Source organism: Alteromonas sp. WD8-37, from assembly GCF_055326825.1.
Window position 1 is genome coordinate 1 of record NZ_JBUZOV010000007.1, and the last position, 57,671, is coordinate 57,671.

The following is a 57,671-nucleotide window of genomic DNA, read 5'->3' on the forward strand; positions in this document are numbered from 1 at the left end:
AGAACTCTTTGCAAGGTCGATAGCAATTACGTTAGATTCAGCCATGTATGGACTCCTTTTAGAGGTTGTTTGGCGATAACCAAAATACTCCTCCGGGGGTGGAGGAGTCCATACATCGCGAAACTCTGGATCTCCCACATATTCTGAGCAGTTTCAACATTACGAGAAATCCATGGTGATCGCGGCCTGTGCCGCGATGACTCAAAGTTGGGTCACTCCGCCTTCGGGTATTTAGTCATCGCCAAGTACCCCGTCACCGCCAATTAGACCGCCAATTAGACAGTCATCCCGACGAAAGTCTGGATCTCCCACATATTCTGAGCAGTTTCAACATTACGGGAAATTCATGGAGATCGCGGCCTGCGCCGCGATGACTCAAAGTGGGGTCACTCCGCCTTTGGGCTCTCAGTCATCGCCAAGTACCCCGTCACCGCCAATTAGACAGTCATCCCGACGAAAGTCTGGATCTCCCACATATTCTGAGCAGTTTCAACATTACGGGAAATTCATGGAGATCGCGGCCTGCGCCGCGTTGACTCAGGGGTGAGTAGGCCTGCGCCACGATGACCCGGGTAGTGTCACCTTCGGCTCGATAACCAAACAAGTCTGTCATTTTCCCTATAAATAAGGGGAACCCCCTATAGGCAAAAGTCGTAAGCTACGCCATTGTTAAGTCATTATGTTCATGGATGAGTGGTTATGAAGAAGTGGTTAATTGCACTGTCGCTGATTTTGGTCTCTGCCGGAGCCAGTGCTCAGTTAATTCGGTATGACTTTAGCTCGTTAACGTTGTCTGACGGCCAGCCGGGCACAGCGCAGATCAGTGGCTTTATCAGCTATACCGAGTCTTCCAGTGGCAACTTTAATGATTGGGCGGATTTTGAATTTATTTTAGAGACCGACTCGCAGCGTGTGTTGTTTACCGATGCGCATATCAACCAAATTAATATCGTCGATCTTGACGATGGCGTATTTGGTGACGAGGGCGATGAGGGCTTAGCCCTGGCGGCCAGTCCGGATATTGAAGTTTTCACCGGTGAAGCTGCTTACGGGGCGGATACCTGCCTGTTTGATAGCAATCGACAGCGCTGTGCCGGCGGGCTGTTTGCCGTTACCCGCACGATTATCGGCGTGAACGAGCCAGCCGCAGGCATATTGTTCATTCTGGCTGGGCTGATGCTCACCCTGTCGCGGCGCCGTCGCCGCGCCTGATACTTGTTCCCATACGACACTTGGCGCACGGATGCGCATTTTTCCCTGGTATATTCACTATCCCCCCGAGCACGACCCTTTACGCACGGAAGCGTTTTTTTATGTAAACAAATCTGCATGAAATAGGGGGAACCCCTCATAGTCTGACGCCACTTGATTACGGAATACTCAATACTCAATACGTCCTATTAATGAGGTGTTATATGAAATTATTCAAACAACAAACAGTTCTGGCTGCTGCTGTCGCTCTGGCACTGCCTGCCAGCGCACTGGCAAAAACCTTCGATCAAACGCTGGCCGAAGCGCTGGATGCGGCACCCAATGAATTACAACAAGTGATTGTGACCTTCAATGGTAAAAATGGCGTTCTGCCTGACCAGCTCAATGCCTTAAAAGCACTGGGGATCCAGCAAGGCGTCAGCCTGCAGAACCTGCCTATCGTGGGGGTGCTGGCCACCAAAGCGCAGGTCGAAGCGCTGTATCAGCGTGATGATGTAGTGTCGGTCTGGCACAACGATAAACTGGTTCTGGAAAACCACGAATCCACACAAATCACCGGCGTGCAGGCGCTGCGCGATGACCAAAATCTGCGTAATCAGGGGATGCCTTACTCTGGCCGTGGCATTGGGGTCGTGGTCAACGACTCTGGTGTGGATGGCACCCATTCTGATTTGGCCTTCCCTGACCATGTCGTACAGAATGTCTCTGCGCAGCTGAACCTGGCTAGCTTCTCGGATCTGCTGCCGATTACTTATCAGGAAAATGTGGCCAATACCGACATCGCCGGCGGTCATGGTACCCATGTAGCCGGTACGGTTGGCGGAAATGGCGCCAAAAGCAGCGGCTTGCATGCCGGTGTTGCACCGGGGGCGGATATCATCGGCTATGGCTCCGGCGCAGGTTTATTTATCCTGGATACCCTGGGTGGCTTCGACTACGCGTTAACCCATCAGTATGACTACAACATCCGGGTCATTTCCAATTCATTCGGTAATACCGGCGATGTGGGCACCGAGTTTAACCCGGATGACCCGACCAACGTAGCCACCAAGGCACTGGCCGACCGCGGCATTATTACCGTCTTTTCAGCCGGCAACTCTGGCCCGGGTGAATCTACCATTACCGGCAACTTTAAAAAAGCGCCGTGGGTAGTGACCGTGGCTGCAGGCAATAAACGAGGCGAGCTGGCCGATTTTAGTTCACGCGGTGTGGATGGCAAAGGCGGTGAAGCCATGGTCGATGGCGAGGTGTACACCTGGGTGGATCGCCCAACAGTGACCGCCCCGGGCGTGGATGTCATTTCGGCGCGTGCTTCTACCTCCAGCCTGGGCGGTTTAAGTGCCAGCGATGATGCTGATATGATTGAGCCACAACATTTGCCGTTTTATACCGTGTCCAGCGGTACCTCGATGGCGGCGCCCCATGTATCCGGTATTGTGGCACTGATGCTTGAAGCGGACCCGTCACTGCAATGGCGTGATGTAAAACGTATTTTACAGCAAACTGCCACGCCGATGAGCGGGATGGATGCCTGGGAAGTGGGTGCAGGGTATGTCAATGCGCACGCGGCGGTCAACGCTGTGGTCAATGGCGAGCAGGTTTATGGCGACACCGTCAAACTTAACCGAGATTTTAATGCATTTGCCAATATCAGTGAGGGCGACAGCTTTACTTTAACCACCACCTACCTGCCAGCTGGCGAATCACCCACCGAAACTTTTACCGTAGGGCCAGAGGTGTCGATGGTTGTGGCCAGTGCGTCGATTGAAACTGCCACTGCATTTGTATTGGAAGATCCGGCCGGCAACCGTTACGGCAGTGGTATTGGTTTACCGATTTTAGGCTCTTCTGTGGGTACCGCAGCACCGGGCATGCCGGGCGAGTGGAAGCTGTACAGCCGCGGAATCGGTAGTATCAGTGGTGTATCGCTGGATCCCCTGGGTGTTACCAATGGTGTGGGTGTCCCAGGTTCTGCCGATGTGAATATTCGCTTACTGGAAACCTCTGGCTATACTGGCATTGATGATACGCAAGGTCATCCTTCGCAAGCGTTTGTCGAGTATGTGGTGAGCAATCACTTGATGGATGCTACCAACGACGGCTTTGCTCCTGATGCGCCATTAACCGCTGCGCAGTTAGCCGATACCTTAAGTCTAAGCGCCGATGTGCGTCAGGCGCTGGCGGGTAATCAGGCGCTGTTTCACGATGTCGCAGCGAAAGATGCGGCAGCGGTGAACAGTGTCACTCAAGCTGGTGCGGTATTGGCCGATTTGACCATGACCGATGCGCCTTTGATGCAGGCTGAGAGCGGTGAGTTCTTTGGCGCTGACAGCGCGGTGTCTCGCGAAGCCATGGCGTATTCCATGGTTCAGGCATTAGGTCTGCAACAGGCAGCCGAAGCCTTTAACCCGAACGATGACATTGTAGCGGTGGTGTTTGGCCAGGCGGTCACAGTAGCAGACACCCAGGAGATTGCTCCGGCCATGCGTGGTTATGTGCAACAGGCAGTGGCTTTAGGCATTATGCCAGTGCAGGTCGAAGTTCAGCAGGGGCCCTTCGATATGGAGCCTACGTTAGTTGCCTATTTCAACCCAGCAAATACGGTCAGCCGCGGTGAAGCAGCTCTGACAGTGACTCTGGTCGACCAACTATAAACCAGGCTCTATCAGGCAGCCGCCCGGCTGCCTGGGTTATTCCAACAGGCCGGCTTTGCCGGCCATTCTTATCAGCTCAGCCGAGCTTTTCAAATTCAGCTTTTTATAAATATTACTGCGATGGTTTTCGGCAGTTTTCAGGCTCATGTCCAGCAGTTCGGCAATCTGCCGACTGGTGTTACCGGCGGCAACCAGAAAAAACACCTCGCGCTCACGCCGGGTCAGCATGCGAATCGGATTAATATGCGCCACCGGCTCGGCCGGGTGGGTTTCATTTAAATGAGGGAACACAGTTTTGCCCTCGGCCACCTTATTGATCGCTGCAATCAGGGTGTCCTGGGAGGATTCTTTAAGCACATAGCCCTTAGCTCCGGCATCCTGCATGGCCTCTACATACTCAATTTCATTGTGCATCGACAGCACCAGAATTTTGGTTTCACTGCGTTGTGCCAAAATTTTATCGATGGCGACCAGCCCGCTCATTTTGGGCATGGAGATATCCATAACTACCACATCCGGCTTATGGCGCAGCACCAGGGCTAATAGCTCCACGCCATCGCCGCATTCACCCACCACTTCCAGGTTCTCACAAGCTTGCAGCATGGCAGAAATGCCCTGGCGCATCAGCGCGTGATCATCGGCCAATACCAGTTTTATTGTCATAAGGGAACGCTCACTATTACTCGGGTGCCCTGATCGGGGGCAGTATCTATCTGGACTGTTGCGGCAAACGCTTTGGCCCGGTCGGCCAGCGACATTAGTCCCACCCCGGGCTCTATTTTAGCCTGTTCAAAGCCACAGCCATTATCACTGATTTGCATACGCACCACATTGTGATGGGTCAGCACGCTGACATCAATGCGGCTGGCCCGGGCATGTTTAACCGCATTGACCAGACTTTCCTGGGCAATACGAAATAATACTACACTGACCTGACGGTCGAGATTTTCAGGGAGATGAATATCACACTGGTATTCCAGCGGCTCGGCGGCTAACAGACTACGGCACAACCATTTTAATGCCGGCTTAAGGCCTAAGTCATCTAAAATAGTGGGGCTCATGAGGCGTGACATCTGACGTACATCTGCCAGCGCCATTTCGGCTAACTGATGCAATTCGGCCAGTTCCGGGTCTTGTTCGCTAACTGCTTGAAGGCGGCGGGTCAGGCCGGTCAGCAGCTGACCGACGCCATCGTGTAAATCCCGTGACAGACGCGCTTTTTCGGCTTCCTGCTGAGCCCATAGCCGTTTGGCCAGGCCAGCAAAGGTGTCCTGTTCTTCATCCAGCCGGGTTTTTAAATCATGCTGCAAGGCGCGAATTGCTAGCAATTCGTCGCTTAACAGATCAGTCAAAATACGTCTCCTGATAGGCACCGGCCTGTTGTTCATTAAGCTGGTTGAGCCATGCTTGCCGTAACTGGCGGGCCTTGGCCTCAGCACCGGGCACCGCCTGATAATAGATATGATTTCGCCAGTACTGCGGATGTACCGCCAGTTGCTGGCGCAGGCGCTCCTGGTATTGGGTATCGCCGCGTTTGGCATGCAAATAAAGCCAATGTAAGTAGGGCTGGTACAACACCGGCTGATTGAGCATTTCCGCGCGCTGCATCGCGTCGCTGTCAGGGGGCAAGGCAAAGCGCTCCTGCATATCCAGCATGATCTTTAAACTGACCAGCGTGGGCAGATGGTCATTGGCCACCAATTGCTGGTACACCGGGTGCTGCTCATCTACCGGCGAGCCTCGTTGATGTTGCAACGCCAGCGACAGCCAGGCATGGACAGCCTGTTGCTCGAGGCTGGCGTCATTGATCTGGCTATCGGTTTTCGCCAGCGCCTGCTCGCTGCACTGCCAGTCGGCTAGCTTCAGGCATACCTCGGCTAACCACAAGGCGCTTTCCACCTGAGCCTTCACATCGTCGGCAGCCGCAGCCATGGCGTTGGCATTGTGCACCTGGTCCAGCGCCTGTTGCACATTGCCGCGACTAAAGTGCAGGTAGCTAAGCAACAAATGCTGATACAACTGTTCTTGTTTAAGATCGCTACCCAGCTGTTCACTTAGCTGGCCAAGCTGCTGTGCGGCGGCGGTATTATCGCCTTTGACCATCGCCAGATGAATGAGGTTTTGCTGAGTGCGCAGCCGGTGGGTTTCTTCTTCGTTGCGGCTGAACAAGGCCAGTGCCTGTTGCCAGTAGATTTCGGCCAGCGCCATATCGCCAATAAGAAAATGTGCGTACGCCACATTGCTCATACTCAGTGGCTGGGCTTTGACATCACCGGTTTGTACCCGTAAATCCAACCCTTCTTTGTAATAGTTCAGCGCCGAGGTGTAGCGACCTTGTTCTTCATGCAAAAAGCCTAAGGTGTCGAGCACATGGGCTTCTTCTTCCTTATCGCCAATCGTCTCTAAAATGACTAATGCCTCCTCAAGATTCTGTTGGGCGCTTGCAAAGTCTCCCTTTATAGAGGCCACGATGGCTAAATTCGCTAGGGTTTTAGTACGCTCTGCGGGGTATTGTTCGCTGTCCAATAGCTTTAATGCATCATTTAGGTAACTGGCTGCAGAATCATACTGAGCCAGTCTGAGATACGAGACACCAAAAGCATTGAATACCTGGCTTTCGCCAAAGCGATTCTGGTTGCGCCGGTAGGCTACCAGTGCTTCAGTCAGCGTCGATTCCAAAGCGATGTCAATATCACCGGAATTAATCTGAATTTTTGCCAGCTCAAACCATAAGTCACCATTATGCGGCTGCAACTTAAGGGCGGCGTGCAGATCATCAGCAGCGGCGGGCAAATTGTTGGCCCACTGCTTTATGCGAGCACGTTCGGCCAGCAGCTCTGCGCGATCCGGATAAGCAGCGATAAGTGCATCGATACTTTGCTCTGCCAACGGCAGATTATCATCCAGCCGAGCCCGAACCAGATTGCCTTGCAGCTGCCAATAGGCCGGCAGATCGTCAAACGAAAATAACGTGGCGAGGGCTTCGCGCGCCCAGGCGATGTCATTTTGCTGTAACGCCAACTGGGCGCTGGCCAGCCAACTGCCCGGGTAGCCGGGCGCCGCATCCACCAGGGCTTCCACTGCGGCCTGCGGATCCCGGGGTTCTCCTTGCTGGTTGAGCAGGCTGAGCGAAGACAGGTAACTGACATCCGGTAGTGCCACCTCGTAATCCAGCGCGGAAAATAACTGGCTCAGCAGGCGCTGGCTGAAATTCTGGATATCTTGATCCAGGCTGTTTAATGATACGGTCTGGCTCAGGCTGAACGCCGCTTTGTCCGCCGGCATCAGTAAGCCACTGGCGGTTAATAAATAGGTATCGCCGTTGGCCGGTGCAGCATTGAGCATCAGCACCATGTCGGCGCCGGTGGTGGTGGCCAGATCGATGCGATGACTGGGATTGGCCACCGGGGCCAGTGCCAGGTTGTCAATCAGGTTGTGGCTGGTGCTCGCGGGTACCAGAGCCAGGCCGGGGTGCAGTGCCAGCGGGTAGCGCAACAGCCGGGCGATAGTGGCAAGCAACGGAAAATCCGGATCTGCAATCATCACCACCTGTAAGGTTTTATCTGGCAAAACCGGCGAGTCAGTTTGCGGTGAACGCAATAACAGCACGGCCAGCCCCACTGCCACAATAACCAGAACGCCGGCCCAGACTGGTGACCATCGACGACGCTGGGTAAGCAGAACTGACAGGGCAGGGCGCTGGCCGGGTTGGCGATGAGTCAGGCGCGCCAGGCGCTGCTGCTGGCGTAATCGCCACCAGGCGTGACGCAGCGATAATTTAGACAATGCTACGGCAGCCAGCACATCTTTAAGCACCTGGCCGGCACTGTAAATATCAGATTGTGCGGTGGCGGTCCCGCTGGTGAGCACTTCCGGGGCAGCATAATGCTGGTGGCCGCTGGTTTGCAAACGGGACGACATGGCCTGACCGATGCCAAAATCAATCAGCATCAGGGTGTCATCATCGGTGATCAGAATGTTGTCAGGCTTGATATCGCCATGATGAATATCGGCACCCTGGCACGCCTGCACCGCTTCGAGTAGTTGTTGTTCCCAACGCTGATAAAGCTGACGGCTAACCGGCTGGTGCAGCCGTTGTTGCAGCGGCTGGCCAGGTACAAAGGCCATGGTGAAAAAGACATAATCCTGGTCACAAAAAATATCGTGAACACGAATAATATTAGGATGTTGGATCTGGCGCGCTACCACCACTTCGTTGCGCAGATTCTGCAGGGTTACTGCATCGGTATCGGCCTGACCAAGTACTTTGAGGGCAACATCCACTCCCAGCATTTCATCAAAGGCACTGTAGACACTGGCCTGCGCGCCGGCACCCAACGCTTCAATGATGCGAAAACGAGAGGCCAGCAGTTGACCTGGCCTGACAGCATTGCCGGCATGCAATTGTGTGGTTTGTAATGACGATGACTCACCCGGCGATGGCTGAAAGCCGCTCACATAAATACCCCGTTACCCCTGGCTGCTTGCTAAGGTGCCGGCCGCCTTCCATGCGGGGCTGATCAGCTGCGTTTATCCATGCTGACTGACTAGCAGCAAAACTAAGCAAATGTCTTTATTTTTAAACACCTGCACTGACTAATGAAGATGAGTCAGTGTCTTAATCTTGCGTTCAATCGTGTGATAAAGCAAACGCAAAGACAATAAATTTGCCAGTTTGACTGTAAAAGCCACGTCTGCGTCAGCAAAGTAGCGGCGGCCTTGGGTGGAGTCGGCGTAAAGAACACCTAATGTATGCTGGTCGACCGCCAGCGGCACGGCAATGGCTGCCTGAATTTGATTGCGGATCACACTGGCCTGGCTGGCCAGGTGGGCATCTCCTGCAAGGTGGCCGATGGCCAGCGGGGCGCATTGATCTAAACATTGTCGAATAAAGGTGCGGCTGCCGGTAAAACCAGCGCCCTGTAGCCAGTCCGGGTAGCCTACCGGGGCGTGCTGCTCACCGGTGGCATCGACCAAGATCACCGCAGCGCGCTCACAGCCCAGCGCCTGCTGCAGGCATTGCTGGGCAAGTGCGATCAGCGCCTGGGTATTGCTGCATTGTTGTAAGCGTTCACGATGATAAGCAAGCTGTTGCGCCTGCCATACACGCTGGCTGTCCAGTTGTACCACTTCTGTAGCAGTCATCGGGGTCAGCTGGCAGGCCACCGGGCCCAGGGAGACCAGCTGCATTTGGCCAATCGTAAGGGACTGAACCGGCTTGCCCCGGCTGTAACAGCCGGTTGAACTAACATCCTGCAGCGCCCACTGATTATCTGGTAAGGCAGCCACACAGGCATGGCGGCGGGAGACCTGCGGATGTGCAATACAAATATCCGCCTGATCACTGCGGCCAATGGTGTACTGGCGCCCTTCATACAAAAGGTGCTCCTGCACACTGCCATTGGCCTGATTCACCGCCAGCTGTAATGGCATGATTTACCCCTGGGTACGCAAGCTGTAACGCAAGGTATGCAGGCGGCTGAGCAGCTCGCCTTTAACATTGTAAATACCGTTACCGGCGCGCCACACATCGGGCATCAGGTTGCCGCTGGTGCCTTCAATCAGGCTGATAAGCTGATCAGTAAGCGCCAAAGCCATTTCAGTATTGCCAACCAGTAAGGCTGATTGCAAGCTGCCAACTAGCGTGCTCAGCTGGCTGCCCAAAGCGGCTGGCAAATCCTGCTGGTGGGTATACAGGGTATCCTGTAACAAACTGACTTTTTCTGCAGTGATCACCGCATCGTCGCGCTCATCCAGTAAAATAACAAAGTCTGATAACCGGCCAGTACTGCCACGGGCCCGGTAGCTGCCAGTGGTGGTCAACGTGGTGATATCCTCAAAGGTTTCACCTTCATGTGACGTGAATAAGCGCCATGGCACCGCCGGGTCAAAATGCAGGGCGCGGGTATAAAATTCTACTTGTGCTACACCTTCAAAGGCAAAGCCTCTGTCAGCTTTAGGCTCGATGGTAACCAGCACCGGGAAGCCTGAAACACCGCTCACCGCGGCATCTGGCAGGCGATCCACAATGCGCGGATCGGTGGGTAATACCAGCTCGGCAGTGATATCGATATTATTAGGATGCAGACCCACCGCATTATCAAGTTCCATTGACAAGGCCAGGTCGTAGTCTTGCGCCAGCACAAAACTGGCTTCTATTTTGTTATCCTGCATGGTTAGTGTGGCGGGGCTGACCGGCTGGGCATTGGCCCGGGTCGCCACGCTGGTGGTCAAAACCATGCTAAGCAGCACTGTTACTACCAGATTTTTCATATTGTTCGCCTTTTTGTTGCTTGCCTAAAAAATAAACGAAAGCGGTGAGCGAATCAATCGTAGTGGCACGCTCACCGCCAAACTTAACGTTTATTCAGCAAGGTACTGGCTGTAAAGCCGGCTTGCCAGTACAGCATAGTGGGCCCGGGTGATGGTGGTGTCAGGCTCAAAGCGGGCGGTCAGCTCCGGCGTTAAGTCTAGCGGGCTTTGCTCCACCCCAAAGGCCACATTAAGTAACGACAAATTCAGGGCCAGTTGCACATAACCTTTACGTTCACTGGCGATGTCATTCTGGTCAGCCAGCACAATCTCTTCGCCCCGGTAATTTACCACAATATCATCTTCTGGGTTAAAAGCGGTGGCCGCTTCTTGCAGGCCTAAGATCTGCACCAGGGCGTAAGCCATGTCAGACTTGTCCATGCGACCAAACGGGTCGGCGCCCTGACCGTTATCGGGCAGTACCGGGGCTTGCTCACGCAGGTTGTCTTTTAACGCTCCGCCTGACACTGCCACCGCTTCGATAAAGGCTTTATCAAACTGCGGCACCTTGCCTAACTCAGGCTGCGGATCATTGAGCAGGTCACGGTACTGGCGCACCGCGCCGCCCATTACCGCATAGCGGGCAAAATCCTTGCGCTTCAAACGGGCATCGGGCAAAAATTTGTTCTGGTTCATACCGTCCATCAAGCGCTCGCTCACTGCAAACTCAATAGCCCCTTGTTGCGGATGACCAGCAATATCATCCAAACCATTGTAGCCACCACTTTGCTCAAAACTTACTGTAACATCAAAAGATTCTGGTACGCCCGGGCCATTGGTCAGCCCCAGCGGATCAGCCTGGACACCCGACAGGGAAGTTAAACCATATACATAAATGCTCCAGGTACCGGGTTGCGCAGGGGCGGCCACGCGCATAGTCTCTGTTAAAACCGGGGTGCTAAGGTTGCCAAAATATTCTGTACCGTCCGGTGCCACCAATACCAGTTTGGTCAGGTTAGCAAAACTGTTTGCAGAGGCTTTAACTAACACATCCTGCTCGCTCACCTCAAAGGTCTTCATTTCTGGCTCACCGACCGGTGCATAAAACAAATCAAAATTTTCTACCCGGTCACTGGTGCTGACCAATGCATTCGCTTTGAAGGTTTTGTCGGTCAGATTATTGACTGTAACCCGATGATCCATGTCGTAGTCCAGCGCTGCAGCCACTGCTGAACGTGCATTTACATAGCCGCCGCCCACTTCCCAGCGCTCATAGCCTGGCATATTGGTCGCAGTTTCCTGTAGCAGTTTTTTGATAGTCAGATTGTCCAGATTCGGGTTAGCTTCCAACATCAATGCGATAATGCCCGACACATGGGGGGTAGCCATGGAAGTACCTGAAATCATGGTATAAAACGGCAGGTTTTCGGTTTCAATAGCATCCACGTCGGCGTCCCCGCCGTTGGCGGCCAGGTTGGTGGAGGCGCGGGTTGAGATGATATCCACACCCGGGGCCACGATGCTAACCTCATTGTTGTAGGTCCATTCGCTGCCATCCGGCATGGTAAAGTCGCCACTTTCTGATTTTAGTCCGCGCGATGAGAAGCCGGCCAGGTTGCCATTTTTATCACCGGCGCCCACTGATATGCCCCACGGAATTTGCGCGTAGGGGTTGTGCGAGTCTTCGCCCGGACCTGAATTACCCGCAGCAAATACACTTAAAATACCCAGTTTATGGGCTTTATAGGTGGCCAGTGACACCGGACCGAGCGGCTCATATTTTCCACTTGAGCCCCAGGAGTTGCTGATAATACGGATAGGGCTGTTGTAGCTGTATAAATTATTGATGGCAAAATCAAAACCGCCAATAGTGTCGAGCAGCAGAACACCACCGCCTGAGCCGTAGCCAATCAGATCGGCGTCGGGTGCCGCACCCACATATTTACCCTGGGACATCATCCCGTTACCGGCAATGGTACCCGCTACATGAGTGCCGTGGCCGGAGTTGGTGTCGGTGTTAACCTGGCCGGTCAGCACGATACCGTCGGTCATGCCGGTAATGCTGATAGCTGAGGCATGGGTTAGCGCCTGCACATTTTCTACCACGGTATCGCCAAAGAAATGATCCTGGTGCGAGGCATCTACACCGGAATCGTTAACCATAATCGTAACGCCCTTACCGGTATAATTAACCCCGTTGCGGCTCTCAAAATCCGGTGTTTGCAGGTCGGCCACGCCGGTGATCTGGCGAGCATCGGCATTAAAATAGCGCATCTTGCGGTTGGCAAAGACCGAGCGCACATTATCCAACTGGGCAATGGCTTCAATTTGCGGTTTGGTCGCCAGCACCCCGATGATGGGCAGAGATTTAAATTGCACGCCCTGGGAAATGCCCAGGTTCAGCAATTGCTGAATTTGTGATTCGGCCAGCGGGGCCATCTGATCAAAGGTCACCACCGCCATAATGGGCTGGTCTACCGGCAGGGTCGTTAAGGTCGAAGCCAGTTCATTTCCGATATAGGCATCTGCCAGTGCGTGTTGGGCCGGCGCGGCAAGCATGGCAGCGGTTAAGGTCGATAGGGCAAATTTTTTCATGGGTATCTCCCGAGAACTGGCCTGCACGGAGTCGTAGAGCCAGTGTGTGATTTTTGACCTTGCTACTATGCGCAGGTTAAGTCGCCACCGGCTATAGGGGGTTCTCCCTATATTGCTGCAATAGAAATTTCATAATTTTTGGCTAGGCTTGAGGTTCTCTCGTTAAATCTGGTGACCCTGATGAAGTTTGCGTCGATAAAATCCCGTCTGTTACTGATGCTGGTGGTATGTATGGCGGGCATGGCCCTGCTGGTGGCGAGTCAGCACTATTTTACTCAGCAGCTGGTGGGCTTGCATCAGCAGCGCGATACCCTGTTACGACTGGGCCAGGACCTATTACAAATGCGCCGCCATGAAAAAGATTTTTTGCTGCGTCATCAGCTGGATTATTTTCACCGCTTTAACGCCCAGGCTGAGGCGTTCGAAAAAGATTTGGCGGCACTGGAAAAAAACTACCAGCTGGCAGCCCAAACCGACTCGCTGGCCGGCAGCCAAACCGCCTATGCACAACTGTTTGGCCAGGTGGTGCGCCTGCAAACTCGCATCGGGCTGCATGCTGAGCATGGTCTGCGTGGCGAATTGAGTCAGATTGAACAGCGCTTGCTGGCGCAGGTCGGGTCATCCGCAGCGCTGGCCCGAACACAGGCTGCATTGCAGCAATTTTTGCTGAGCCGCACACCGGCCAGCCAGCAGCAATTTGAGCAGGCAGCGGCTGCCTTGCTCAAATCCAACCAAGAACAGCCGATGCGTACTCTGGTGGAGCGCTATATCACCACCTTTGATGCCCTGGCTCAGGCTATGCGACAGATGGGGCTCACCCACACCGATGGCCTGCACGGGCGTTTTCGCCAGCGGGCGCACCAAATGGAAGCCGCGCTGGGCCAGATTGATGAGGCGCTGGGCCCGGTCATTGCCCGCCAGGAGCAGCATGTTCAGCGGGTGAGTATCAGTATCGCCTTAGGAACATCTGGCGTACTATTGCTGTTGCTGGTCAAAAGCTTCGCTACTTTTCATCAGGCTTTTGCCAATTTTGTAATGTTTTTTTACCGCTGCAAACGCCAGTATCAGCCGATTGACGCCCGCCAACTGGGCTTTGCCGAGTTTCGCTCACTGGCCGAGCTGGCCAACGAGATGGTGGAGTCCCGGCGCGATGCCGAACGCCGACTGGCAGCGGCCGAAGCGCAACTGGCGCAGGCCGGGCAGGTGTCATCGCCGGGCTCATCAGGCAGCACACCATAAGGAATAACTATGCAATATCACCCGTTGGGTAACTCCGGGCTGCAGGTGTCAGAAATTTGTTTAGGCACCATGACCTGGGGGATCCAAAATACCCAGCAAGATGCCGACGCCCAGATGGCTATGGCGCTGGATGCCGGTATCAATGTGTTAGATACCGCTGAGATGTACCCGGTGCCACCCAATCAGCCCACCTATGCCGACACGGAACGGGTGATTGGCCACTGGCTGGCTGCCAATCCACAGCAGCGTGATAAGCTGGTGATCATGACCAAGGTCGCCGGCAATGGGGTCAGTTGGATCCGCGACGGCGCTGATATCGATGCCGCCGCCATCCATCAGGGCATTGATGCGTCGCTGGCGCGGCTGAAGACTGATTATATTGATGTGTATCAGTTGCACTGGCCCAATCGGCCCACGCCGCATTTTGGCAAACAATGGCCGGCTAAAGTGAACCCGCTTACGTTGGACCGCAGCCGCGAGGTGGCCGGCATGCGCAGCATGGTCGAAGCGCTGGGCAGCGCGATTAAGCAAGGAAAAATCCGCCACTGGGGCTTATCCGACGATACGCCCTGGGGCATTCACACCTTCTTACGCTTATGTGATGAGACCGGCGTACCGCGCCCTGTGTCTATTCAAAACGAATTTAGCCTGCTACACGCCAAAGACTGGCCGTATCTGATTGAGCTGTGTGCATTGGAAAATATTGCCTATTTGCCCTGGTCGCCCTTAGCAACCGGCTTGTTAAGCGGCAAATATCGCGATGGCGCACGCCCGGCCGGCGCGCGCTGGAGCTTCGACCAGCGTCAGGGGTTTTTCCGCGACACACCGGCCGCGCATGCCGCGACCGCTGCTTATTGCCAGATTGCTGAGCAAGCCGGCATGACCCCAGCGCAACTGGCGCTGGCCTGGGTTAAACAGGTACCTGGGGTGACTTCGACCATCATCGGAGCCACCAGCACCGACCAGCTGGCCGACAATATTGCGGCGTTTAGCCAGCCACTGAGCCCAGAGCTGATGTCGCAGATCGACAGCATCTTTAAACAGTACCCGCAGCCATACTGATCAAGATTGACCCGCCGCTGTGCCGGCGGGTACATTTACCTATCAATCAATTATTTCAACCCACCAGAGCAGCATGACCGCGGACACCCAAATCATAGCTTTTAATTCTGCTGAGCCAGCCCACAAGGAAGCATTTTACCGGCTGAATAAGCACTGGATTGAACAACATTTTGTGATGGAGGCGGCAGATTATCGGGCACTGGAGCAGCCCGAGAAGATCATCGAGAATGGCGGGCATATCTTGCTGGCCAAGCAGGCCGGCAGCATTTGCGGTACTTGTGCATTGATTGCCATGGCGGACGGGCGCTTCGAGCTGGCCAAAATGGCGGTCGCAGACAGTCATCAGGGGCAGGGGATAGGCCGGCGTTTGGGCCAGGCGGCTATTGATTATGCGCAACAGCAGGGCGCACCAGGTCTTTATCTGGAAAGTAACCGTTCGCTGACCTCAGCCATCAATTTGTATCGCGCGTTGGGATTTGAAGAAGTTTCCGGGGTGGTGTCACCCTATGCACGCTGCGATATCCAAATGGCCGTATGGTTCGCCCGTACACAGGGTGAGAATGCGGGTTAAAACGCGTATTTAGCAGAAAATTGCAGGCGATTCATATCACCGCTTAAGCCAGACTCTACTTCACGCTTGGCAAAGCCGTACTCGGCACCCACTGTGAGTGCTTTAAACGGTGAATACAAATAGTTGATTCGCGCACTGTACGAGCGCTGGGTCACATCAAAGCCCGTTAATGCTGTATCGTTATCGATCTCCATGGCCGACATCATCACAGTAGTCCGCGCTTTAGCGCTCCACAAGTGCCGGTAAGAGATGGCAAAACCGTACGAATCAATGGCTTCTAAGTTGTTGGTCGCCGGATCAATGACCGCGTCGTTGGCATTGTTCAATGCAGTATACCGCCCCATACCGGTACCGGCATTGGCCATCATGCGTACATCATCGCCATTGGCAAATTTAACTTTGCTCGAGACAGCCACACCGTAGCTGGTTTCATCATCATCCACCGTGGTGCCGTTGTCGTAGGACAACTGGCGCAGTAAACCGGCTACCTTGACATGGCCCCAGTCGCCGTCCACCTGGTAGGCAGCAATCAAGTCGGGCAATGCATTATCATCGGCCACAATGCGGCCATTGCCACCCACCGGCGAGATGGTTGATTCCGGGTTTTCCAAAGCCAGTTGCAAACCGCCATTGGTATAGCGCACCATGGTCTGACGCCCGAACGTGATGCCATCGGTGATACCGATAAAATCCAGCGATTCGGGTAAAATAGACACATCCATCATGGTGGTCCAGGTCTGACCCACTAGCCAATTCTGATATTCCAGATACGCATGGCGGACCCGCGGCTGGTACGAGTTACTGATGCGCTCATTACCACCGGTGGTCACGATAAAATCCAGCTCAAGCACACCTTTAATCGCATCACCATTGGCGGTGGGGGTGGCGGTGGCAAAGCGAAAACGTGACTGGCGGATATGGGCATCAAATTGAGTGCCTTCATCAGGCTGGCCGACCGGGGTCAGTGCCGGGATATAAAAATCCCGGCCCACACTGCCGGTGGGGATGGTGCCATCTGAGTAATTGCTGATCAGGGCATCGGTTTTGATGTAGCCAGAAAATTTGACCTGGGTGTCATCCAGTGCAGCGGCACTGGCCGCACTGCTGCCCAGCGCCAGGGCACAGGCCAGCGCTGTGGTGTGTAATGTGTGTTTCATGATGGTCCTGTCTTTTTTGTTTTCGTAAACGGCATGTTAAAAATAAATGAATGCCTGTAGAGTGAACGAATACTAGTATTTTGCAAATAAGCGGATAGTCTCATAAAGCCTGCGGCGCTGCCAGCGTCGTAGAGGCGCGGCGCAGTAACCGGTTGGTGGTAAGACCAAAGTCGCATTTTGGTTTAAACGAGACCCGCTACATTGATGTACCTATACCTTATCGGACAATTTTTACATCGGAGGCGCACTATTATGACTGCCAGTAAAACCTATCCTGTTCCAGAGCATATCCAGCAAACCACCCACCTGGATGAACAAACTTATAACAAAATGTATCAGGAGTCGGTGCAAAACCCGGAAAAATTTTGGGGCCAACATGCCGACTTCTTAGAGTGGTACACCGCGCCCAGTAAGATTAAAAATACCCGCTTTGCCAAAGATGATGTGTCGATTAAGTGGTTTGAAGATGGCGAACTCAATGCCAGCTACAACTGTATCGACCGCCACCTAGCCAACAATGCCAAAAAAACTGCGCTATTTTGGGAAGGTGACTCACCAGAAGACAGCGAAGTTATCACCTACCAGCAACTGCATTATGAAGTGTGCAAGCTGGCCAATGGCTTAAAAAAACTCGGGGTGGAAAAAGGCGACCGGGTGGCGATTTATATGCCCATGGTGCCGCAGGCGGCCTATGCCATGCTGGCCTGTGCTCGGATCGGCGCGGTGCATTCGGTGATCTTTGGCGGCTTTTCGCCCAATGCGATTGCCGACCGAATCAATGACAGCGCCGCCAAGGTGGTGATCACCTGTGATGAAGGCCGCCGCGGTGGGCGCAGTGTGCCGTTGAAGCAAAATGTGGATAAAGCACTGGCCAACGATGCCTGTCCGTCCATCACCCATGTGATTTGCCATAAGTTAACCGGTGGCGATGTGGCCTGGAATGATAAGTTGGATGTGGTATGGGAAGAGCTGGTGGATGACTGCTCGGCGCAATGCGAGCCGGAAGTGATGAACGCCGAAGATCCACTATTCATTTTGTATACATCGGGCTCTACCGGCACGCCCAAAGGCGTGGTCCACACCACGGGCGGTTACCTGCTGTATACCGCCATGACCTTCAAATATGCCTTTGATTATCAGCCGGATGATGTCTACTGGTGCTCGGCCGATGTGGGCTGGATCACTGGCCACAGCTACATGGTGTATGGCCCGCTGGTGAATGGTGCTTCTCAGGTGTTTTTTGAAGGTGTACCCACCTATCCGGATGTGCGCCGTATTGCGCAGGTCATCGAAAAATACAAAGTAAACAGCTTTTATACCGCACCGACCGCGATCCGGGCACTGATGGCCCATGGCGATAAACCGGCCGAAGGCTGCGATCTGTCTTCACTGCGGGTACTGGGCACGGTAGGCGAACCCATCAATCCGGAAGCCTGGGAATGGTACTATCGGGTAATTGGCCAAAGCCGCTGCCCAATTATGGATACCTGGTGGCAGACCGAAACCGGTGGCCATATGATCACCCCGCTGCCGGGCGCCACAGCGTTAAAGCCCGGCTCGGCAACCCGGCCGTTCTTCGGCATCACACCGGCATTGTTTGATGCTGATGGCAAAGAATTAGACGGCAAGGCAGAAGGTAATCTGGTAATCAAAGACAGCTGGCCCAGCCAGGCGCGTACCGTGTATGGCGACCACGAGCGCTTTATCAGCACCTATTTTAGTACCTATGAAGGCGTTTACTTTACCGGCGACGGCGCGCGTCGCGACGAAGATGGCTATTACTGGATCACCGGCCGGGTAGATGATGTGCTTAATGTGTCGGGCCACCGTTTAGGCACTGCCGAGATTGAAAGTGCGCTGGTGGCACATTCCAAAGTGGCCGAAGCCGCGGTGGTAGGCTTCCCGCACGATATCAAAGGGCAGGGGATCTATGTGTATGTCACACCTAACGATGGGGTGGAAACCAGCGAAGCACTGACTCAGGAGCTGCGCGACTGGGTGCGTAAAGAACTCAGCCCGATTGCCACGCCGGACATGATCCAGTGGTCGGCTGGCCTGCCCAAAACCCGCTCAGGTAAAATAATGCGTCGCATCTTGCGCAAGATTGCTGCCAATGAGCATGACCAGCTGGGCGATACCTCAACATTGGCGGACCCGTCGGTTGTTGATACACTGATTGAGCAAAGGCTCAATAAATAAGGAACTGCATGATAACGCTGCTGATCGCGGATGACCATCCGCTCTACCGGGATGCCCTCAAAGGCGCGTTATCACTTAATCTGCCGGCCTTGACCCTGCTTGAGGCCGGTGATCTCACCTCTACCGTGGCGCTACTACAGCAACACGATGTCGATTTACTGCTGCTGGATTTACACATGCCCGGCAGTCATGATCTGTTTGGCTTACTGCATATTCGCAAATTGTTTCCTGAGCTGCCGGTGGCAGTGGTGTCAGGCACTGAAGATCCGGCGCTGATTGCCAAAATTGTCGGTGTGGGTGCGCTGGGGTTTATTCCCAAAACCGCCAGTTCGGCGGATATTGCCGCAGCGGTGGAAGCGATTTTAGATGGCGATATCTGGCTGCCTGAAGATTTAGGTGAACAGCTTGAAGAGGTAGATGCGCAGTTCAGTGAGCTGGCCGATAAGGTGGCCACCCTGACGCCATCCCAATACAAGGTGTTGTGTTATATGCGCGATGGCCTGCTCAATAAGCAGATTGGTTTTAATCTGGATATCGCCGAGGCCACGGTCAAAGCCCATGTTACGGCGATATTTAAAAAGCTGGGGATTAACAACCGGACCCAGGCGGTGCTGATTGCCTCGCAACTGGAGCTGGAGCCACCAGCGGCGGCCCCTGAGCGTTAGCGGCTGGTCGCTGTTTCCGGGCGGGTTAGTAGATAATCAAATTCCGGGTCGACAATAAAACGCCCTTGCATAGCCTCGCGGCCCAGTAACATCAGGTAAGTCATCTCAGAGCGATCGGTCAGGGTCAGCTGAATATCCCACTGCTGGTTGTCCATCTTAATCGGTGTTTGAATCACATAGCGGCGCTCGCGGGTGGCGGTGGAGCTTTTCACCCGCTTTTGGCCCAGTACCGGCGCCTGACGCCGGATCACCTTAGACACATTATGAATATCCGGGTGAATATCAAAACTCACCCAGAGGTCGCCCTCCTGCTCGAACTCTTCAATATTGTCCACATGCAACGATGATGTGGCTGCGCCTGTGTCTACGCGCACATGTAAGTCAGTGATAGCCAATTTAGGCAGATCACATAACTCCAGTGCGCCGACGACGTGCTTTTGTGATGTTGTCATCCTGTAGTCACCTATTCGGAGGTTAACGGTTCGCCAGGCAGCAAGCTGTCCTGGTAAAGTTCTACATGCTCGGCCACTGTTTCAGCTTTGCTAAAATAGGCCACGTGATAGATAGCTTCGCCTTCCTGGACCAGCGGAATATTTTGCTTACCAATGACCACGCCTTCGGCCGGGGTGGTGAGCGTGGCCAGCGGCTCGCCAAACGGGTCGGCGATGACGGCCAGCCGGTCGCCTTTTTCTACATGATCACCCAGCTTGGCCAGGTGATTCACAAAGCCACTTTCCGGTGCCCGCACCCAGCCGCTCTGGTCAGAGATAAACGGCTGAACTTTATGACCTTTGCTCGGCCGCTGATTGAGCATGCCTAAATGGCGCAGCACATTGATGCAGCCTTTAAGCCCCGCGCGAATTGAAAATTCATCGTAGCGTAAGGCCTGACCGGCTTCATACAGCAACATTTTAACGCCTTCATCACTTGCGGCTTGGCGCAGAGAGCCATCGCGGATATCTGCGTTAAGCACTACCGGCACACCAAAGGCCTTAGCCATTTCCATCACCTCAGGATCATCCAGATTGGCGCGGATTTGCGGAATGTTGCTACGATGAATGGCACCGGTGTGTAAGTCGATGCCCACATCGCATTTGCACACGATTTCGGTAAAAAACAAATGGGCCAGGCGCGCTGCCAGCGAGCCCTTGCGGCTACCGGGAAAACACCGATTCAAATCACGCCGATCCGGCAGATAGCGAGATTGGTTCAACACCCCGTACACGTTCACCATAGGAATGGCAATCAGGGTACCGCGCAGCCGCTCGATGGATTTTGAGCGGATCAGCCGGCCCACGATTTCGATGCCATTGAGTTCATCACCATGGATGGCGGCGCTGACAAAGACTGTGGGCCCGGGCCGTTTGCCGCGTTTCACATACACCGGGATACTCATGTTGGTGGCCGTATACAGCGGTGGCATTTCCAACTGTATTTTCGCCGTTTGTCCTGGCGCAACAGCAGTGCCGCCAATGACCAACTCAGCGTGTGTCACTAGCCCTTACCTCGTGTTTTGGTATTGTTTGGAGTGGCATTTTTTTCTAAAAATTCGATGATGATGCCAGCTACATCTTTACTGGTGGCCGCTTCGATACCTTCTAAGCCGGGCGATGAATTCACTTCCATTACCACCGGGCCGTTGTTGGAGCGCAAGATATCCACCCCGCAGCAATTTAAGCCCATGGTGCGCGCGGCATCGACCGCACATTTACGCTCTGCCGGCGACAACCGGGTCAGGCTGGCAGACCCACCGCGATGCAGATTAGAGCGAAATTCGCCCGGAGCAGCCTGGCGTTTCATCGCCGCCACCACCTTGCCACCCACTACAAAGCAGCGAATATCCGAACCGCCGGCTTCTTTGATATATTCTTGCACCAGAATACTGGCGTTTAAGCCCATAAAGGCTTCGATAATTGATTCGGCAGCCTTGGTGGTATCGGCCAGCACCACACCAATCCCCTGGGTGCCTTCAAGCAGCTTGATCACCACCGGCGCGCCGCCGACATTGGTAATCAAATCATCAATTTTGTCCGGGTGGTGGGCAAACCCGGTACGCGGCATGCCAATCCCTTTACGCGACAACAACTGCAGCGAGCGCAGTTTGTCGCGCGAGCGGCTGATGGCCACCGACTCATTGATGCTGTAGGTGCCCATCATCTCAAACTGGCGCACTACAGCGGTGCCGTAAAAACTCACCGATGCGCCAATACGCGGGATCACCGCATCATATTTGGGCAGGCGCTTGCCTTTATAGCGCACCGACGGCCGGGCACTGGTGATGTCCATATAACAATGCATGGTATCGATAATGTCGACTTCATGACCACGTTGCTGGCCAGCTTCTAACAAGCGGCGGGTGGAATACAATTTGGAATTGCGGGAAAGAATCGCGATACGCATCGCAGGCGTCCTTTGTTTGGCATGTGCGTGTACATATAAGTATGTTTCACCACGCGAAAAGATTAAAGGTAGCACGGCATAAAAAGAACACGAAACAAAAAAAAGTTGTGGTGACGACGGCAAAATATGGTGCTGACCGGAAAGAATTTTTCCGACCAGGCCTAAGCCTGGTCAGTGTGTGCGGTTTTGATATAACGGGTCATACTTTGTAGCAACGCCCGTAGCTTAGCCGGCTTTAGTGGTTTGCTTAAGTAATTGACGCCGTGTTCTTTAGCCTGCTCCACCAGAGCAGGGTCCTGCTGGGCAGTAAGCAAGGCGGCTGGTAACACAATATTCAGCCGACTGCGGATCTGTTCAATCAAGGCCAGGCCGTCAGTGTCGTCGGCCAACTGATAATCCATCAGCAGGATTTGCGGGGCAAAAATCTCAGCCTGGCGCACGGCATCGGTGTCATTGTCGGCCAGCACCACATTGATACCCCATTTTTCCAGCACGGTTTTCAGCGCATCTAAGTTTTCCTGCTGGTCATCCACACACAATACCCGCAGGCCCTGAAACTGCGCGGCACGAGCCGGGCGTGCGGCTTGCTTGCGCTGGCGGGCACTGGCCCCTGGCAGAATCAGCGAAAAACAACTGCCCTTACCGGGGGTGGAGGCCACCTGAATATCGCCTTTGATCTGTGCGCTGAGCCGGCGCACCACACCCAGCCCCAGGCCCACACCATGGCCCTGGGTATCATCGGTACGATAAAAATCACTGAAGATTAACGCGCGTTGTTCAGCGCCAATGCCTACCCCGGTATCCTGCACCCGCAATACCGCACCATCGGCTGTGCGCCGGACAGAGAGCACCACCTTACCGGTAGGGGTATACTTAATGGCATTAGACAGCAGGTTTTGCACAATGCGGTACAGGTAGGTCTTGTCGGTCATGACCCAGCAGCCATGAACGCGGGCGCGCAGTAACAGCCCTTTGTCTTCTGCTCGCATGCGCTGTTCGCTAATCAGTGGGGTTAACAAGTCGGGCAGATAGACTGGCTCCAGGCTGGGTTTAAGCTCACCTTGATCGAGCCGGGCAATATCCAGCAGGGTGGCAATCAGCGTTTCACTGGAGCTCACACTGTGCGCCAGTTTTTGCACAATATCCTGCACTTCTTGCTCCAATGGGGCTTCGCGCAAGGCGCTGACATACAGCTTGGCAGCATTGAGGGGCTGCAACACATCATGGCTGGCCAGGGCCAGAAAGCGAGTTTTATTGGCATTGGCATCCTCGGCGGCCTTGCGCGCCCGGATAAGCTCTTTTTCAGCTTCTGAACGGCGTTCAATCTCCAGCCGAAGTTCGGCATTGATAGAGTGCACCTCCTCGGTGCGCTTTTTTATCCGCGCTTCCAAATCTACATTGGACTCTTCAAGCGCTTGCTGAATTTCTACATGGCCGGTGACATCATTAAAACTGGTAACAAAGCCGCCGCCGGGTAGCGGATTGCCCACCATTTCAATCACCCGGCCATCGCGGCGCTGGCGGGTAAAGCGGTGCGGGGTGCCGGCACGCAGATGCTCCATGCGTTTTTCCACATGCTCCTCGATGTCACCCGTGCCAAATTCGCCGCGTTCGGCGTTGTAGCGGATCAGTTGTTCGATAGGGGTACCCACCGCCAGCAGACTACCCGGGTAAGGGTAGAGCTGTGTGTACTGTTTGTTCCAGGCCACCAGATTAAGATGTTTGTCCACCACGCTGATCCCCTGGTCCAGATTTTCCAGCGAGGTCAGCAGGGCGGTCATATTAAATTGCATGGCCTGAGTGGTGTCGTCAAAAAAATTGATGACTTCGGCAAAATCGAGTTTTTTGCCACGGGTAATACTGTCAATCAACACCTTAGCACTGGCAGCGCCGATCACGCCGCCTAATGCGCGTTCACAAAAGGCCATAAAATCATCATCGGGCAGGGCACTGCGCACCACCCGTTGTTGCATGCGCTGCTGATAATCATCGATCAGCTGCTCGCACCGGGCGCTGCCCATGAAGGTGCCTAGCAGGGTAATCAGATCATCGGCGGTGGTGGTCACTGCTGGCTTGCTGCGGGCACGGGTGTGGGTGTCGGCCGGGGCCACAAAGCCTTCAGCCTGGATACGGTCGATCAGACGCGGAGTGGCCAGCAGGCTAAATGCGATATACGCCAGCACATTGGCGGTCAGGCTGATCACCGCGCCCTGGCTGTGTAGGGTATTTTGCGCCATGGTACTGGCCGGGTTTTCCAGCAGCGGCAGCAACAACCATAGGATCCAGGTGACGAGGCCGGCCAGCAGCCCGGCATAGACACCGTGCGCATGGCCGCGTTTCCAGTACAGGCCGCCGACAATGGCCGGTAACAGCTGAATTACCAGTGAAAAGGCAATCAGGCCAATAGAATGTAAAGAGCGGCTGGTAGCCATTTGCTGGTGGTAAACAAACGCCAGCAGCAAAATAAACCCAATCACCAGCCGACGAATAAGTCGGATGCGTCGGCTGTAGTCCTGGCCGGCCTGGCCCGGGCGGCGGGCTTGCAACACCCGGGGTAACACCACATCGTTAGTGAGCATGGTACTCAAGGTCAGGGTCGCCACAATGATCATCGCCGTGGCTGCCGATAACCCTCCAATAAATACCACCACCTGCAGCAGCCAGGAGTCCGAAAACAAGGCCAGTGATAACACATAGGTATCCGGCTCTACCTGACCGGGCGCAAACAGAGCATTGCCGGCCACAGCAATCACCGGGATCACCAGAGCGATAATGCCCAGATACAGCGGGAACAACCAGCGCGCGGTTTTAAGATGCGATAGGCTTAAATTATCCACAATGGCCACATGAAACTGGCGGGGCAGGCAGATGACAGCGGCGGCCGCCATTATAGTTTGCGCAATAAAACTAAAAGACGAAAACTGGGCCATATCGGCCTGGGCAAAAAAGGCCTGTGAGATTGCTCCTTGCTGCGCCTGATGCCAGGCGGAGTAGCCCGCAATGGCCACCAGTACCAGCGCCAGCAGCTTAATACTGGATTCAAACGCGATGGCCAGCATCAGCCCGCGTCGGTACTCCGTCACATCGGTTTGTTTGGTGCCAAAATAAATGGCGAACAACGCGATAAACAGGGTGGCGACTATGATGATCAGGCGGCTGTCGGGCTGCTGGGTCAGTAGTTGGAACATCGCGCCAATGGCTTTTAGCTGCAACGCGATATACGGCACAGTTGCCAGCAGAGCAATCAGGGTCACCAGCAAAGCTACAGTCTGGCGCTTGCCGTAGCGCGAGGCGATAAAGTCGGCCACCGTAGTAATATGCTGTTTTTTACTGACCTGTGTCAGTTTGTAGATAAACCGATAGCCAAACACATAGACCAGCATAGGACCCAGTAATATCGGCAGATAATCCCACGAATACTGACTGGCCTGACCCACCGCGCCAAAAAACGTCCAGGCGGTGCAATAAATGGCCAGCGCCAGCGAATAGATGGCCGGATGAGAGGTAAGCCAACGGGCGGTGGGCGAGTTTTTATCTCCCCAACTGGCTACGTAAAACAATCCGATAAGATAAAACAGTGCCAGGGCTATCCAGCCAAATGTCATAATGGTGTCTTTGCTGCGTCGTTCAGCCAATAGCATAACAAGATTGCCGAAAGGCTGGCTATGGCTGTGTATTAGCAGCATGGGAAGACTACATCGGTGGAAAATTGTACGTGTCGATGCTTGTTTGAGCAGTTGAACCGCGAAATTGCAAAAAATACAAAAAAGATGTCATTAGTGTTTGACAAACCCCGGCATCATGCGTAAATTGCGCCCCACAACGACGCAGACAGATGAAGCCCTTCATCAACACGTTTGCTGAGAAATGTTGGCCCAGGTGGTGAAATTGGTAGACACGCTAGCTTCAGGTGCTAGTGACCTCACGGTCGTGGCGGTTCAAGTCCGCCCCTGGGCACCATCTTTTCTTTGATATATCCAATCTTTTTTATACAAAACTTCAAAGCATTTAACAGTACGGCGGACTATTCCAGCCAAAAATCATAGATTTTTGTCGTTCAGTTGCACGCGTAGATTGCGCTCCTAAATTTGTCCTTAAATTGTAATGTCAAAAAATTGACAGCGACGGTGTCACTGTGATCATAATGGCGAAAACTCACAAAAGGACTTGTTATGAAAAAACTTTTCTTTGCCGCACTTCTTTGCGTATCTACCTCTGTCAACGCTTCGGTGGTAAAGCTTGGTACAAACTTTGGCATGATGACCGAGTTTGATGAACCGCAGCTTATATTGGAGGGATCTTATCCAAATAGTATTGGTGGCACCGGTGACTATCGTGCTTCTTGTTCCCGGTCCTATACCTCTGGTTGCTCTGACATAGAGGCCAGATATTTTGGATTCAGATTTGCACTTACCGACACTTTTATCTGGAATGATGGTGGGTATATTGATGGCTATGATAACGCTCTAAAAGGAGACTTTTACATCAATGCTTTTATCGGGGGCAAAAAGTTCAGTTACCTGGTAGAGGATACCGGTGAGCGTTGGCTGTTCGGCAGCTTTTATACAGAAATCCCTTCTGAGATGCCTATTAGCAGTGTTAACTTTTCTCTGGCAAGCGCCGAAGGGGACCCTGAGTCTTATGGAGGCACGTTCGTGTTTGATAAAAACAGAACGGGTTTCTATGTCGGTGCCAAACCTGTGAGATTCGTACCGGAAACCAGCACATTGGCACTGTTCTTCATCGCCACCCTTGGTCTGGGTTGGCGCCGCCGACTACAACGATAGCATTCTGCTAAGAGCGCCTACCGTCACGCTCTAATCTTAAATGCGGTAGGTGCTTGCTCGATTCATGAATGCCCACAGGACAACTAAGAAATTTTTAATTCACCTTCGCGACCATCAAATAACACTGAAACTGGCTTGACTGGCTTCATTGTGCACCCTGCTAACCTCCTGCTAGCTAAACCACAATATGCGTTTTCGCTGCAAAACGCGGCTTATTAAGATCTTTAAGATGCACAGGTTTATTGTATGGATAGGTATACCCAGTTTGCCTGCCTGATACCTAAGTTTAATCTTCGCAGCTTCTCATTTGGCCAGCAGGCTTTATATTTACAGCGTAATACAAGCGAAGGCCCCACCATGCAAATAAATACAAACCTAACTAAACATGATTACGTTAAAGCGTATAAATCCATGCTCGCGTTTTGTGCCAAAAATCCGCTGGCACTTAGCCTGGTGGTTGGCTTGTGTGTCGGTGTATCTTTAATCCCCTTTGCGGCGTTCCCGCTAAAGATGGCCACCTATGCGTTGGCCATCTGCTTGTCAGTTAGCATTATCACCACGCAGTATCGAACCGGTTCGCTGGCCGGGCTGGGCCAGGAGCTACGCTTTCAGCAGCGCCTGATCATGGCTGTTACGCTGGCTACCTTGGTGTTGAGCTGGGCTGGCTATGCCGCGGCTGGGATCATTATTGATGCGCTGCCGGGTAATGCTGTGGGCTTAGGAGGGCAGTGGGATGCTACCGCCGTAGGTGGGCTAATCATGGCAGCCAGTGCTTTGTGTGTGATGCAGATCATGCCATTGGTGCTGATGTTTTTTTGCCATGGCCTGCAGCTGTCTCGCCAACAAGGTGAACAAATCTGGTACAAGCTGGCATTTTCTCACAGTGCCTTTTTGGCGTTCGTGCCGCTGGCCCAACTTATCCCACTTGGCGTATTGGCTGGCTTTGACACCAGTGCCTTATTTTTGATTGGCGCGGCTTTGTACGCCACTTTTGTGTTTTTTATCGTGTTTAATATTCAGCCCAGTGCACCGCAGCGCCAGCGCACTTTCACGCTGGCCGGGCAATGCTAACCGGCCTGTCTTTCAAATAGCTGATATTCATCTACAACCTGCTGATATAAGGCAAGGGCGTTGCGGGCATCGCGCGCCAGCGCTTGCTCTAGATGATGTAAATGATAAAACAGGCGCATTGCGCCAACATCGCCGGCACTGCCCTTCAGGCCGTGCGTAGTGGCGCGGGCTTGCTCGGTTCGGCCCATCTGAATATCTTCGCGGATGGTGATCAGGCGACTCTCGGCCTGGCTGAAAAAAATGGATAAAATTTGCGCTAGCAAGGCTTCATTGTCCATCAGGCGTTTTAAAGTACCAGGTTTATCCCACACCGGGTGGTCGTTACTCATGAAGGCGGATCTCTTATTCTGCAATAACCAGGTTTCGACCGCTGCGCTTAGCCTCATACAAGCGTTCATCGGCCAGCTGCACAATATCGGTCACCTTATGCGGGCCATCCGGTAAGTACATCGCCAGCCCGATGCTAATGGTTACATTGCTAAACGGCGAATGGATGTGTTCTAACTGCAATGACTCCACAGCATTGAGTAAGCGGTCGGCTACCAGGCGGGCTCCGGGCAGGGGAGTATTGGGCAACAATACTAAAAATTCTTCGCCACCGACTCGGATCAGGCGGTCCATGGGTCGCAACAGGGCTTGCTGCACGGCTGCGGTGATCTGGGTTAAACAGTCATCGCCAGCCAGATGTCCATATTCATCGTTGTACTGTTTGAAAAAATCGATATCAAATAAAACCACAGCCAGCGGATGTTGCTCGCGGCGCGCATCCTTGACAATAAACGGCATGCGCTCATCCAGATAATGCCGGTTTAACGCGCCGGTTAGCCGGTCGGTGTAGATCAGTGTTTCCAGTAAATCGGCTTTAAGTTTGTGGTTAAGTTGCGATTTGACGCGGTTACGAAAAGTAGTGGCGTTGATGGGTTTGCTCACAAAATCCACCCCGCCAGCGGCCCAGCATTTTTCCTGATCTTCATCACAATCAGAAGCGGTCACAAACATAACCGGAATTTTAGCGGTACTGGGAGAATCGCGCAGCGCAGAGCAAAGCTGATATCCGCTCATCTCGGGCATGGAGACATCCGATATGATCAAATCCGGGGGCGATACCTGGCATGCCTCCAAGGCCTCACGCGCACTGGCCACTGCCTCATTGTGGGTGATATCGGCTAGCAAATTAGACATTACCAGCCGGCTGGTGGGTTGGTCATCCACGATGAGCACCCGGCAATCCTGAATGCGACGCGCTGTACCTTGATTGAGGTTCACCGTCATTTTTACCCCATATGACAAACATCATTTAGCCTGATTTACCCGCCTGGGCAGGTGTTCAGGGACTTATTATAGTATCACTTTAATCAAAAAAGCGCTGGATATAAAGCATTTAGCATAAGATTAAGGGTGTGCTCGCAGGCGCTCTAGCCGATCAGTTGCCAGCCGGTGACAGCAAAAAGGGTGGCTGTGGCCAGCCAACCAATCAGATAAAAATAGCTTCTGGGACTGGGGTTTTGGTTGGTGGCTATCGCATAATACAATACCATGTGGAGTAAGCGTGCCAGCGCGTACACCCAGACCAGAGCGGCTAGTAGTCCTGCATCAACATCAATCAGCATAGCCAGTATCACCGGGAAGGCAAATGCTGGCAGATTTTCCAGCGAATTATGAAAGGTCCGGTGCGCTCGAAACTCAAAAGATTCGTGGCCTAAATCATCGTCCATTTTGCCAGGCACGGCATTATCTGAGCGCGCATGCGCCATTGCTGCCACAAATCCCTGAACAAAAACTGTCGCCACAATGAGCCAAAGTCCGCTCAGTGCCCAGCCGTAGGTTGCCAGCATCGATCATGTTCTCCTGTCACTCATACTGCACGCTCATCGTACAGTAATGTGTTGGTCAATACGGTGATCTCATCCAAGTAGGTACGTTGACGCTCAGTCATGGCAATATCTTTAACAATAGTCAAATTGCGCAGGGTGGGGAACACCATCACATCGGCTTTAGTCAGGGTATTGTCGCGCTGTGAGGGCAATTCCAGATCCGGCAGGTCAGCCAGCATTTTTTCCACCTGCTGCTGATACGTTCGGGTTTGTTTGAGCGCTTCGGTGAAGCGCATGCCCAGCTTGTCTTCTTTTTGCCGCTGGTAAAAATCTCGTGCTGACTGGGTGGAGAACTCCGGTTGCTTAATCTTAATATTGCGTGGGAGCACCAGCCCATTAATGTGCTCGGCATATTCTTCGAAGGCTGATAAGTAACTGGCATAGTCCGGCCCGTCTAACATGGCGGGATGTTCTGATAACCCTTCCAGACGCGCCACAATATCCAGGCTTTCATTCATCGCAGTACCGTCTTCAAGCTGAAGTATAGGCACCACTTTTTTGCCCACCAGGCGGTAACCGGTATTTTTGTCATCGCTAAGCAGGTACACCTTTTGATGGTGAATGCGATGGTAATTAGCGGTCATATCTGCACGTAGACAAAACGGACAATGCATATATTGATAAAGTGTCAGCACACGTTTCTCCTGTAGACTTGTGCACGAAAATAAAGGTATGTGATGCCTACGCCTTAACGCACAACAATGAACAACTTAACAGGAAAGTTAATGTTTGTCGGCCGCTTACTGATAAGTATGCATGGGGCTGAAGACCGTCAGCCCCGAATAGCTACAAGATTAGTATGATGAAGATGAGTCAGATTCTGTTGGCATGATCACTTTATCAATAGCATGGATAACGCCATTTGACGCCATAACATCAGCTTTGATCACTTTTGCATCGTTAACCATCACTGTTTCACCTTCTACTGTGATGTTGATCATACTGCCTTCCAGGCTTGCCGCAGAATCCAGTTTCATGGCTTGTGAGGCTGTTACTTTTCCTTCCACCACATGGTAGGTCAGAATATCGATAAGCTTGTCTTTGTTTTCTGGCTTTAACAGCGAATCCAACGTGCCAGAAGGTAGTGCATCGAACGCATCATTGGTGGGGGCGAATACTGTCAGATTACCCGAACCGCTTAATGTATCGGCAATGCCAGCTTGCTGAATGGCTGTCGCCAGAGTAGAAAATTGCGGGTTGGCTTTGGCGGTGGCAAGAATATCTTTTTTCTCACCTTTGGCATGGTGTCCGGCAAGGGCTGGGGCAGCCAGCAAACTTAATGCAGCAAAAGCTGCGCCGGCGATATAAGCTGTTTTCATCAGTGTCTCCAAATCAGTAAAAAGTAGTGTTTGTTCACGGCGTCGGCAATTATTACGCTGCCTGTCAGACGAAAGATTATGAACATTTATTAATCAGTAGCGTCTATACTTAGGTAAGTGTTAATAATATGTTGCAGTTGGCTGCTGGTGGGCCAGAGGGGGCATAAGGATGGTTAACAGATCAGTGCTTAGCGGGTGGGCTAGTATATTTTTGGCGGCGTGGTTAGCGGGTTGTAGTTCTGCTATCGCACCGCTTGATGATCCTCAGGCCACCAGCTTGTTACGGGATGATCTTTACCCCAGCCATCATTTGTTCGCGGTTGAATCTCCTGAAGATATTTTTAGCCTGGATGAAAGCGCGCAGGATTTTGCCCGGCGTTCACAGTCAGTGCACAACACTGTACGTGATAATATTCAAAACCTGGTGAAACAAATTTTTGACCACACCGAATTGGGGCTAACCTACCAGAACAACGCCAATACCATCGCCAGTGAAACCTTTGCCAATGGCACGGCCAATTGTCTGTCGTTGTCTATTATGACGTATGCCATGGCTCAGTATGTCGGCCTATCGCCACAATTTTACGAAGTGAATATCCCTGAATACTGGACCCGTCGGGAGGGTGCCAACCTGCTTAACGGCCACATCAATATGCGTATCAACCCGCCGCGAGACCTGCAGGACATCGTGTTTTCGTCAGCATATTCTGATGTGGATTTTGACCCGCAGGAAATGCGTAACGGTTTTCGGCGCGACCCCATTCCTAAGCAGCGGGTCGTTGCCATGTACTACAATAATCTGGGCGCAGATGCCTTGCTCGCCAACAGTTATTCTAAAGCCTACAGCTATTTTAAAGCTGCTTTGACCAGTGATGAGAGCCTGGGCGAAGCCTGGGTCAATCTGGGCGTGTTATATCGCCGGGGGGGGCACGATGCTGCAGCCGAACAAAGTTATCTGCGCGCCTTGCAGGAGAACGAAGAGCATCTTACGGCGTGGGAGAATTTGGCCATCTTATATAAAAATACTGGCCGGATGGAGCAGGGCGAAGCCATTTTGACCCGCGTTGTTGCCATGCGCGATGCCAACCCGTTTTACCATTTGATGCTCGGTGAAGAAGCACTGGATAATGGCCAGCCAGAAGCCGCGCTGGACCATTACAAAACAGCACTGCGCCGCGACCGCAATCAGCATGAAGTGTATTTTGGGATGGCCAAAGCCTATGTAGAAATCGGCGACTATGTTAAAGCCGAATTTGCCCTGAATCGGGCTGCCGCACTGGCCCCCGGGGAGGGCCGCAAACGCTATCAAAGCAAGATTTTAGCCCTGCATGCCGGGCAGCAAGCTGGTTATCAATAACGCCAGCCGGCAGGTATAAAAAAAGGCCGCGTTATGCGGCCTTTTGGTATTTACGCCAGTATCTTAAATCACACCCAGTTCGCGCAGGCGTTCCTGCAGATATGATCCGGCAGTATGACGCTCTGACAACACCACATCCGGGCGCGGATGCAAAAACAGTGGCAGCGAGATACGCGATTTGGTCATGTCCGCATCTTCCGGATTTACCACGCGGTGGCTGGTGGACGGAAAATAATGCCCAGAGGCTTCCTGCAGCATATCGCCGATATTGACGATGAGATTACCAAAATCACACGGCACATCCAGCCAGCTACCATCGGTGCGCTGAACCTGCAGGCCCGGCTCGTTGGCTGACGGCAGGATAGTGATAAGGTTAATATCTTCGTGGGCGGCAGCGCGGATCGCTTCCGGCTCTTCTTCACCGCTTAATGGCGGATAGTGCAGCACCCGCAGCAGAGTCTGGTCGCTGTCTTTGATCATGTCTGATAACGGCTGGCTATACAGCTTGCTGACCGCTTGCGGTGAGTATTCTTCAATCCACGATAACAGTTCCTGCGCCAGCTCGTTGGCTGCTGCATAATAATCGGCTAACTGTTGGCGCAATTCCGGCGGGCACTGGCCCCACGGATAAAAATGAAAATACTCTTTAATGTCTTTTTTGGTAAAGCCCTTGGCGGTTTCCGACACACTCTGCGGGAAAAAGCCATCCTGCGTACCTTTATTGTAAAGATACTGGTGCTTTTCTTCGCTATCAAAAAATGCCTGCCAGGCATTATAGATGTCAGTTACCATAGACTGTTGAATTGGGTGATTTTTCAGTACCCCAAAGCCGGTCTCGCGCAGCGATTCAACAAACTCTTGCTTGGCATTTTCTGACGTGTAGTCAACAGCAACTAATTGCATAACTGTATCCTGTAAAAAACGTGGGAGCGTCTTATAGTGTACTCCAAAATGCAGCAACAGGAGAGGCCTGCTGCTGCGCGATGGCGGGTACTTTATTAAAACCAGACCATTCAGTCCAGCGCTTTAACTTTGTTTAACCCAGTGAGAGATAAAAGCCAGCCAGTGCGGCGCTCATCAGGTTGGATAAGGTGGCCGCGATCACTGCTTTTAACCCCAGCGAGGCGATTTCTTTGCGCCGGGTGGGGGCCATGGCACCGATTCCACCCATCAGTATTGCGATGGAAGAAAAGTTGGCAAAGCCGCACAGCGAGAAGGTGACAATGGCCTGCGAGATAGGCGACAAGGCGTCCTGATTCGCAATGTAATCCAGATAAGCCACAAATTCATTCACCACAATTTTCTGGCCGATAAAGCTGCCTACCAACTGAGCTTCATTCCAGGGGACCCCTATCACCCAGGCCAGCGGTTGTAATAAATAGCCCAGGATCAGCTGGAAGCTCAGGTCATTATACCCAAACAAACTGCCACCCCAACCAATGATGCCGTTTAGCATGGCTATCAAGGCGACAAAGGCCAGCAGCATGGCGCCGACATTTAAGGCCAGCTGCAAGCCCGCCGCGGCGCCGCTGGCGGCGGCATCAAATACATTGGCGTAATCGGTATCTTCGGCTTTGATTTCATTGAGCTCATCATTAGCATGCTGGGTTTCAGGCAACATGATCTTGGCCATCAATAAGCCGCCGGGAGCGGCCATAAAGCTGGCGGCCAGCAAGTATTTAAGTTCAACGCCCATACTGGCATAGCCTGCCATAACCGAGCCGGCGATGGAGGCCAAGCCGCCGACCATAATGGCAAACAGCTCGGAACGGGTCATGTGGGGAATAAACGGGCGCACTACCAGTGGGGCTTCGGTCTGGCCCACAAAGATATTGGCTGCTGCTGACATGGACTCCGGCCGGCTGGTTTTAAGCAGTTTTTGCAACAAGCCGCCAATTAACCGAATCACCCAGCTCATGATGCCCAGGTAGTACAACACGGCAATCAGAGATGAGAAAAAGACAATGACCGGCAACACATTAAAGGCAAAGATAAAGCCTAGACTTTCATCGCCCAGTGAGCCAAAAATAAAGTTGATACCCTGCTGGCTGTAGCCAATGATGTTGCCTACAAACTTGGTGGCGCCATGCAAAAACTGAATGCCTGGTTCGAAATACAGAATAAATGCACCGATCAACGCTTGCACCGCAAATGCGCCACCCACGGTGCGCCAGCTAATGCTGCGCTTGGCCGACGATAACAAAAATGCGACGCCGAGCAACGACACAATGCCCAGTAAACTGACCATAGCAGGGTTCCTTTATTTTCTTTTTATAATAGGGCTTGCTGAATGTGCGACTTGATCACATCCAGGGCAATCTGATTTTTGCCGCCCTGGGTGACCACCACGTCCGCAGTGAAGCGGCTTGGCTCTATGAACTGATGATACATAGGTTTCACCGTCGCTTCATATTGTTTAGCCACCGATTCGATGGTCCGGCCACGCTCTCGCACATCACGCATCATGCGCCGCATGAGGCAGATATCCAGTGGAGTGTCGATGAAGATCTTTACATCAAATAATGGCAGCAATTCCGGCCGAGCCAGCAACATGATGCCTTCTAAGATGATCACCGGAGCCGGGGCCAGGGTTTCAGTCTCTGGCAAGCGGGTATGCGTTTTAAAGCAATAATGCGGATAATCGATGGGCTCTCCATTGCGCAAGGATTCCAGATGCGCTTTTAACAGCTCATGCTCGAATGCGTTGGGGTGGTCATAGTTGTTCTTTTCCCGTGCCTCCATGGGAAGATGATCCTGAGCGCGGTAATAATGATCCTCGCGCAAAATTTGCACAGGCTTTCCCTGCACCGAAAATGCTTTAAGCAAATTTTCGGTAAAAAGTGACTTGCCGGAGCCTGAAGCACCGGAAATAGCAATGATTAATGGAGACTGCATAACAATAGGGGGCTGATTTTCTTGACGCAAAGATACGCAATTGAGCCTTATGAATCAATCTTAAGTTGCGATAAATCTCACGAAAACACCGGCTTGTGCTGCCTAGTTGCCAATAATTTCAATATCTTGCATACAAAGGTGTGGTAGTGCAAAAGAATGCTGTTTAGAGCGCGATCCTTCGCCTTGCGCCCGGGGCGGGTAATATTTTTCTTTTTGCGCAGCAAATTCGGCAAACACTTCTTCCAGCGCAGAGCGAATTTCGCTCAGGGTTTTGTCCAGATTGGCATTAAAATCAGGCCGCTTGCGTTTGGTATGGCCCAGTTCAATCAGTCGGCCGAATACCTGGTTGGCCTGGCTGATTAACCCGGCAGGGACATCGGTGTGGTGCATCAGCTGGCAATCAGGGTGCTCAATGCAATAGCGCACCAGCGCCACATAAAAACAGAACGGCTTATTGTGCATGGTGACCCGGGTATCGTTCACCCCATTACCCAGCGTCTTGCTGGTCAAGTCAATCACCAGATGCGGAATACGTGTATCTACCTGTGGCTGCAGCGCCGCCAGGCGTTGCTTTTTCTTATACTGGATTCTGGCCACCAGAGGCGCTACGCCCAGGCCCAGTAACAGTGACACATGACTCAGCGACCAAGCCTGCCACCAGGGCACACTGGCAATGTGCACCGATAGGGTTTGCTCGGCAGACTGCATGGTCAGGGTCGCCGCGGGCTGAAAATGGGCAGGTATTGACTCGGGGCTGGCCACAGTTTGCATCTGGCTGATGCGCAGCGGGTAGGTCTGAGTATCCAGCTGCCGATTGAGCTTGTGTAAGTAAGCGCTCACAGCAGCCTCATTGACTGGAGTGTTCAGGGTTTTATTGCCCACATCAAGATACGCCGAGTCCAGGCTAATACGCCGCTCTACGGCATCCAGCGCCTGATGATAGCTTAGCTGATAACCTGCCATCTGGCCTACGGCGATGGCAGTTTGAAACGCTACGGTCAAAACAATAGCAATGAGCCCGGCGCGCAGCCATTGCTGAGCCGGAACGCGATTAACCAGCATTATTCATACAGTCCTGGGTTAACGCCAGTTTTTGGTAATAGCTATTGCTACTGGCGGCAGTGGCGGTGCGAATCACTTTTTGCATAGCACAGCGCAAATCGGTGTTCTGAGTTTGCATTTTTAAATACCAGCGCATGCCACTGACATCTTTTTGCAACGCCACCGTATAATTTTTAGATAACCGCGCCTGGTCTTCTTCACTCCAGTACGACGAAATCAAATCTACCTCCCCTGCCAGCAAAGCCCGGCGTAACTCACTATGCGAACTGTAGTAGTGCAGATTAACATTTGTTTCGTTAAGCCCGAGAGTTTGCAGCACCATTTTGGGCACAATGTGGCCGGAACGGCTGCTGGGGTAATCCAGAATACCTATGCGTTTGCCCAATAAATACTCTTTAGACAAGGCCGGTTTCTCGCGTAACGCGATAAAAAAGGCGCCGTAATCAGCATGCGCAGCGATTTCGTCATAGTCGTAAATCATATTGGCGCCAAACGCCTGGATTACGTTACTTTTGACCAGGGCTAAATCTGCCACCCCATGATTAATGTAGCGAAAGGTGTCGTAGTCGTTTTGGCCAACCACCACCTGCACATCACCAAACTGGCGGGCCACGACATCGTTGGCGCATAAGGTGGTCAGCAGGGATTGGGCAACCGCGGTTTCGGTCAGGTACACTTTGAGTTCGTCTTTATTTGTCGACAGGGGTGAACTGCAGCTTAAATATTGACCGATTTGCGGCGTCAGGCCGGAAAAATGCGAGTAAGTCTGAAAAAAGCCGACTAAAAGTGCCAGCGCCAGAACTGTCCATATTATGGTCGACTTGCCAACTTTCATCATGATCTCAACGGTAAGATGTGTACAACACTTAGTTTTATTTATAGCCGCGATTTCACCAGTTAAGCTTATTTATTGCAACAGGTAATCTTACTAGTAAAAAGTAAGTTTATGAATTTTATGTGTTTTATATTAAAGATTCTGAATCAGGATAAACGCTGTTTATTCAAGCCAAAACACGAAAAAATAAGCCCCGCGCTGAATCAGAGCAGCAGAACGAATTTTAAGCAGGTCGGGTTGGATCAGCAGCGGCGGGTAAAAAAACAATAAAAAAAGCCGCATCTCATCCACTTATCACATCATTGCGATAAGACTGTCATAAAACTGCAACATAAATTTCTAACAATCTGCCGCGTAAATTTTCAGCACACCAAATGAAAACAGCTTTGAATTTGCATTTACCTTTTTATACGGGATAAGGGAAACACACAATGATCTCCAAATCTAAGATCAGTCGCGTCGCGATGGCCGTAGCGCTCTCCGTGGGCCTGGCGTCTACCGCGATGGCACAGGAAACCTCCTCTGCGATGCAGGGTACAATTACAACTCCAACGGGTTCTCCGGCTGCTGGTACTAAAGTAACAGTAATTCACGTACCTTCCGGTACCTCACGTGAAGTTACTGTAGGCGAAAACGGTAAATTCAACCTTCGGGGCTTACGCGTTGGCGGTCCATACCAAATCATCGTGGATTCTGATGAGTATCAGGACACCACCATCAACGATGTATTTGTTAACCTGGGCGACCCGTACGGTCTGAACCTGACCTTAGAAAACCCGTCAGACATCGAAGTCATTTCGGTTAGCGGCAGTGCCTTGTCTGCGGTTCACTTTGGTGCCACCGGCCCGCAAAGTATTTTTGATCTGGAGTCGCTGGAAAACGCACCAGCCATCAACCGTAGCATCACCGATATCGTTCGTGCTGACCCACGTGTATTTGTTGATGAAAGCTCAAACGATGCCATCAGCTGTGGTGGTTCAAGCCCGCGCTTCAACAGCCTGACGCTGGACGGTATTCGCATGAACGATGCGTTTGGTCTGAACAGCAACGGTTACCCCACTGAGCGTATGCCTTTTCCTTACGATGCTATCCAACAGGTAGCCGTGGAGCTGGCCCCGTTTGATGTTGAATACGGCGGTTTCACCGCGTGTAACATCAACGCGGTAACCAAATCAGGTACTAATGAAGTATTCGGTGGTGTGTTTTTCGATTACACCAACGATTCTATGCGTGGCGACTCCGCCGGTGGTGTTGAGCGTGATAATGGAAACTACAATGAGCGTCGTTATGGCTTCAATGTAGGTATGCCGCTGATTGAAGACAAACTGTTCTTGTTTGCCACCTATGAAAAACTGGAAGGTGCTGAGCTGTTTGACTACAACGGCCTGAACAACCGTATTTCTCAGGAAGATGCTGACGCTGCTGCTGAAATCGCCCAGCGCGTATACAACTATGATGTGGGCGGTCTGCCACCATCAGCACCTATCGAAGATGAAAAACTGCTGGTGAAGCTGGATTGGAACATCAATTCTGCCCACCGTGCGTCGTTGGTGTATAACTGGAACGAAGGCTTTAGCATTAGCCAGTCAGACGCTGACTCTGATGAGCTGCCGTTTAGCAACCACTTCTACAAGCGTGGCGCTGAATTGGAAACTGCAGTAGCTTCTGTATATTCTGACTGGACGCCGGACTTTGTTACAGAACTGCGTATCGGCCACACTAAGCTGGAAAACTTGCAGCAATCTATCGATGAAGCCTCGGGCTTTGCTGAAGTACAGATTGATACTGTAGATGGCGGTACCATTTACCTGGGCCCGGATGACTCTCGTCAGTCCAACGAAATGAACTACGATGTAACCACGCTGAAGCTGGCCGGTACCTATTATCTGGGTGACCACACTTTGACAGCCGGTTTTGAATACGAAAAAACAGACGTATTCAACTTGTTTATGCAGCACACTGTGGGTGAGTACCGTTTTGACAGCCTGGCAGATTTTGAAGCCGGCCGTCCTGACCGTATCTACTACAACAACTCAGCCGGTACTAACGATCCAAATGATGCCGCAGCATCGTTTGCATTCGATGTAACAACTTTCTATATTCAGGATGAGTTTTACGCCACTGACGACCTGAAAGTACTGGTTGGTTTACGTTATGATAGCTATGGCTCTGACGATCGTCCTCGCCTGAATGAAAACTTCCAGGAGCGTTATGGGTTTGCTAACACTGCCAACGTTGATGGCATCAGCCTGCTGCAACCACGTTTAGGCTTGACCTACACAGTTAACGAAGACTTAGAACTGCGTGGTGGTATTGGTCTGTACTCTGGCGGTAACCCGAATGTTTGGATCTCTAACGCCTACTCAAACGATGGTGTAACTAACATCGGTACCCGTGAAGACGATATCCCAGGTTGGGTAAGCGGTGAAACTTCACTGTTTGACGTACCATTGTCTGGTGCGGGTCAGCCTATCTACAATATCCCTCAGGCGTTGATTGATGAAGTTGCAAACACCAGCCTGACCGATGGTGATGGCCAAACCAATGCTACGGATCCAAACTTTGACATCCCGTCTGAGTGGAAATATGCCTTTGGTGCCACCTACCTGGCCCCGTTTGACTACATCGTTACCGCCGATGTGGTGTATACCGACCGTCAGGATTCTGCACTGGTACGCGACGCGGGTATTCGTTACAGCGGTGCGACCCGTTTTGACGGCCGTCCGATTTACGAGCAGGTTGATGCGGATCGTCGTGTAGGTTCTGACTTTATTCTGGGTAATGTAACCCAGGGTGACGGTGACTCCACAATCTTCTCACTGGGTGTGACTAAGGATTGGCAGAACGGCCTGCAGGGTACTTTATCTTATGCGTATGTTGACGCCCAAGATGCCAACCCAATGACCAGTGCCGTAGCCTTCTCTAACTATGTGAACTTTGCCACTACGGATCCAAACAATCCGCAGGCAGCCACGTCAGATTACGCAGTAGGTAACCGCTTTAACCTATCGTTGAGCTATACCCATGAGTTCTTCGATGGCTACAACACGCGCTTTAGCTTGTTTGCCACTGCCAATGAAGGTAAGCCGTTCTCGTACGTATATGGTAACGATGATGCCTTCCCGTGGGATACAGCGCGTTCTCGTCAATTGCTGTACGTTCCTGAGCTAAATGATCCAAATGTGGTCTTCGTAGACACTGTGGATCGCGATGGTAACGTGGTACAAACCGCCGCTGAAGCAGAAGCTGGCTTTAATGAGTGGGTTGATGCAAACGGCTTGGCACGTGGTCAGATTGTTGACCGTAACAGTGAAAACGCTGACTGGTGGGTTAAGGCAGACATTCGTGTGTCTCAGGAACTGCCAGGCTTCACCGATGAGCATCGCGCTCAGGCCTTCATCGTAGTGGAAAACTTCACCAACATGTTAAATGATGACTGGGGTGATTTCCGTCAAGGTTCATTCGTAGGTGACTCTGTAGTAGATGCAGACATCAATGAACAGGGTCAGTACGAATACAGTGAATTTGGTGCGCCTGAACAAAACCTGGTGCGTGCCCCTTCTCTGTGGGAAGTCCGTGTCGGTATCAGCTACAAGTTCTAAGCTGAGCTACAACACCAACTCTTAAGAGCCACCCTCCGGGGTGGCTTTTTTTTGCCCTGGTGCCGGCCACTGATCCCACCATAGTAAACTTGCCGGCGCGGTGGTCAGTATTAAACACACCCATGTTGAGCAAAAAGAGAGAATATATGAGCAAACGTATCCTGATGGTAATGACTTCCCACGACAAAATGGGTGACACCGGCAATAAAACCGGCATCTGGCTGGAAGAGTTTGCCTCTCCCTACTATGCCTTTGTCGATGCTGGCTACACGATTACGCTGGCTTCACCGCTGGGCGGGCAGGTGCCTATTGACCCTATGAGCTTAGAAGAAGATGCGCTGACTGACGACACCAAGCGTTTTTCCGAAGACAGCCATGCAGCGTCGGCCCTGGCTTCGACCATGGCATTGAAAAATGTCAGCGCGGATGAATTTGACGCAGTATTTTACCCGGGCGGCCACGGACCCCTGTGGGATTTGTCAGACAATATTGAATCGCAGACCCTGATTGAAAATATGCTACAAAATGATAAGCCGGTGGCAGCGGTATGTCATGCGCCGATTGTGCTGAAAAATGTAAAAGACACTAACGGCGAACCCTACATCAAAGGGCGTGATGTAACCGGCTTTACCAATTCTGAAGAAGAAGCGGTGGAGTTAACCAACGTGGTGCCCTATCTGGTAGAGGACGAGTTGAAAAGGCAGGGCGGTGATTTTTCCAAAAAAGGCGACTTTGAGCCGCATGTGGTGCAGTCGGGTAAGTTGATCACCGGCCAGAATCCGCCTTCATCCAAGCCGGCGGCCGATGCGCTTATCAAGGCGCTTCAATAAGTTAGCCAGAACTTACTCAGGTGGGCGCTGAGCTAGCTCAGCGCCTGTTCGTTACACATTATCAAATAAATCTTCGACGCGCTGACGCAGTTGTTCAATGCGGCTCACATCAGCCGGGGCGATAAAAATGGTATCATCGCCGGCGATGGTGCCCAGCACGCCATCTTTTGAGCTTAACGAGTCCAGCAGCCGTGCGATAAGCTGTGCCGCGCCCGGGCTGGTGCGAATGATTACCATGACGTTGTTGTGTACAATGTCCAGTACCAGTTGCTTAAGCGGGCTCTTAGCCGTGGGCATGCCTAATTCCGGCGGCAGGCAGTACACCATATCGCCCCGGGCGTTACGGGTACGTACCGCGCCGAATTTACTCAGCATCCGGGATATCTTGGACTGGCTGATATTGTCGTGACCCTGGGCTTTAAGGGCATCAACGATATCGCCCTGCGAGCCATAGCTTTCGGCTTTCAGAATGTCTTTAAACGCTTTGATTAGTTGTTCTTGTTTTTGGTTTGCCATAGCGCCTACTGTTGTTTGGTGTTGCGGTGAGAAAGGGCTATTATTGTGCCGCAGAGCTGGACTTTAAGCAATTTAATTGCATAATCATGCAACCAAATGAATACGACACGAACAGAATGCGGGTGTTTTCGTCTACGACGATTCGCTAATTGTGTTTTGTCCGGCGTTGCTTTAGGGTGACGCAGTCGTTAACAAACGTAAATTTCCATAGGAGAAATCAAATGAAAGTAGCCGTGTTAGGTGCTGCCGGTGGTATTGGTCAGGCGCTGTCGCTGTTGTTGAAAACACAACTGCCAGCGGGTTCGGATCTTGCGCTGTATGATGTAGCGCCAGTTGTTCCGGGGGTTGCCGTTGACCTTAGCCACATCCCCACCGCGGTGAAAGTGACCGGCCATGGTAAAGAAGACCTGGGCGAAGCGCTAAAAGGCGCTGACGTGGTGCTGATCCCTGCTGGCGTTCCGCGTAAGCCAGGTATGGATCGTTCTGATTTGTTCAACACCAATGCCGGCATCGTAAAAAGCCTGGTAGAAGGTGTGGCTGAGCATTGCCCAAGCGCTTGTTTAGGTATTATCACCAACCCGGTAAATACCACAGTGGCTATCGCAGCAGAAACCCTGAAAGCCAAAGGGGTTTACGATAAGAACAAACTGTTTGGTGTGACCACGCTGGACGTGATCCGCGCTGAGACCTTTGTGGCAGAGCTAAAAGACCTTGATCCTGCCAATGTGCATGTACCGGTAATCGGCGGCCACTCAGGCACCACCATTTTGCCCTTGTTGTCTCAGGTAGAAGGCGTGAGCTTCAGCGATGATGAAGTTGCCAGTCTGACCAAGCGTATTCAAAACGCCGGTACTGAAGTCGTAGAAGCCAAAGCCGGCGGCGGCTCGGCCACCCTGTCTATGGGCCAGGCGGCAGCACGTTTCTGCCTGTCTTTGGTTGCCGCAATGCAGGGCGAGAATGTGGTTGAGTACACCTATGTACAAACCGACGACAGCGACGATGCTGACTTTTTCGCGCACCCGGTACGTCTGGGGCCAAATGGTGTAGAAGAAATTCTGCCTTACGGCGAGCTGAGCGACTTTGAAGAAAGCGCTAAGCAGGACATGCTGGACGGCCTGCGCAACGACATCAAAATTGGCGTTGAGTTTGTTAACGGCTAAGTTTGATAGTGCATAAATTAAAAAACCGGGCCTGAAGCCCGGTTTTTTTGTTTTCGGCGTCTGTTAATTTTTTAACACAATGCGGTAATGCGCCTTGCCGTCGCGCAGTCTGTCCAGTGCCTCATTCACATCCTCAAAGGCAAAGGTTTCGGTAACCGGCTCGATATTATGCAATGCAGCAAATTTCAACATCTTTTTAATGGTCGCCGGGCTGCCCACCGGTGAGCCGGACACAGACCGCTGGCCCATAATCAGGCCAAACACATTGATATCCAGCGGCTCTAAGGTGGCGCCGACAAAGTGCAGCCGGCCTTTAGGGCTTAGTGTGGCAATGTACTTGTCCCAGTCCAGTTTGACATTGACTGTGGAGATAATCAGATCAAAACGGCCTTCTGCCTGTTCCAGCTCCTCGTCGCTGCGGCTGTTAAGCACATGGTGTGCACCCAGTTCTTTGGCTTCTTTTTGCTTATCTTCGCTGGAAGTGAACGCAGTTACCTCGCAGCCCCAGGCCCGCAAAAATTGCAGCGCGATATGGCCCAGCCCGCCAATGCCAATGACCGCGACCTTGGCCGTGGGCTCGATGGCAAACTGAGTGAGCGGGTTAAAGACGGTGATGCCGCCACAAAACAGCGGGCCAGCCACATCCGGGTTGATATCATCGGGCAGGGGGATGACGGCAGTGGCCTGCGCGCGCACCTTATCGGCAAAGCCGCCATGACGCCCGGCGATGGTCATCTGGGCATCGCTACACAAATTATGGTCGCCCTGCATACAGGTGTTACAGGTGGTGCAGTAGGATGAGTGCCAGCCCAGGCCGACCCGCTGACCGGGTTTTAAATCGGTAACCTGGTCGCCCACCTGGGTAATTTTGCCGCTGACCTCGTGGCCCGGCACAAACGGATACTCGGTCATGCCCCATTCGTTATCGAGCATGCTCAAATCGCTATGGCATAAGCCACAGGATTCCACCGCGATTTCAACTTCATACTGGCCCAGTTCACCCGGGTCGTATTCAAACGGCTCCAGTTTGCCGCCGGGCTCTTTGGCTGCGTATGCTTTAATCATATGTCACTCCTGATAATGGCAGAGAGTATTTTTACCCTGCAAAGCTCTGGCTGGTTCAGCGCGCATAAAAAAAGCCGGCGCACAGGCCGGCTTGATTTATCATGGTATAGCGGGTTACCCGGTGTTACGCATACCAATCGCGATACCGGCGATGGTCACCATCATGGCGCGTTCCAACGCGGTGTTTTGCGCATCATCGCCGGCTTTACGGACCCGATCGAGCAACTCAATTTGCAGATAATGCAGCGGCTGCAGATAACCGGCACGGATATTCATCGACTCTTTACCTTGCGGATCCTGATACATGATTTCAGGCTGGCCGGTCAGTTTTAGCAGCGACTCCACACTTTGCTTGAGCTCTTCACGCAGCGATTTACCAAAGTGGGCCAGCTCTTGCGGCACCAAACGCTCATCATAGGCTTCACTGATGCGCGGATCGGCTTTATGGAACACCATGTCCAGCATAGATAAGCGGGAGCGATAAAACGGCCAGTCATTGAACATTTCGCTGACTACCTTTTCATCCGACTCGGCTTTGACCTCATCGATGGCGCGCATCACCCCCAGCCAGGAAGGCAAAACTAACCGGGTTTGCGCCCAGGCAAAGATCCAAGGAATTGCGCGCAGGCTTTCAATGCCGCCTTGCGGTTTACGCTTGGACGGCCGGCTACCTAATGGCAGCTTACCCAGCTCTTGCTCTGGTGTGGCTACCCGGAAATAGGGCACAAAATCTTCATCCTGGCGCACGGTATAGCGGTAATTGTCCCGCCCTTTGGCCGCCATTTTAGTGATGAGCTCGCGCCATTCTGGTTTTGGCTCTGGCGGTGGGAACAACATGGCTTCGATAATGGCGCTGGCATAAATGCCTAAACTGCGTTTGGCCAGCCGTGGCATGCCAAATTTATAGCGAATGGTTTCGCCTTGTTCGGTCACCCGGAAGCCACCTTCCAGGGAGCCTGGCGGTTGTGAATAAATCGCCGAATGCGCCGGCAGACCGCCGCGACCGATGGTGCCACCCCGGCCATGGAACAGAGTCAGGCGCGTATTAAACTCTTCGGCCACTTTAACCAGCGCTTCCTGCGACTCGTACTGTGCCCACCCGGCAGCCAGAGCGCCGGCATCTTTGGCCGAATCAGAATAGCCGATCATCACATACTGCTGGCCTTTGATATAGCCACGATACCAGTCGATAGACAACAAGCGGCGCATCGCTTCGGGTGAGTTGTTCAAATCGTCCAGCGTTTCGAACAGCGGGGCCACGGGCATCGGCCAGCTGACACCGCTTTCCTGCAGCAACAACTGCACCGCCATTACATCCGACGGCTCACTGGCCATGGAAATAATGTAAATGCCAAAGCCGGAGCGTTTATGCTTGGCGATGACCCGACAGGTATCGAGCACTTCTTTCACTTCATCGGACGCATCCCACTGAGCGGGGAACAGTGGCCGCTTGGACGACAATTCGCGCAGCAAAAAGGCTTGCTTGTCGGCTTCATTCCACTGGCCATAATCGCCTAAGCCCAGATAACGGGTGATTTCGCTTAATACATTGGCATGGCGCTCAGAATCCTGGCGGATATCCAGACGCAACAGATGCACACCAAAACAGCGCACCCGGCGAATGGTATCCATCAGCAGGCCATCAGCGGTGACTTTCATACCGCGTTTGCACAAGGAGTCGTAGCACATCAGTAGCGGCTCAAGCAGCTCGCTGTTGTCGCTGATCCAGTTTTTCTGGCTGACTTCATTACCCGCCAGATAGTCTGAGATCCCATCGCGGGTGGCAGCCAGGCGGCTTACCAGCGGGCGTAACAGCGCGCGGTACGGTTCATTGGCATCGCCCACGACCGCACGCATTTCGTCACTGCAGTCGTACATCGACAATTCAACCTGCAAGCGATCAAAATCCTGCGCAAACAATTTGGCCGCGCGTTTACGCGCCAGGTACAGCACCTGTTCGGTGACCGTCGCGGTCACATTAGGGTTACCGTCGCGGTCGCCGCCCATCCAGGAGCTAAACTGAACGGGTGCGCTGTCCAGCGGCAGATTAACGCCATAATCTTTTTGCAGGCGCTCATCCAGCTCGCGTAAAAATTCAGGCACAGCTTCCCAGAGTGAGTTTTCAATCACTGAGAAGCCCCAACGCGCTTCATCCACCGGGGTGGGGCGCTCAGAGCGAATTTCTTCGGTGTGCCAGGCCTGGCTGATCAGATCCGCAATGCGGGTTTCGATGCGCACGCGGTCATGATCGCTCAAATTTTCCTGATGCACTGATTGCAGGCAGTTAGCCAGTTCTTTGTGCTTGTGAATCAGCGTGCGGCGGGTCACCTCAGTGGGGTGAGCGGTCAACACCAAATCAATGTTGAGCTTACTTACTGCTTTGTGCACATTGTCGGCGGTCAGTTCAGCCTTATCTAAATGCTCGAACAGGGCATCTATTGATGCGTCCACATTCATGGCACTGTTATATTCTTGTTCGGCAATATTGCCCAGATTCAAAAACTGAGCAAATGCCCGGCCGACGGTCAGCAAATCTGTATCCGAAAGTTTTTTGAAAGTTTCTTTCAGATTTTCACTACATGCGCTGTCGCCTTGGTAAGACGCCCGGCCATCTAAACGGATCTGTTCAATCCGTTCCAGCCATTCTTCGCCAAGCTCGGCCTGAATGGTTTCACCGAGCACTTTGCCCAGGTATCTCACGGTATCTTTTAGTTCTGAATCATAGTGTGATTGCATGGCATCCTCCTGCTTGCATGCTTGTCACCTTACTGCTAAGCGACACGCTTGTCTAACGCCTTAAGGTTATAAACGGCGATAAGTTAAACCGATCAAAAACCATAATCTATCCGCTAAGGCAAGTAAATAGAGGGTATGTTACACTGCACAGGGTCAAATTAATGGCGCTTAAATAAACCGCAGGGTTGCGCGCTATTTAAACAATATTTGTAATTTAGTTACAGGAGACATTGTGTCAGAAAAGTATTCAACAGTAGAAACGCAAGCCAGCTACGGTGTTGGCTTTCAAATGGGTGAACAACTGAAATCCAACCCGTTCGACGGGCTGGACATCAATGCGGTTATGGCAGGCTTAAGTGATGCCTTTACCGGCGAAACTGCCCAGGTAGACAATAATACCCTGCGCAATGCCTTTGGTGAGATTCATCAGCGCATGCAAGCGGCCAAAGCCGAGCAAAGCAAAGCGCTGATCGAAGAAGGCGAAAAGTTTCTGGCCGAAAACGCTCAGCGTGACGAAGTAACCGTCACCGAGTCTGGCCTGCAATACGAAGTGATCGAAACGGGCGACGGCCAGTCACCCAATGCTGATAGCACCGTGCGTGTGCATTACCACGGCACACTATTAAATGGCAAAACCTTTGACAGCTCGTATGAGCGTGGACAGCCTGCAGAATTCCCGGTAAATGGCGTCATCAAAGGCTGGACCGAAGCGCTGCAGCTGATGGCCGAAGGCACCAAGTGGAAGCTGTATGTACCGCACGAGCTGGCCTATGGCGAGCAAGGTGCCGGTGGCGCCATTGCCCCGTTCAGCACCCTAGTGTTTGAAGTTGAGCTGCTGGATGTTCTGTCCTAAGCCAATCACCATATAAGCACCCCACGGGGTGCTTTTTTATTGCCGGTTGTAAGCGATCAGTAGAGCACCGGTGGGCGATGTAGCTGCTCCGAGTTGTTAAAGCCGTCGTCATGATTACAATACCGCCATTACAAGCAAAAGGGTTTTACTATGATTATCAAGCCAAAAGTACGTGGCTTTATCTGCACCAATGCGCATCCGGTTGGCTGTGACGCTGCGGTGGCAGAGCAAATTAATTATATTCGCAACCAGGACGGTTTTGGCGAAGGGCCAAAAAATGTGCTGGTGATTGGATGTTCGACCGGCTACGGCCTGGCCTCACGGATCACGGCTGCTTTTGGCCATGGGGCCAAAACCCTGGGCGTGTGCTTTGAAAAAGCGCCTACCGAGCGTAAAACCGGCACCGCCGGCTGGTACAACACCGCGGCATTTCACAAGTATGCCGAAGAAGCAGGACTGTATGCTCATACGCTTAATGGGGATGCATTTTCGCTGGAGTTAAAAGATGAGGTGATTGGCCGTATCAAACAGGATATGGGCAAAATTGACCTGGTCATTTACAGTCTGGCCTCTCCACGGCGTACCGAGCCACACAGCGGTGTGACTTATAAATCGGTGTTAAAACCGGTGGGTGAATCCTACACCACCAAAACCTATGACACCGACAAAGACAAGGTGCATGAAGTGACGCTGGATGCGGCCACCGACGAAGAAATTCTTAACACCATCAAAGTCATGGGCGGTGAAGACTGGGAAATGTGGCTGGATGCGCTGGCCGAGGCTGGTGTGCTGGCCGAAGGCTGCAAAACCACCGCATACACCTACATTGGAAAAGAGCTAACCTGGCCTATCTACGGGCAGGCCACCATCGGTAAGGCCAAAGAAGATTTAGATCGGGCCGCCGCGGCGATTAATGGCAAGCATGCCGATCTGTTGGTGGATGCTCATGTCTCATCACTTAAAGCGCTGGTCACCCAGGCGAGTTCGGCAATCCCGGTCATGCCACTGTACATCTCACTGATGTATCAGGTGATGAAGGAAGAAGGTACACATGAAGGCTGCATCGAACAAATCAGTGGTTTGTTCAAGCAGTGTCTGTATGGCGACACGCCAACCTTGGATGAAGCCAACCGCTACCGCATGGATGGCATCGAAACCAATCCTGAGACCCAGGCCAAGATCAAACAGCTGTGGGATCAGACTACTCAGGAAAACTTCCATGAAATCAGTGATTATGCGGGATACCATCACGAATTTTTAAAATTGTTTGGCTTTGATATCGACGGCGTAGATTACGAGCAGGATGTGGATCCGCAGCGCGCCTGGTAAGCCAAGTTGACGACATCTTAAAAACGCCGTCTGTTCAGACGGCGTTTTTGTCTGCGCCGGAATAATGTATACTCTGTGCCCGCTGAATTTTGTGCTTTATTGCACAAAATTTAAGGTTTATCCCTGATTTGGATAGCGAAACACCGGTGGATAATGTTAAAATCCCGGAATTAAGTGGGGGTGTTCTATCACCACTTCATAGCCGAGATGCCAGTGTTTTGATTTTTCTACGCTATCAGCGCGGGACCGGCTCAACAAACAATAATTATCAAACACAAGAGCAAGAACGCGGGCATGACCATGCCGGCTGCGCAAGCCTGCCAACACGGCAGCATGCCAGCGGGAAAACACAGCCAGAGTTTTTTTGCATGCAGGCCATGGGCCAACATTGGCGGCCATGCAAAAGAGTTCTTCTATTAGAGTAGTGCGATTACATATGATTAAAATCAAGAAAGGTCTCGACCTCCCGATAAAGGGAGCGCCTGAGCAGACTATTTCCGATGGGAATACTGCGACGCGCGTTGCCATTCTGGGCGAAGAATATGTAGGTATGCGGCCTACCATGCACATCCAGGTTGGCGACACTGTGAAAAAAGGCCAGGTTCTTTTTGAAGACAAAAAGAACCCCGGTGTTAAATTCACAGCGCCAGCTGCCGGTGAAGTGGTAGAAGTAAACCGCGGTGCCAAACGTGTTCTGCAGTCTGTGGTAATTAAAATCAACGGTAACGACAGTGTTGCGTTCGACAAGATTGCTGCTGACAAGATCGCCGGTAGCAAACGCGAAGAATTACAGGAGTTGCTGGTAGAGTCAGGCATGTGGACAGCGTTAAGAACGCGTCCTTATAGCAAAGTGCCTGAGGTGGGCAGCACCCCGCATTCTATTTTTGTGACCGCGATGGATACCAATCCGCTGGCGGCCGACCCGACGTTAATTATCGGCGAACGTGAAGACGATTTTGTTAATGGTCTGAACGCGCTGACAGCCTTGACCGACGGCAAGGTGTTTGTGTGTAAAGCACCGGGTGCAAACGTACCTACCGGCAGTGCCAAAGTTGATGTCGAAGAGTTCGGCGGCCCGCATCCAGCCGGCTTGCCAGGAACCCATATCCACTTTTTGGACGCCGTGGGCAATGCCAAAAAAGTCTGGCACATCGGTTACCAGGACGTCATGGCGATCGGTGCCTTGTTGACCAGCGGTGAGCTGGACAACCGTCGCGTTGTCGCGATTGGCGGCCCGGCGGCGAATAAGCCACGGTTAGTGCGTACCATGATTGGTGCCGACATCGAAGAGCTGATCGACAACGAAATCGCTGATGGTGAAGTGCGGGTTATTTCCGGCTCGGTTCTAAATGGTACCACCGCCCAGGGCGTACATGCCTTTTTAGGCCGCTATCACACTCAGGTCTCAGTATTAAAAGAAGGCCGTGAGAAAACACTATTTGGCTGGCTGGCGCCAGGCAAAGATAAGCATTCGATCACCCGTGCCTATACCGGGCATATCACTGATCAAAAGTTTGCTATGACAACAACCACCAATGGTTCCGAACGTTCAATGGTTCCAATTGGTAGTCATTATGAACGCGTTATGCCTCTGGACATTCTGCCCGTGTTATTGCTACGGGACCTGATTGCCGGTGATACAGACAGTGCTCAGACGTTAGGTTGCCTCGAGTTGGATGAAGAAGATTTGGCGCTGTGTACCTATGTATGCCCCGGCAAATACAATTATGGTCCGATTCTACGCAATGTATTGACCACTATTGAGAAAGAGGGTTAAGTCATGGGTTTGAAAGCGTATTTAGAAAAAATCGAACCAAACTTTGAACCGGGCGGTAAGCACGAAAAGTGGTATGCGTTGTATGAAGCAGCCGCCACCATCTTCTACACGCCGGGTAAAGTCAACAAGGCCAGCACCCACGTCCGTGACAGCATCGATCTGAAGCGGATCATGATCACGGTATGGGCGTGCACCTTCCCTGCCATGTTCTATGGTATGTACAACATTGGTAATCAGGCTAACCAGGCGATTGTTGCCGGTGCTGGCACACTGCCAGATGCATGGCAGGCAGCCCTGTTTGCCGGTCTGGGCGGTCAGTTAGGGCCGGATGCCGGTTGGGCCACCCTGATGCTTTATGGTGCCTGTTTCTGGTTACCTATTTATGCGGTCACCTTTGTGGTGGGCGGCTTCTGGGAAGTGTTGTTTGCTTCGGTGCGTAAGCACGAAGTCAACGAAGGCTTCTTTGTTACCTCGGTACTCTTTGCCCTGACATTGCCTGCGACCATTCCATTGTGGCAGGTGGCGCTGGGTATCACCTTTGGTGTGGTCATTGCCAAAGAAGTCTTTGGCGGTACCGGCCGTAACTTCTTAAACCCGGCGCTTTCAGCGCGGGCATTCCTGTACTTTGCCTACCCGGCGCAAATCTCTGGTGACCAAGTGTGGGTAGCGGCAGATGGTTATTCCGGTGCAACCTGGTTAAGCAAAGCAGCGTCTGGCGACATGGATTACGGTAACACCGAATTGTGGTGGGACTCGTTCTTTGGTGCCATTCCTGGTTCGGCCGGTGAAGTGTCAACCCTGGCTATCATTTTAGGCGGCCTGGTGATCATGTACATGGGTATTGCCAGCTGGCGTATTGTGGCCGGTGTCGGTCTGGGTGTGGCGTTTTTCTCCACGCTGTTGAACCTGATTGGCAGTGATACCAATCCGATGTTTGCGATGCCGGTGTACTGGCACTTTGTTATCGGCGGCCTGGCGTTTGCCACCTTCTTTATGGCCACCGACCCGGTATCTGCGTCTTTTACCGACAAAGGAAAGTGGGCATACGGTATCTTCATTGGCTTTATGACGGTTCTGATCCGTGTGCTGAACCCAGCGTTCCCTGAAGGGGTCATGTTAGCCATTCTGTTTGCTAACCTGTGGGCGCCATTGTTCGATTACTTTGTCGCACAAAGCAATATCAAGCGGAGGATTGCTCGTGTCAGCTAAAAAAGATTCTTTAGGAAAAACAGTCGGCGTTGTAGTTGCTGTCTGTCTGGTGTGTTCCATCGTGGTTTCTGGCGCGGCTGTTGGCCTGCGTCAGATTCAGCAAGCGAACAAAGAGCTGGATAAGCAAACCAACATCCTGACCGCCGCAGGTCTGTATAAAGCAGGCATGAGCAGCGATGAAATTCGTAGCACTTACGATGACAACATCGAGCGTCGCTATGTGGATCTGAAAACTGGTGAATTTACTGAGCAGCCCGCGCCGGATTACGATATGTACAAGGCCGCCAAGCAAACCGAAATGAGCCAAAAGGTCGTTAACAGCAATGTTGGCTTCCAGCGCCGCGCCAATGTGGCCAGCGTGTGGCTGGTAAAAGATGACAGCGGTGAGGTTAACCGCGTGATCATGCCCGTTCACGGTAGTGGTTTGTGGGATCTGATGTATGGCTTTTTGGCGGTGGATGCCGATGGCAAAACCATTCGCGAACTGATCTATTACCAACAGGCAGAAACGCCGGGACTGGGTGGCGAAGTGCAAAACCCGAACTGGCAGGAAAAGTGGGATGGCAAAAAATTGTACAAAGATGGCGAAGTGGCTATCGATGTAACAAAAGGTGCGAACCCAACCGACCCGTATGAAATCGATGCGTTATCTGGTGCAACACTGACCAGCAACGGCGTTGAAAATACAATTCAATATTGGGCTGGTCCAAATGGCTTTGGTGAGTTTCTGAAAAACCAAGCCTGGCGGTCATAAGGGGTATTATCGTGGCAGACGTAAAAGAAATGAAAAAGGCCCTCTTTGGGCCGATTCTAGACAACAACCCGATTGCCTTACAGGTATTGGGCATTTGTTCCGCCCTGGCGATTACCACCAAGCTGGAGACAGCTTTGGTAATGTCATTGGCACTTACCAGCGTAGTAGCATTTTCCAACTTGTTTATCTCGCTGATTCGAAACCAGATTCCGTCTAGCGTACGGATCATTATTCAGATGACCATCATTGCCTCACTGGTAATCGTGGTAGACCAGATTTTGCGGGCTTACACCTATGAAATCTCTAAGCAGCTGTCGGTTTTCGTCGGTTTGATCATCACCAACTGTATTGTAATGGGCCGGGCTGAGGCCTATGCCATGAAGAGCCCACCGCTGATGAGCTTCTTAGACGGTATTGGTAATGGTCTGGGCTACTCGTTCATCCTGATCTGTATCGGTGTGATCAAGGAACTGTTTGGTTTCGGTACCATCCTGGGCTTTGAAATTTTACCAGTGGTGCAAAACGGTGGCTGGTATCAGGGCAACGGTCTGTTAATCCTGCCGTTTAGCTCATTCTTCCTGATTGGTGGTATGGTGTGGTTTATCCGTACTATTCGCCCAGAGCAAGTAGAGCCTAAGGAGTAAGACATGGAACATTATATTTCTCTATTTGTTCGTTCTGTTTTTATCGAGAACATGGCGTTATCACTGTTTTTAGGGATGTGTACGTTCCTGGCAGTATCAAAGAAAGTTAAGACAGCCATGGGTCTGGGCGCTGCGGTTATCGTGGTACTGGGCATCTCAGTACCGGTAAACCAGGTGATTTATGTCAATGTATTAGCTCCTGGTGCACTGGCGTGGGCAGGCTTCCCGGATGCTGACTTAAGCTTCCTGAACTTTCTGACCTTCATCGGTGTTATTGCAGCATTGGTACAGATCCTGGAAATGAGCCTGGATAAGTTTTTCCCTGCGCTGTACAACGCGCTGGGTATCTTTTTACCGTTGATTACCGTGAACTGTGCCATCTTCGGTGGTGTTGCCTTTGCGGTGCAGCGTGAATATAACTTTGGCGAAAGCATCGTCTATGGTGTGGGCTCCGGTGTGGGCTGGGCACTGGCGATTGTGCTGCTTGCCGCGGTTCGTGAGAAGCTGAAGTACGCGGATATGCCTGACGGTGTACGCGGACTGGGCTCTGTCTTTATGATTGCAGGTCTGATGGCACTGGGCTTCCAGTCGTTCACCGGTATTGCGCTGTAATCTGGCTAAGGAGCATTAGTAATGAATATTGAGATCTTCCTTGGCGTCGGCATGTTTATTGTCATCGTACTGGCGCTGGTTTTCATTATCATGTTTGCAAAATCACGCCTGGTTCCATCCGGCGATGTGCAAATTCTGATTAACGATGATCCGGACAAAGCTATTAAGACGCAGCCAGGCGGTAAACTGCTGGGTGCGCTGGCCGAAGCGGGTATCTTTGTATCATCTGCCTGTGGTGGCGGTGGCTCATGTGGCCAGTGCCGGGTAGATGTAAAATCAGGCGGCGGTGAAGTACTGCCGACTGAGTTGGACCACATCACCAAGCGTGAAGCGCGTGAAGGCTGCCGCTTGTCGTGTCAGGTGGCTGTGAAGCAAGACATGGAAATTGAATTGCCAGAAGAAGTCTTTGGTATCAAGAAGTGGGACTGTGAGGTTATCTCGAATAACAACCAGGCTACCTTTATCAAAGAATTGAAGCTGAAAATTCCTAACGGTGAGAGCGTACCGTTCCGCGCCGGCGGCTATATTCAGATTGAAGCGCCACCGCACCATGTTAAGTACAAAGACTTTGATATCCCGAAAGAGTATCACGGTGACTGGGAGCGTTTTGGCTTCTTTGACATCGAATCAAAAGTGGATGAAGAAGTGATCCGTGCTTACTCCATGGCTAACTATCCGGAAGAAGAAGGCATCATCATGCTAAACGTTCGGATCGCCACGCCGCCGCCAAACAACTTAAGCCTGCCAGCCGGTAAGATGTCTTCTTACATCTGGAGCTTAAAAGAAGGTGACAAGGCAACAATCTCCGGGCCATTTGGTGAGTTCTATGCCAAAGAAACCGACAATGAGATGGTATTTGTTGGTGGTGGTGCTGGCATGGCACCAATGCGCTCGCACATTTTTGACCAGCTGCGTCGGATTAAAACCGACCGTAAGATCTCATTCTGGTATGGCGCACGTTCATTGCGTGAGATGTTCTATACCGAAGATTTTGACGAGCTGGCCGAAGAAAATGACAACTTCCAATGGCATGTGGCATTATCCGACCCGCAGCCAGAAGACAACTGGGAAGGGTACACCGGGTTTATTCACCAGGTATTGCTGGAGAATTACCTAAAAGACCACCCCGCTCCGGAAGATTGTGAATTCTACATGTGTGGTCCGCCGATGATGAACGCGGCAGTCATCAACATGCTCAAAGATTTGGGTGTGGAAGATGAAAATATCATGCTTGATGACTTTGGCGGCTAAGCCCGCAACATAATTACAAAAAGGGGCGGCGACGCCCCTTTTTTTATTGATAAGGAAAGGCAAGGTGAACAAACAATTGAAGGCTTGGGCCGGGTTGTGCCTGGCGTTGCTTGCCCTGGTAGCCTGCAGCGAGCAGCCTGCGCCGGTGGTGCATCTTAGTGGCAGCACCATGGGCACCACCTACAATGTCAAATATGTGGTGGCCGACGGGGCAGAACCGGTAGCTGATCTGCAGCAAAAACTGGACAACCGGCTGGTACGCATTAACGAACTGATGTCGACCTATGATCCGCAGTCACAGTTATCACGCTTTAACCAGTATCGGTATACCGATACCTTTGCGGTAGACGATGAAGTACGGACTGTGGTGGCTGAAGCCAAGCGCTTAGGAGATATGAGCCAGCAGGTGCTGGATATCACGGTGGGACCGCTGGTGAATTTGTGGGGCTTTGGGCCCAATAAAAGGCCGGAAACCATACCTAGTGCCGAGCAAATCACCGAGGTTCGAGAGTATGTCGGGCTGGATAAAATTGCGGTCACAGAAAAAGGGCTTAAGAAGCAGCACCCGATGGTGTATGTGGACTTGTCGACCATCGCTAAAGGCTACGGTGTGGATGAACTGGCCCGTATGCTGGAAGCCCACGATATCCATGATTTTCTAGTGGAAATCGGCGGCGAAATGCGGGTCAAGGGACAGCGCGGTAATGGCGACCCCTGGATGATTGCCATTGAAAAGCCGGTATCAACGGAACGTGCAGTACAAAAAATTGTCTCAGTGGGTACCAATGCCATAGCAACTTCTGGCGACTATCGTAATTATTTTGAACAAGACGGCGTGCGTTATTCGCATTTGATTGACCCACGTACCGGTAACCCCATCAGTCACAATCTGGTGGCTGTGACCGTAGTGGCGCCGTCTTCTATGACCGCAGATGGCCTGGCCACGGCTCTTATTGTAATGGGCTGGGATGAAGCCAAAGCGCTGGCAGAACGCGAAGATCTTGCGGTTTTGTTGATTCGTCATCAGGACGGCGAATTTGAAGAATACACATCACCGGCGTTTGAGTCGGCGGTGACCATTTACAATTAATCAGGTGGTGTTATGACAACCTTTATCTTAGCCTTTGTCTTTTTTCTGGCCATGGTGTTAGCGATGGCAGTGGGGTACTTGCTGCAACGTAAGACCATTTCTGGCAGCTGCGGCGGCTTAGGTGCCCTGGGCATCGAAAAAGCCTGTGACTGCCCTGAGCCGTGTGATCGGAAAAAAGCGCGTCAGGAAAAACAGGAAGCGCGTGAGGCCAAGCTCAAAGAGTGGAAAGAAAACCAAATCCTGTAAGACTGAGGCGCACCTACGGAGGTTCTTAATCAAGCCTGGCAGCTGCGGTTGCCGGGCTTTTTTTATGACCAGGTAAAGTATTGTCCCAGGCAGGTTAAAAAAAATCCAGCGTGAGCAATACGCGCCGATCTGATATGCTCAATCACTGGTATCATAATTGATGATGCGCAGTGCTGGTGACGCAACGCTACTGGGACACTGCATCACAATTGGAAAGTCACATGGACTAGTGTATACGCCTGGTGCTGAGTATGGCAGGGTGGGCGCATAAAGATAGTTACGACCCCTAGGAGCCACTAATGGCTACGCAACCCATTGTTCCGCATGAAGAAGCCCGGCTGGCAGCATTGCACCGGCTCGGTATTTTAGACACGCCGCCCGAAGCGCGTTTTGACGTGCTCACCGCGGTAGCACAGCATGAATTTGACTGCAAAACCTGCCTCATCAGCCTGGTCTCGGAAGACCGTCAGTGGTTTAAGTCCCGCCAGGGCATGGATAAAAAAGAAACCCCGCGCAATATCTCGTTTTGCACCTATGCCATTGCTGAAGAAGAAATGCTGGTTGTGCCTGATACCCATGACGATTTTCGATTCAAAAACAACAAGCTGGTGCAGGGCCCGCCGTATATCCGGTCGTATGCCGGAGTGATTTTGCATTCGCCCGATGGCTATGAAATTGGCACTTTTTGCCTGATCCACGATGAGGTGCGCCACTACAGCAAAAGCCAGTTGCAGCGCTTAAAGCAATTCGCCATTGCGGTGGAGTTGGAAATTGCGGCCAATCCTGAGTTT

49 protein-coding genes and 1 tRNA gene (1 of these 50 running past the window's edge) are annotated in these 57,671 nt (G+C 52.3%); 25 read left to right on the forward strand and 25 right to left on the reverse strand.

The features are described 5' to 3' along the window. Positions 1-699 precede the first annotated feature (699 nt). Both ACTUJZ_RS13640 and ACTUJZ_RS13645 read left to right on the forward strand, forming a co-directional pair. Complete coding sequence (locus ACTUJZ_RS13640) at positions 700-1,212, forward strand: hypothetical protein (protein ID WP_463636887.1); 513 nt, start codon at positions 700-702, stop codon at positions 1,210-1,212. A 203-nt stretch (positions 1,213-1,415) separates the two neighbouring features. Next, positions 1,416-3,866: a S8 family serine peptidase gene (locus tag ACTUJZ_RS13645; RefSeq protein WP_463636888.1), complete on the forward strand. Its 2,451-nt coding sequence runs from the start codon at positions 1,416-1,418 to the stop codon at positions 3,864-3,866. 36 nt (positions 3,867-3,902) lie between these two features. Here the strand turns inward: ACTUJZ_RS13645 and ACTUJZ_RS13650 are convergent, their stop codons facing one another. The 6 genes from ACTUJZ_RS13650 to ACTUJZ_RS13675 all read right to left on the reverse strand — a co-directional run bounded on the left by ACTUJZ_RS13650 (position 3,903) and on the right by ACTUJZ_RS13675 (position 12,713). Beyond that, on the reverse strand, positions 3,903-4,529 hold the full coding sequence (locus ACTUJZ_RS13650; RefSeq protein ID WP_463636889.1) for a response regulator: 627 nt from the start codon (positions 4,527-4,529) through the stop codon (positions 3,903-3,905). After that, positions 4,526-5,218, reverse strand: coding sequence for a sensor histidine kinase (locus tag ACTUJZ_RS13655; protein ID WP_463636890.1), 693 nt, complete (start codon positions 5,216-5,218; stop codon positions 4,526-4,528). The genes ACTUJZ_RS13650 and ACTUJZ_RS13655 overlap by 4 nt, the downstream gene beginning before the upstream one ends. Then, positions 5,211-8,324: a protein kinase domain-containing protein gene (locus tag ACTUJZ_RS13660; RefSeq protein WP_463636891.1), complete on the reverse strand. Its 3,114-nt coding sequence runs from the start codon at positions 8,322-8,324 to the stop codon at positions 5,211-5,213. Before ACTUJZ_RS13660 ends, ACTUJZ_RS13655 begins: the two co-directional genes overlap by 8 nt. Before the next feature lie 138 nt (positions 8,325-8,462). Beyond that, on the reverse strand, positions 8,463-9,299 hold the full coding sequence (locus ACTUJZ_RS13665) for a GAF domain-containing protein (protein WP_463636892.1): 837 nt from the start codon (positions 9,297-9,299) through the stop codon (positions 8,463-8,465). 3 nt (positions 9,300-9,302) lie between these two features. Then, positions 9,303-10,139 (reverse strand): DUF6689 family protein, encoded by an 837-nt coding sequence (locus ACTUJZ_RS13670; RefSeq protein WP_463636893.1) that lies wholly within the window; start codon positions 10,137-10,139, stop codon positions 9,303-9,305. Between the two features lie 90 nt (positions 10,140-10,229). Then, a complete protein-coding gene (locus ACTUJZ_RS13675; RefSeq protein ID WP_463636894.1) occupies positions 10,230-12,713 on the reverse strand; it encodes a S8 family peptidase in 2,484 nt (827 codons plus the stop codon). Between the two features lie 180 nt (positions 12,714-12,893). On the opposite strand from ACTUJZ_RS13675, the gene ACTUJZ_RS13680 reads away from it, so the two are divergent. From ACTUJZ_RS13680 to ACTUJZ_RS13690, 3 genes are all read left to right on the forward strand, one after another. Next, a complete protein-coding gene (locus tag ACTUJZ_RS13680) occupies positions 12,894-13,952 on the forward strand; it encodes a chemotaxis protein (RefSeq protein WP_463636895.1) in 1,059 nt (352 codons plus the stop codon). Between the two features lie 9 nt (positions 13,953-13,961). Then, a complete protein-coding gene (locus tag ACTUJZ_RS13685) occupies positions 13,962-15,014 on the forward strand; it encodes an aldo/keto reductase (RefSeq protein ID WP_463636896.1) in 1,053 nt (350 codons plus the stop codon). A 73-nt stretch (positions 15,015-15,087) separates the two neighbouring features. Further along, positions 15,088-15,585 carry a GNAT family N-acetyltransferase gene (locus ACTUJZ_RS13690; protein ID WP_463636897.1) on the forward strand — a complete coding sequence of 166 codons (498 nt, stop codon included), beginning with the start codon at positions 15,088-15,090 and terminating at the stop codon, positions 15,583-15,585. Here ACTUJZ_RS13690 and ACTUJZ_RS13695 read toward each other — a convergent pair. After that, the gene (locus ACTUJZ_RS13695; RefSeq protein ID WP_463636898.1) at positions 15,582-16,742 is read right to left on the reverse strand and encodes a DcaP family trimeric outer membrane transporter; all 1,161 of its coding nucleotides are present in this window, start codon (positions 16,740-16,742) and stop codon (positions 15,582-15,584) included. The two genes, ACTUJZ_RS13690 and ACTUJZ_RS13695, sit on opposite strands and share 4 nt — an antisense overlap. Positions 16,743-16,994: 252 nt before the next feature. On the opposite strand from ACTUJZ_RS13695, the gene acs reads away from it, so the two are divergent. Then, on the forward strand, positions 16,995-18,941 hold the full coding sequence (acs, locus tag ACTUJZ_RS13700; protein WP_463636899.1) for an acetate--CoA ligase: 1,947 nt from the start codon (positions 16,995-16,997) through the stop codon (positions 18,939-18,941). 8 nt (positions 18,942-18,949) lie between these two features. Beyond that, a complete protein-coding gene (locus tag ACTUJZ_RS13705) occupies positions 18,950-19,606 on the forward strand; it encodes a response regulator transcription factor (RefSeq protein ID WP_463636900.1) in 657 nt (218 codons plus the stop codon). On the opposite strand, the gene ACTUJZ_RS13710 is transcribed toward ACTUJZ_RS13705, so the two are convergent. The 4 genes from ACTUJZ_RS13710 to ACTUJZ_RS13725 form a co-directional block, all read right to left on the reverse strand. Beyond that, positions 19,603-20,058 carry an ATP-dependent zinc protease family protein gene (locus tag ACTUJZ_RS13710; protein WP_463636901.1) on the reverse strand — a complete coding sequence of 152 codons (456 nt, stop codon included), beginning with the start codon at positions 20,056-20,058 and terminating at the stop codon, positions 19,603-19,605. The genes ACTUJZ_RS13705 and ACTUJZ_RS13710 overlap by 4 nt on opposite strands. 11 nt (positions 20,059-20,069) lie before the next feature. Further along, positions 20,070-21,029 carry a succinylglutamate desuccinylase/aspartoacylase family protein gene (locus ACTUJZ_RS13715; RefSeq protein WP_463636902.1) on the reverse strand — a complete coding sequence of 320 codons (960 nt, stop codon included), beginning with the start codon at positions 21,027-21,029 and terminating at the stop codon, positions 20,070-20,072. Positions 21,030-21,100: 71 nt separating this feature from the next. Beyond that, on the reverse strand, positions 21,101-22,006 hold the full coding sequence (rimK, locus tag ACTUJZ_RS13720) for a 30S ribosomal protein S6--L-glutamate ligase (protein WP_463636903.1): 906 nt from the start codon (positions 22,004-22,006) through the stop codon (positions 21,101-21,103). Between the two features lie 161 nt (positions 22,007-22,167). Continuing rightward, positions 22,168-25,611: a hybrid sensor histidine kinase/response regulator gene (locus ACTUJZ_RS13725; protein WP_463637003.1), complete on the reverse strand. Its 3,444-nt coding sequence runs from the start codon at positions 25,609-25,611 to the stop codon at positions 22,168-22,170. Between the two features lie 268 nt (positions 25,612-25,879). Between ACTUJZ_RS13725 and ACTUJZ_RS13730 the strand changes: the two genes are divergently transcribed. From ACTUJZ_RS13730 to ACTUJZ_RS13740, 3 genes are all read left to right on the forward strand, one after another. Beyond that, a tRNA-Leu gene (locus tag ACTUJZ_RS13730) sits at positions 25,880-25,966 on the forward strand. 212 nt (positions 25,967-26,178) lie between these two features. After that, positions 26,179-26,793 (forward strand): PEP-CTERM sorting domain-containing protein, encoded by a 615-nt coding sequence (locus ACTUJZ_RS13735; protein ID WP_463636904.1) that lies wholly within the window; start codon positions 26,179-26,181, stop codon positions 26,791-26,793. A 246-nt stretch (positions 26,794-27,039) separates the two neighbouring features. Continuing rightward, complete coding sequence (locus tag ACTUJZ_RS13740) at positions 27,040-27,864, forward strand: hypothetical protein (protein ID WP_463636905.1); 825 nt, start codon at positions 27,040-27,042, stop codon at positions 27,862-27,864. Here the strand turns inward: ACTUJZ_RS13740 and ACTUJZ_RS13745 are convergent. The 5 genes from ACTUJZ_RS13745 to ACTUJZ_RS13765 all read right to left on the reverse strand — a co-directional run bounded on the left by ACTUJZ_RS13745 (position 27,861) and on the right by ACTUJZ_RS13765 (position 31,057). Beyond that, positions 27,861-28,193, reverse strand: coding sequence for an Hpt domain-containing protein (locus ACTUJZ_RS13745; RefSeq protein ID WP_463636906.1), 333 nt, complete (start codon positions 28,191-28,193; stop codon positions 27,861-27,863). The genes ACTUJZ_RS13740 and ACTUJZ_RS13745 overlap by 4 nt on opposite strands. 13 nt (positions 28,194-28,206) lie before the next feature. Beyond that, on the reverse strand, positions 28,207-29,136 hold the full coding sequence (locus tag ACTUJZ_RS13750; protein WP_463636907.1) for a GGDEF domain-containing response regulator: 930 nt from the start codon (positions 29,134-29,136) through the stop codon (positions 28,207-28,209). A gap of 143 nt (positions 29,137-29,279) precedes the next feature. Further along, positions 29,280-29,699 carry an MAPEG family protein gene (locus ACTUJZ_RS13755; protein WP_463636908.1) on the reverse strand — a complete coding sequence of 140 codons (420 nt, stop codon included), beginning with the start codon at positions 29,697-29,699 and terminating at the stop codon, positions 29,280-29,282. A 20-nt stretch (positions 29,700-29,719) separates the two neighbouring features. Beyond that, positions 29,720-30,373, reverse strand: coding sequence for a glutaredoxin 2 (grxB, locus tag ACTUJZ_RS13760; RefSeq protein WP_463636909.1), 654 nt, complete (start codon positions 30,371-30,373; stop codon positions 29,720-29,722). A gap of 159 nt (positions 30,374-30,532) precedes the next feature. Continuing rightward, positions 30,533-31,057 (reverse strand): fasciclin domain-containing protein, encoded by a 525-nt coding sequence (locus tag ACTUJZ_RS13765; RefSeq protein WP_463636910.1) that lies wholly within the window; start codon positions 31,055-31,057, stop codon positions 30,533-30,535. Between the two features lie 211 nt (positions 31,058-31,268). Here ACTUJZ_RS13765 and ACTUJZ_RS13770 point away from each other — a divergent pair, with 211 nt between their 5' ends. Then, on the forward strand, positions 31,269-32,414 hold the full coding sequence (locus tag ACTUJZ_RS13770) for a tetratricopeptide repeat protein (protein WP_463636911.1): 1,146 nt from the start codon (positions 31,269-31,271) through the stop codon (positions 32,412-32,414). A 63-nt stretch (positions 32,415-32,477) separates the two neighbouring features. Here the strand turns inward: ACTUJZ_RS13770 and ACTUJZ_RS13775 are convergent, their stop codons facing one another. The 5 genes from ACTUJZ_RS13775 to ACTUJZ_RS13795 form a co-directional block, all read right to left on the reverse strand. Continuing rightward, positions 32,478-33,317, reverse strand: a complete 840-nt coding sequence (locus tag ACTUJZ_RS13775) for an isopenicillin N synthase family dioxygenase (protein WP_463636912.1) — start codon at positions 33,315-33,317, stop codon at positions 32,478-32,480. A gap of 133 nt (positions 33,318-33,450) precedes the next feature. After that, positions 33,451-34,662 (reverse strand): NupC/NupG family nucleoside CNT transporter, encoded by a 1,212-nt coding sequence (locus ACTUJZ_RS13780; RefSeq protein ID WP_463636913.1) that lies wholly within the window; start codon positions 34,660-34,662, stop codon positions 33,451-33,453. Positions 34,663-34,685: 23 nt separating this feature from the next. Continuing rightward, positions 34,686-35,309 (reverse strand): uridine kinase, encoded by a 624-nt coding sequence (gene udk / locus ACTUJZ_RS13785; RefSeq protein WP_463636914.1) that lies wholly within the window; start codon positions 35,307-35,309, stop codon positions 34,686-34,688. A 102-nt stretch (positions 35,310-35,411) separates the two neighbouring features. Next, entirely contained in the window at positions 35,412-36,371 is a 960-nt protein-coding gene (locus ACTUJZ_RS13790; RefSeq protein WP_463636915.1) for a hypothetical protein, read from the reverse strand. Continuing rightward, positions 36,361-37,209 (reverse strand): type 2 periplasmic-binding domain-containing protein, encoded by an 849-nt coding sequence (locus ACTUJZ_RS13795; RefSeq protein ID WP_463636916.1) that lies wholly within the window; start codon positions 37,207-37,209, stop codon positions 36,361-36,363. Before ACTUJZ_RS13795 ends, ACTUJZ_RS13790 begins: the two co-directional genes overlap by 11 nt. A gap of 428 nt (positions 37,210-37,637) precedes the next feature. On the opposite strand from ACTUJZ_RS13795, the gene ACTUJZ_RS13800 reads away from it, so the two are divergent. Then, positions 37,638-40,808, forward strand: coding sequence for a TonB-dependent receptor (locus ACTUJZ_RS13800; protein WP_463636917.1), 3,171 nt, complete (start codon positions 37,638-37,640; stop codon positions 40,806-40,808). Between the two features lie 146 nt (positions 40,809-40,954). After that, complete coding sequence (locus ACTUJZ_RS13805) at positions 40,955-41,638, forward strand: type 1 glutamine amidotransferase domain-containing protein (protein WP_463636918.1); 684 nt, start codon at positions 40,955-40,957, stop codon at positions 41,636-41,638. Positions 41,639-41,689: 51 nt separating this feature from the next. Here ACTUJZ_RS13805 and argR read toward each other — a convergent pair whose 3' ends face one another. Beyond that, on the reverse strand, positions 41,690-42,154 hold the full coding sequence (argR, locus tag ACTUJZ_RS13810) for a transcriptional regulator ArgR (protein ID WP_463636919.1): 465 nt from the start codon (positions 42,152-42,154) through the stop codon (positions 41,690-41,692). A 221-nt stretch (positions 42,155-42,375) separates the two neighbouring features. Here argR and mdh point away from each other — a divergent pair, with 221 nt between their 5' ends. Next, on the forward strand, positions 42,376-43,314 hold the full coding sequence (gene mdh / locus ACTUJZ_RS13815) for a malate dehydrogenase (protein ID WP_463636920.1): 939 nt from the start codon (positions 42,376-42,378) through the stop codon (positions 43,312-43,314). Between the two features lie 63 nt (positions 43,315-43,377). Here the strand turns inward: mdh and ahr are convergent, their stop codons facing one another. Both ahr and ppc read right to left on the reverse strand, forming a co-directional pair. Then, positions 43,378-44,379, reverse strand: a complete 1,002-nt coding sequence (gene ahr / locus ACTUJZ_RS13820; RefSeq protein WP_463636921.1) for an NADPH-dependent aldehyde reductase Ahr — start codon at positions 44,377-44,379, stop codon at positions 43,378-43,380. Between the two features lie 114 nt (positions 44,380-44,493). Continuing rightward, positions 44,494-47,115 carry a phosphoenolpyruvate carboxylase gene (ppc, locus tag ACTUJZ_RS13825; RefSeq protein ID WP_463636922.1) on the reverse strand — a complete coding sequence of 874 codons (2,622 nt, stop codon included), beginning with the start codon at positions 47,113-47,115 and terminating at the stop codon, positions 44,494-44,496. 232 nt (positions 47,116-47,347) lie between these two features. Between ppc and ACTUJZ_RS13830 the strand changes: the two genes are divergently transcribed. Both ACTUJZ_RS13830 and fabV read left to right on the forward strand, forming a co-directional pair. Further along, positions 47,348-47,968, forward strand: a complete 621-nt coding sequence (locus ACTUJZ_RS13830) for an FKBP-type peptidyl-prolyl cis-trans isomerase (protein ID WP_463636923.1) — start codon at positions 47,348-47,350, stop codon at positions 47,966-47,968. A gap of 150 nt (positions 47,969-48,118) precedes the next feature. Further along, positions 48,119-49,297, forward strand: a complete 1,179-nt coding sequence (fabV, locus tag ACTUJZ_RS13835; RefSeq protein WP_463636924.1) for an enoyl-ACP reductase FabV — start codon at positions 48,119-48,121, stop codon at positions 49,295-49,297. Positions 49,298-49,453: 156 nt separating this feature from the next. Here the strand turns inward: fabV and ACTUJZ_RS13840 are convergent, their stop codons facing one another. After that, positions 49,454-49,696 (reverse strand): hypothetical protein, encoded by a 243-nt coding sequence (locus ACTUJZ_RS13840; protein WP_463636925.1) that lies wholly within the window; start codon positions 49,694-49,696, stop codon positions 49,454-49,456. Positions 49,697-49,733: 37 nt separating this feature from the next. Here ACTUJZ_RS13840 and ACTUJZ_RS13845 point away from each other — a divergent pair, with 37 nt between their 5' ends. From ACTUJZ_RS13845 to ACTUJZ_RS13885, 9 genes are all read left to right on the forward strand, one after another. Then, positions 49,734-51,074, forward strand: a complete 1,341-nt coding sequence (locus ACTUJZ_RS13845) for a Na(+)-translocating NADH-quinone reductase subunit A (protein WP_463636926.1) — start codon at positions 49,734-49,736, stop codon at positions 51,072-51,074. A gap of 3 nt (positions 51,075-51,077) precedes the next feature. Further along, positions 51,078-52,283, forward strand: coding sequence for an NADH:ubiquinone reductase (Na(+)-transporting) subunit B (locus tag ACTUJZ_RS13850; protein ID WP_463636927.1), 1,206 nt, complete (start codon positions 51,078-51,080; stop codon positions 52,281-52,283). Next, a complete protein-coding gene (locus ACTUJZ_RS13855) occupies positions 52,273-53,037 on the forward strand; it encodes a Na(+)-translocating NADH-quinone reductase subunit C (protein WP_463636928.1) in 765 nt (254 codons plus the stop codon). The genes ACTUJZ_RS13850 and ACTUJZ_RS13855 overlap by 11 nt, the downstream gene beginning before the upstream one ends. An 11-nt stretch (positions 53,038-53,048) precedes the next feature. Continuing rightward, on the forward strand, positions 53,049-53,681 hold the full coding sequence (locus tag ACTUJZ_RS13860) for an NADH:ubiquinone reductase (Na(+)-transporting) subunit D (RefSeq protein WP_463636929.1): 633 nt from the start codon (positions 53,049-53,051) through the stop codon (positions 53,679-53,681). Positions 53,682-53,684: 3 nt separating this feature from the next. Beyond that, on the forward strand, positions 53,685-54,293 hold the full coding sequence (gene nqrE, locus ACTUJZ_RS13865; protein ID WP_463636930.1) for an NADH:ubiquinone reductase (Na(+)-transporting) subunit E: 609 nt from the start codon (positions 53,685-53,687) through the stop codon (positions 54,291-54,293). Positions 54,294-54,314: 21 nt separating this feature from the next. After that, on the forward strand, positions 54,315-55,544 hold the full coding sequence (nqrF, locus tag ACTUJZ_RS13870) for an NADH:ubiquinone reductase (Na(+)-transporting) subunit F (RefSeq protein WP_463636931.1): 1,230 nt from the start codon (positions 54,315-54,317) through the stop codon (positions 55,542-55,544). A 64-nt stretch (positions 55,545-55,608) separates the two neighbouring features. Beyond that, positions 55,609-56,634, forward strand: coding sequence for an FAD:protein FMN transferase (locus tag ACTUJZ_RS13875; RefSeq protein ID WP_463636932.1), 1,026 nt, complete (start codon positions 55,609-55,611; stop codon positions 56,632-56,634). Positions 56,635-56,646: 12 nt separating this feature from the next. Beyond that, entirely contained in the window at positions 56,647-56,880 is a 234-nt protein-coding gene (gene nqrM / locus ACTUJZ_RS13880; protein WP_463636933.1) for a (Na+)-NQR maturation NqrM, read from the forward strand. A 299-nt stretch (positions 56,881-57,179) separates the two neighbouring features. Further along, positions 57,180-57,671, forward strand: the 5' portion of a protein-coding gene (locus ACTUJZ_RS13885) for a GAF domain-containing protein (RefSeq protein ID WP_463636934.1). It continues 12 nt past the right edge of the window; only the first 492 of its 504 coding nucleotides appear in the window; the start codon lies at positions 57,180-57,182; its stop codon lies off the right edge, out of view.

What these genes read in the sequence shown, in the direction of transcription:
- ACTUJZ_RS13640 (WP_463636887.1), top strand. Translation starts at nt 700, where the DNA reads ATGAAGAAGTGGTTAATTGCACTGTCGCTGATTTTGGTCTCTGCCGGA.
- ACTUJZ_RS13780 (WP_463636913.1), bottom strand. Translation starts at nt 34,662, where the DNA reads ATGGTCAGTTTACTGGGCATTGTGTCGTTGCTCGGCGTCGCATTTTTG.
- udk (WP_463636914.1), bottom strand. Translation starts at nt 35,309, where the DNA reads ATGCAGTCTCCATTAATCATTGCTATTTCCGGTGCTTCAGGCTCCGGC.
- ACTUJZ_RS13675 (WP_463636894.1), bottom strand. Translation starts at nt 12,713, where the DNA reads ATGAAAAAATTTGCCCTATCGACCTTAACCGCTGCCATGCTTGCCGCG.
- nqrF (WP_463636931.1), top strand. Translation starts at nt 54,315, where the DNA reads ATGAATATTGAGATCTTCCTTGGCGTCGGCATGTTTATTGTCATCGTA.
- rimK (WP_463636903.1), bottom strand. Translation starts at nt 22,006, where the DNA reads ATGCGTATCGCGATTCTTTCCCGCAATTCCAAATTGTATTCCACCCGC.
- ACTUJZ_RS13790 (WP_463636915.1), bottom strand. Translation starts at nt 36,371, where the DNA reads ATGCTGGTTAATCGCGTTCCGGCTCAGCAATGGCTGCGCGCCGGGCTC.
- ACTUJZ_RS13695 (WP_463636898.1), bottom strand. Translation starts at nt 16,742, where the DNA reads ATGAAACACACATTACACACCACAGCGCTGGCCTGTGCCCTGGCGCTG.
- nqrM (WP_463636933.1), top strand. Translation starts at nt 56,647, where the DNA reads ATGACAACCTTTATCTTAGCCTTTGTCTTTTTTCTGGCCATGGTGTTA.
- ACTUJZ_RS13745 (WP_463636906.1), bottom strand. Translation starts at nt 28,193, where the DNA reads ATGAGTAACGACCACCCGGTGTGGGATAAACCTGGTACTTTAAAACGC.
- ACTUJZ_RS13735 (WP_463636904.1), top strand. Translation starts at nt 26,179, where the DNA reads ATGAAAAAACTTTTCTTTGCCGCACTTCTTTGCGTATCTACCTCTGTC.
- ACTUJZ_RS13650 (WP_463636889.1), bottom strand. Translation starts at nt 4,529, where the DNA reads ATGACAATAAAACTGGTATTGGCCGATGATCACGCGCTGATGCGCCAG.
- ACTUJZ_RS13840 (WP_463636925.1), bottom strand. Translation starts at nt 49,696, where the DNA reads ATGGCCGCCAATGTTGGCCCATGGCCTGCATGCAAAAAAACTCTGGCT.
- ACTUJZ_RS13705 (WP_463636900.1), top strand. Translation starts at nt 18,950, where the DNA reads ATGATAACGCTGCTGATCGCGGATGACCATCCGCTCTACCGGGATGCC.
- ahr (WP_463636921.1), bottom strand. Translation starts at nt 44,379, where the DNA reads ATGATTAAAGCATACGCAGCCAAAGAGCCCGGCGGCAAACTGGAGCCG.
- ACTUJZ_RS13725 (WP_463637003.1), bottom strand. Translation starts at nt 25,611, where the DNA reads ATGACATTTGGCTGGATAGCCCTGGCACTGTTTTATCTTATCGGATTG.
- ACTUJZ_RS13645 (WP_463636888.1), top strand. Translation starts at nt 1,416, where the DNA reads ATGAAATTATTCAAACAACAAACAGTTCTGGCTGCTGCTGTCGCTCTG.
- fabV (WP_463636924.1), top strand. Translation starts at nt 48,119, where the DNA reads ATGATTATCAAGCCAAAAGTACGTGGCTTTATCTGCACCAATGCGCAT.
- ACTUJZ_RS13795 (WP_463636916.1), bottom strand. Translation starts at nt 37,209, where the DNA reads ATGATGAAAGTTGGCAAGTCGACCATAATATGGACAGTTCTGGCGCTG.
- nqrE (WP_463636930.1), top strand. Translation starts at nt 53,685, where the DNA reads ATGGAACATTATATTTCTCTATTTGTTCGTTCTGTTTTTATCGAGAAC.
- ACTUJZ_RS13680 (WP_463636895.1), top strand. Translation starts at nt 12,894, where the DNA reads ATGAAGTTTGCGTCGATAAAATCCCGTCTGTTACTGATGCTGGTGGTA.
- ACTUJZ_RS13685 (WP_463636896.1), top strand. Translation starts at nt 13,962, where the DNA reads ATGCAATATCACCCGTTGGGTAACTCCGGGCTGCAGGTGTCAGAAATT.
- ACTUJZ_RS13690 (WP_463636897.1), top strand. Translation starts at nt 15,088, where the DNA reads ATGACCGCGGACACCCAAATCATAGCTTTTAATTCTGCTGAGCCAGCC.
- acs (WP_463636899.1), top strand. Translation starts at nt 16,995, where the DNA reads ATGACTGCCAGTAAAACCTATCCTGTTCCAGAGCATATCCAGCAAACC.
- ACTUJZ_RS13665 (WP_463636892.1), bottom strand. Translation starts at nt 9,299, where the DNA reads ATGCCATTACAGCTGGCGGTGAATCAGGCCAATGGCAGTGTGCAGGAG.
- ACTUJZ_RS13845 (WP_463636926.1), top strand. Translation starts at nt 49,734, where the DNA reads ATGATTAAAATCAAGAAAGGTCTCGACCTCCCGATAAAGGGAGCGCCT.
- ACTUJZ_RS13775 (WP_463636912.1), bottom strand. Translation starts at nt 33,317, where the DNA reads ATGCAATTAGTTGCTGTTGACTACACGTCAGAAAATGCCAAGCAAGAG.
- ACTUJZ_RS13805 (WP_463636918.1), top strand. Translation starts at nt 40,955, where the DNA reads ATGAGCAAACGTATCCTGATGGTAATGACTTCCCACGACAAAATGGGT.
- ACTUJZ_RS13710 (WP_463636901.1), bottom strand. Translation starts at nt 20,058, where the DNA reads ATGACAACATCACAAAAGCACGTCGTCGGCGCACTGGAGTTATGTGAT.
- ACTUJZ_RS13755 (WP_463636908.1), bottom strand. Translation starts at nt 29,699, where the DNA reads ATGCTGGCAACCTACGGCTGGGCACTGAGCGGACTTTGGCTCATTGTG.
- argR (WP_463636919.1), bottom strand. Translation starts at nt 42,154, where the DNA reads ATGGCAAACCAAAAACAAGAACAACTAATCAAAGCGTTTAAAGACATT.
- ACTUJZ_RS13800 (WP_463636917.1), top strand. Translation starts at nt 37,638, where the DNA reads ATGATCTCCAAATCTAAGATCAGTCGCGTCGCGATGGCCGTAGCGCTC.
- ACTUJZ_RS13765 (WP_463636910.1), bottom strand. Translation starts at nt 31,057, where the DNA reads ATGAAAACAGCTTATATCGCCGGCGCAGCTTTTGCTGCATTAAGTTTG.
- ACTUJZ_RS13670 (WP_463636893.1), bottom strand. Translation starts at nt 10,139, where the DNA reads ATGAAAAATCTGGTAGTAACAGTGCTGCTTAGCATGGTTTTGACCACC.
- mdh (WP_463636920.1), top strand. Translation starts at nt 42,376, where the DNA reads ATGAAAGTAGCCGTGTTAGGTGCTGCCGGTGGTATTGGTCAGGCGCTG.
- ACTUJZ_RS13715 (WP_463636902.1), bottom strand. Translation starts at nt 21,029, where the DNA reads ATGCCACCGCTGTATACGGCCACCAACATGAGTATCCCGGTGTATGTG.
- ppc (WP_463636922.1), bottom strand. Translation starts at nt 47,115, where the DNA reads ATGCAATCACACTATGATTCAGAACTAAAAGATACCGTGAGATACCTG.
- ACTUJZ_RS13850 (WP_463636927.1), top strand. Translation starts at nt 51,078, where the DNA reads ATGGGTTTGAAAGCGTATTTAGAAAAAATCGAACCAAACTTTGAACCG.
- ACTUJZ_RS13750 (WP_463636907.1), bottom strand. Translation starts at nt 29,136, where the DNA reads ATGACGGTGAACCTCAATCAAGGTACAGCGCGTCGCATTCAGGATTGC.
- ACTUJZ_RS13740 (WP_463636905.1), top strand. Translation starts at nt 27,040, where the DNA reads ATGGATAGGTATACCCAGTTTGCCTGCCTGATACCTAAGTTTAATCTT.